Source organism: Pseudomonas sp. EA_65y_Pfl2_P74, from assembly GCF_963970575.1.
GTDB lineage: Bacteria > Pseudomonadota > Gammaproteobacteria > Pseudomonadales > Pseudomonadaceae > Aquipseudomonas > Aquipseudomonas baetica_A.
On the sequence record NZ_CAXAOQ010000030.1, the window covers coordinates 1 to 54,803 of the forward strand.

The 54,803-nt window shown below is 60.2% G+C and carries 56 protein-coding genes and 1 pseudogene (1 of these 57 running past the window's edge); 28 read left to right on the forward strand and 29 right to left on the reverse strand.

Annotated features, from left to right (window positions below):
• Nucleotides 1-89 precede the first annotated feature (89 nt).
• Both AACY18_RS21865 and AACY18_RS21870 read right to left on the reverse strand, forming a co-directional pair.
• Nucleotides 90-554, reverse strand: coding sequence for an Hcp family type VI secretion system effector (locus AACY18_RS21865; protein ID WP_339466089.1), 465 nt, complete (start codon nucleotides 552-554; stop codon nucleotides 90-92).
• Between the two features lie 217 nt (nucleotides 555-771).
• Nucleotides 772-1,059: a fructose-bisphosphate aldolase gene (locus AACY18_RS21870; RefSeq protein WP_221733884.1), complete on the reverse strand. Its 288-nt coding sequence runs from the start codon at nucleotides 1,057-1,059 to the stop codon at nucleotides 772-774.
• 591 nt (nucleotides 1,060-1,650) lie between these two features.
• Here AACY18_RS21870 and AACY18_RS21875 point away from each other — a divergent pair.
• Together AACY18_RS21875 and AACY18_RS21880 are read left to right on the forward strand one after the other, a co-directional pair.
• Nucleotides 1,651-2,064, forward strand: coding sequence for a hypothetical protein (locus tag AACY18_RS21875; protein ID WP_339466091.1), 414 nt, complete (start codon nucleotides 1,651-1,653; stop codon nucleotides 2,062-2,064).
• Nucleotides 2,065-2,125: 61 nt separating this feature from the next.
• The gene (locus AACY18_RS21880) at nucleotides 2,126-2,539 is read left to right on the forward strand and encodes a hypothetical protein (RefSeq protein WP_339433251.1); all 414 of its coding nucleotides are present in this window, start codon (nucleotides 2,126-2,128) and stop codon (nucleotides 2,537-2,539) included.
• 135 nt (nucleotides 2,540-2,674) lie between these two features.
• On the opposite strand, the gene AACY18_RS21885 is transcribed toward AACY18_RS21880, so the two are convergent.
• Genes AACY18_RS21885 through AACY18_RS21905 form a run of 5 tightly spaced genes read right to left on the reverse strand, consistent with a single transcriptional unit; the run spans nucleotide 2,675 to nucleotide 7,464 of the window.
• Nucleotides 2,675-3,814, reverse strand: a complete 1,140-nt coding sequence (locus tag AACY18_RS21885) for a merozoite surface protein 3b (RefSeq protein ID WP_339466093.1) — start codon at nucleotides 3,812-3,814, stop codon at nucleotides 2,675-2,677.
• Nucleotides 3,815-3,859: 45 nt separating this feature from the next.
• The gene (locus tag AACY18_RS21890; RefSeq protein WP_221733880.1) at nucleotides 3,860-4,174 is read right to left on the reverse strand and encodes a hypothetical protein; all 315 of its coding nucleotides are present in this window, start codon (nucleotides 4,172-4,174) and stop codon (nucleotides 3,860-3,862) included.
• Nucleotides 4,175-4,232: 58 nt separating this feature from the next.
• Entirely contained in the window at nucleotides 4,233-5,357 is a 1,125-nt protein-coding gene (locus tag AACY18_RS21895; RefSeq protein ID WP_339466094.1) for a DUF6384 family protein, read from the reverse strand.
• A gap of 39 nt (nucleotides 5,358-5,396) precedes the next feature.
• Nucleotides 5,397-6,317 carry a DUF6384 family protein gene (locus AACY18_RS21900; protein ID WP_339433248.1) on the reverse strand — a complete coding sequence of 307 codons (921 nt, stop codon included), beginning with the start codon at nucleotides 6,315-6,317 and terminating at the stop codon, nucleotides 5,397-5,399.
• Nucleotides 6,318-6,339: 22 nt separating this feature from the next.
• The gene (locus tag AACY18_RS21905) at nucleotides 6,340-7,464 is read right to left on the reverse strand and encodes a DUF6384 family protein (RefSeq protein WP_339433247.1); all 1,125 of its coding nucleotides are present in this window, start codon (nucleotides 7,462-7,464) and stop codon (nucleotides 6,340-6,342) included.
• Between the two features lie 272 nt (nucleotides 7,465-7,736).
• Between AACY18_RS21905 and AACY18_RS21910 the strand changes: the two genes are divergently transcribed.
• The 5 genes from AACY18_RS21910 to AACY18_RS21930 all read left to right on the forward strand — a co-directional run bounded on the left by AACY18_RS21910 (nucleotide 7,737) and on the right by AACY18_RS21930 (nucleotide 10,958).
• The gene (locus AACY18_RS21910) at nucleotides 7,737-7,976 is read left to right on the forward strand and encodes a hypothetical protein (protein WP_339433246.1); all 240 of its coding nucleotides are present in this window, start codon (nucleotides 7,737-7,739) and stop codon (nucleotides 7,974-7,976) included.
• A 277-nt stretch (nucleotides 7,977-8,253) separates the two neighbouring features.
• Nucleotides 8,254-8,634 (forward strand): hypothetical protein, encoded by a 381-nt coding sequence (locus tag AACY18_RS21915; protein ID WP_221733875.1) that lies wholly within the window; start codon nucleotides 8,254-8,256, stop codon nucleotides 8,632-8,634.
• Nucleotides 8,635-8,649: 15 nt separating this feature from the next.
• Nucleotides 8,650-9,072, forward strand: a complete 423-nt coding sequence (locus tag AACY18_RS21920) for an HD domain-containing protein (RefSeq protein ID WP_339433245.1) — start codon at nucleotides 8,650-8,652, stop codon at nucleotides 9,070-9,072.
• 27 nt (nucleotides 9,073-9,099) lie between these two features.
• Nucleotides 9,100-10,119, forward strand: coding sequence for an AbrB family transcriptional regulator (locus AACY18_RS21925; protein ID WP_339466096.1), 1,020 nt, complete (start codon nucleotides 9,100-9,102; stop codon nucleotides 10,117-10,119).
• A gap of 404 nt (nucleotides 10,120-10,523) precedes the next feature.
• Nucleotides 10,524-10,958 (forward strand): hypothetical protein, encoded by a 435-nt coding sequence (locus AACY18_RS21930; protein ID WP_339466097.1) that lies wholly within the window; start codon nucleotides 10,524-10,526, stop codon nucleotides 10,956-10,958.
• Here the strand turns inward: AACY18_RS21930 and AACY18_RS21935 are convergent.
• From AACY18_RS21935 to AACY18_RS21945, 3 genes are read right to left on the reverse strand one after another with little or no spacing between them, the layout of a single operon-like run.
• Complete coding sequence (locus AACY18_RS21935; RefSeq protein WP_339466098.1) at nucleotides 10,943-11,968, reverse strand: DUF2955 domain-containing protein; 1,026 nt, start codon at nucleotides 11,966-11,968, stop codon at nucleotides 10,943-10,945. The genes AACY18_RS21930 and AACY18_RS21935 overlap by 16 nt on opposite strands.
• Nucleotides 11,958-13,082, reverse strand: coding sequence for an HlyD family secretion protein (locus tag AACY18_RS21940; protein ID WP_339433241.1), 1,125 nt, complete (start codon nucleotides 13,080-13,082; stop codon nucleotides 11,958-11,960). Before AACY18_RS21940 ends, AACY18_RS21935 begins: the two co-directional genes overlap by 11 nt.
• Entirely contained in the window at nucleotides 13,075-14,628 is a 1,554-nt protein-coding gene (locus tag AACY18_RS21945; RefSeq protein WP_339466099.1) for a TolC family protein, read from the reverse strand. The genes AACY18_RS21940 and AACY18_RS21945 overlap by 8 nt, the downstream gene beginning before the upstream one ends.
• Nucleotides 14,629-14,748: 120 nt before the next feature.
• Here AACY18_RS21945 and AACY18_RS21950 point away from each other — a divergent pair, with 120 nt between their 5' ends.
• Nucleotides 14,749-15,267, forward strand: a complete 519-nt coding sequence (locus tag AACY18_RS21950; protein ID WP_339433239.1) for a transporter suffix domain-containing protein — start codon at nucleotides 14,749-14,751, stop codon at nucleotides 15,265-15,267.
• An 87-nt stretch (nucleotides 15,268-15,354) separates the two neighbouring features.
• Here the strand turns inward: AACY18_RS21950 and AACY18_RS21955 are convergent, their stop codons facing one another.
• The gene (locus AACY18_RS21955; RefSeq protein ID WP_339466101.1) at nucleotides 15,355-16,131 is read right to left on the reverse strand and encodes an NAD(P)H-dependent oxidoreductase; all 777 of its coding nucleotides are present in this window, start codon (nucleotides 16,129-16,131) and stop codon (nucleotides 15,355-15,357) included.
• 84 nt (nucleotides 16,132-16,215) lie between these two features.
• Here AACY18_RS21955 and AACY18_RS21960 point away from each other — a divergent pair, with 84 nt between their 5' ends.
• Entirely contained in the window at nucleotides 16,216-17,109 is an 894-nt protein-coding gene (locus tag AACY18_RS21960) for a LysR family transcriptional regulator (protein ID WP_339466103.1), read from the forward strand.
• Nucleotides 17,110-17,363: 254 nt separating this feature from the next.
• On the forward strand, nucleotides 17,364-18,149 hold the full coding sequence (locus AACY18_RS21965; RefSeq protein WP_339466104.1) for a DeoR/GlpR family DNA-binding transcription regulator: 786 nt from the start codon (nucleotides 17,364-17,366) through the stop codon (nucleotides 18,147-18,149).
• A 103-nt stretch (nucleotides 18,150-18,252) separates the two neighbouring features.
• On the opposite strand, the gene AACY18_RS21970 is transcribed toward AACY18_RS21965, so the two are convergent.
• From AACY18_RS21970 to moaA, 4 genes are all read right to left on the reverse strand, one after another.
• Complete coding sequence (locus tag AACY18_RS21970; RefSeq protein ID WP_339466107.1) at nucleotides 18,253-19,536, reverse strand: NAD(P)/FAD-dependent oxidoreductase; 1,284 nt, start codon at nucleotides 19,534-19,536, stop codon at nucleotides 18,253-18,255.
• Between the two features lie 32 nt (nucleotides 19,537-19,568).
• Nucleotides 19,569-20,933 carry a glutamine synthetase family protein gene (locus tag AACY18_RS21975; RefSeq protein WP_339433234.1) on the reverse strand — a complete coding sequence of 455 codons (1,365 nt, stop codon included), beginning with the start codon at nucleotides 20,931-20,933 and terminating at the stop codon, nucleotides 19,569-19,571.
• Nucleotides 20,934-21,341: 408 nt separating this feature from the next.
• Nucleotides 21,342-22,685, reverse strand: coding sequence for a chromate efflux transporter (gene chrA, locus AACY18_RS21980; RefSeq protein ID WP_339466108.1), 1,344 nt, complete (start codon nucleotides 22,683-22,685; stop codon nucleotides 21,342-21,344).
• 192 nt (nucleotides 22,686-22,877) lie between these two features.
• Nucleotides 22,878-23,876 (reverse strand): GTP 3',8-cyclase MoaA, encoded by a 999-nt coding sequence (moaA, locus tag AACY18_RS21985; protein WP_339433232.1) that lies wholly within the window; start codon nucleotides 23,874-23,876, stop codon nucleotides 22,878-22,880.
• Nucleotides 23,877-24,817: 941 nt separating this feature from the next.
• On the opposite strand from moaA, the gene AACY18_RS21990 reads away from it, so the two are divergent.
• Nucleotides 24,818-25,276 carry an REP-associated tyrosine transposase gene (locus tag AACY18_RS21990; RefSeq protein ID WP_339433231.1) on the forward strand — a complete coding sequence of 153 codons (459 nt, stop codon included), beginning with the start codon at nucleotides 24,818-24,820 and terminating at the stop codon, nucleotides 25,274-25,276.
• Nucleotides 25,277-25,407: 131 nt separating this feature from the next.
• Here the strand turns inward: AACY18_RS21990 and AACY18_RS21995 are convergent, their stop codons facing one another.
• Nucleotides 25,408-26,259: a CAP domain-containing protein gene (locus tag AACY18_RS21995; RefSeq protein WP_339433230.1), complete on the reverse strand. Its 852-nt coding sequence runs from the start codon at nucleotides 26,257-26,259 to the stop codon at nucleotides 25,408-25,410.
• A 199-nt stretch (nucleotides 26,260-26,458) separates the two neighbouring features.
• On the opposite strand from AACY18_RS21995, the gene AACY18_RS22000 reads away from it, so the two are divergent.
• Nucleotides 26,459-27,079, forward strand: coding sequence for a cell wall hydrolase (locus AACY18_RS22000; RefSeq protein WP_339433229.1), 621 nt, complete (start codon nucleotides 26,459-26,461; stop codon nucleotides 27,077-27,079).
• Here the strand turns inward: AACY18_RS22000 and AACY18_RS22005 are convergent.
• Nucleotides 27,076-27,963, reverse strand: a complete 888-nt coding sequence (locus AACY18_RS22005; protein WP_339433228.1) for a LysR family transcriptional regulator — start codon at nucleotides 27,961-27,963, stop codon at nucleotides 27,076-27,078. The genes AACY18_RS22000 and AACY18_RS22005 overlap by 4 nt on opposite strands.
• 103 nt (nucleotides 27,964-28,066) lie before the next feature.
• Between AACY18_RS22005 and AACY18_RS22010 the strand changes: the two genes are divergently transcribed.
• Nucleotides 28,067-29,479, forward strand: a complete 1,413-nt coding sequence (locus AACY18_RS22010) for an MFS transporter (RefSeq protein WP_339466110.1) — start codon at nucleotides 28,067-28,069, stop codon at nucleotides 29,477-29,479.
• A 51-nt stretch (nucleotides 29,480-29,530) separates the two neighbouring features.
• Here the strand turns inward: AACY18_RS22010 and AACY18_RS22015 are convergent, their stop codons facing one another.
• Complete coding sequence (locus AACY18_RS22015) at nucleotides 29,531-30,244, reverse strand: murein L,D-transpeptidase catalytic domain family protein (protein WP_339466112.1); 714 nt, start codon at nucleotides 30,242-30,244, stop codon at nucleotides 29,531-29,533.
• A gap of 150 nt (nucleotides 30,245-30,394) precedes the next feature.
• Here AACY18_RS22015 and AACY18_RS22020 point away from each other — a divergent pair, with 150 nt between their 5' ends.
• The 4 genes from AACY18_RS22020 (at nucleotide 30,395) to AACY18_RS22035 (ending at nucleotide 35,286) form a co-directional block, all read left to right on the forward strand.
• Nucleotides 30,395-32,011 (forward strand): L,D-transpeptidase family protein, encoded by a 1,617-nt coding sequence (locus tag AACY18_RS22020; protein ID WP_339433225.1) that lies wholly within the window; start codon nucleotides 30,395-30,397, stop codon nucleotides 32,009-32,011.
• Nucleotides 32,012-32,086: 75 nt separating this feature from the next.
• Nucleotides 32,087-32,971 (forward strand): LysR substrate-binding domain-containing protein, encoded by an 885-nt coding sequence (locus tag AACY18_RS22025; protein WP_339433224.1) that lies wholly within the window; start codon nucleotides 32,087-32,089, stop codon nucleotides 32,969-32,971.
• 99 nt (nucleotides 32,972-33,070) lie between these two features.
• Nucleotides 33,071-34,186: an agmatine deiminase gene (gene aguA, locus AACY18_RS22030; RefSeq protein WP_339466114.1), complete on the forward strand. Its 1,116-nt coding sequence runs from the start codon at nucleotides 33,071-33,073 to the stop codon at nucleotides 34,184-34,186.
• A 2-nt stretch (nucleotides 34,187-34,188) separates the two neighbouring features.
• On the forward strand, nucleotides 34,189-35,286 hold the full coding sequence (locus tag AACY18_RS22035) for an extracellular solute-binding protein (protein ID WP_339466116.1): 1,098 nt from the start codon (nucleotides 34,189-34,191) through the stop codon (nucleotides 35,284-35,286).
• Between the two features lie 104 nt (nucleotides 35,287-35,390).
• Here the strand turns inward: AACY18_RS22035 and AACY18_RS22040 are convergent, their stop codons facing one another.
• Entirely contained in the window at nucleotides 35,391-36,008 is a 618-nt protein-coding gene (locus AACY18_RS22040; protein ID WP_339466118.1) for a DNA-3-methyladenine glycosylase family protein, read from the reverse strand.
• A gap of 68 nt (nucleotides 36,009-36,076) precedes the next feature.
• Nucleotides 36,077-37,159 (reverse strand): bifunctional transcriptional activator/DNA repair enzyme AdaA, encoded by a 1,083-nt coding sequence (locus tag AACY18_RS22045; RefSeq protein ID WP_339433220.1) that lies wholly within the window; start codon nucleotides 37,157-37,159, stop codon nucleotides 36,077-36,079.
• Nucleotides 37,160-37,268: 109 nt separating this feature from the next.
• Here AACY18_RS22045 and AACY18_RS22050 point away from each other — a divergent pair, with 109 nt between their 5' ends.
• From AACY18_RS22050 to AACY18_RS22065, 4 genes are all read left to right on the forward strand, one after another.
• Nucleotides 37,269-37,682, forward strand: a complete 414-nt coding sequence (locus tag AACY18_RS22050; RefSeq protein ID WP_339433219.1) for a VOC family protein — start codon at nucleotides 37,269-37,271, stop codon at nucleotides 37,680-37,682.
• Between the two features lie 292 nt (nucleotides 37,683-37,974).
• Nucleotides 37,975-38,589, forward strand: coding sequence for a biliverdin-producing heme oxygenase (locus AACY18_RS22055; RefSeq protein WP_339466119.1), 615 nt, complete (start codon nucleotides 37,975-37,977; stop codon nucleotides 38,587-38,589).
• Nucleotides 38,586-40,823, forward strand: coding sequence for an ATP-binding protein (locus tag AACY18_RS22060; RefSeq protein WP_339433217.1), 2,238 nt, complete (start codon nucleotides 38,586-38,588; stop codon nucleotides 40,821-40,823). The genes AACY18_RS22055 and AACY18_RS22060 overlap by 4 nt, the downstream gene beginning before the upstream one ends.
• 83 nt (nucleotides 40,824-40,906) lie before the next feature.
• Nucleotides 40,907-41,494 (forward strand): LysE family translocator, encoded by a 588-nt coding sequence (locus AACY18_RS22065; RefSeq protein ID WP_339433216.1) that lies wholly within the window; start codon nucleotides 40,907-40,909, stop codon nucleotides 41,492-41,494.
• A gap of 21 nt (nucleotides 41,495-41,515) precedes the next feature.
• Here the strand turns inward: AACY18_RS22065 and AACY18_RS22070 are convergent, their stop codons facing one another.
• Both AACY18_RS22070 and AACY18_RS22075 read right to left on the reverse strand, forming a co-directional pair.
• A complete protein-coding gene (locus tag AACY18_RS22070) occupies nucleotides 41,516-42,349 on the reverse strand; it encodes an AraC family transcriptional regulator (RefSeq protein WP_339466121.1) in 834 nt (277 codons plus the stop codon).
• Between the two features lie 35 nt (nucleotides 42,350-42,384).
• A pseudogene (locus AACY18_RS22075) lies at nucleotides 42,385-42,591 on the reverse strand (VOC family protein); the annotation flags it as partial.
• A 15-nt stretch (nucleotides 42,592-42,606) separates the two neighbouring features.
• Between AACY18_RS22075 and AACY18_RS22080 the strand changes: the two are divergent.
• Entirely contained in the window at nucleotides 42,607-42,741 is a 135-nt protein-coding gene (locus AACY18_RS22080) for a hypothetical protein (RefSeq protein ID WP_445261488.1), read from the forward strand.
• A 27-nt stretch (nucleotides 42,742-42,768) separates the two neighbouring features.
• On the opposite strand, the gene AACY18_RS22085 is transcribed toward AACY18_RS22080, so the two are convergent.
• Entirely contained in the window at nucleotides 42,769-43,437 is a 669-nt protein-coding gene (locus AACY18_RS22085) for a class I SAM-dependent methyltransferase (RefSeq protein ID WP_339466122.1), read from the reverse strand.
• Nucleotides 43,438-43,550: 113 nt separating this feature from the next.
• Nucleotides 43,551-43,916, reverse strand: coding sequence for a DUF6124 family protein (locus AACY18_RS22090; protein ID WP_339433213.1), 366 nt, complete (start codon nucleotides 43,914-43,916; stop codon nucleotides 43,551-43,553).
• A 543-nt stretch (nucleotides 43,917-44,459) separates the two neighbouring features.
• Here AACY18_RS22090 and AACY18_RS22095 point away from each other — a divergent pair.
• From AACY18_RS22095 to map, 6 genes are all read left to right on the forward strand, one after another.
• On the forward strand, nucleotides 44,460-44,915 hold the full coding sequence (locus AACY18_RS22095; protein WP_339433212.1) for a (2Fe-2S)-binding protein: 456 nt from the start codon (nucleotides 44,460-44,462) through the stop codon (nucleotides 44,913-44,915).
• A 20-nt stretch (nucleotides 44,916-44,935) separates the two neighbouring features.
• Nucleotides 44,936-47,098 carry a xanthine dehydrogenase family protein molybdopterin-binding subunit gene (locus AACY18_RS22100; protein WP_339433211.1) on the forward strand — a complete coding sequence of 721 codons (2,163 nt, stop codon included), beginning with the start codon at nucleotides 44,936-44,938 and terminating at the stop codon, nucleotides 47,096-47,098.
• 1 nt (nucleotide 47,099) lies between these two features.
• Nucleotides 47,100-47,678, forward strand: coding sequence for a hypothetical protein (locus AACY18_RS22105; RefSeq protein WP_339466123.1), 579 nt, complete (start codon nucleotides 47,100-47,102; stop codon nucleotides 47,676-47,678).
• Between the two features lie 63 nt (nucleotides 47,679-47,741).
• Nucleotides 47,742-48,707 (forward strand): sensor domain-containing diguanylate cyclase, encoded by a 966-nt coding sequence (locus AACY18_RS22110; RefSeq protein ID WP_339433209.1) that lies wholly within the window; start codon nucleotides 47,742-47,744, stop codon nucleotides 48,705-48,707.
• 114 nt (nucleotides 48,708-48,821) lie between these two features.
• A complete protein-coding gene (locus AACY18_RS22115; RefSeq protein WP_221734137.1) occupies nucleotides 48,822-49,049 on the forward strand; it encodes a ParD-like family protein in 228 nt (75 codons plus the stop codon).
• Nucleotides 49,046-49,837 carry a type I methionyl aminopeptidase gene (map, locus tag AACY18_RS22120; RefSeq protein WP_339433208.1) on the forward strand — a complete coding sequence of 264 codons (792 nt, stop codon included), beginning with the start codon at nucleotides 49,046-49,048 and terminating at the stop codon, nucleotides 49,835-49,837. The genes AACY18_RS22115 and map overlap by 4 nt, the downstream gene beginning before the upstream one ends.
• Nucleotides 49,838-49,945: 108 nt before the next feature.
• Here the strand turns inward: map and AACY18_RS22125 are convergent, their stop codons facing one another.
• The 5 genes from AACY18_RS22125 to ribBA all read right to left on the reverse strand — a co-directional run.
• Nucleotides 49,946-51,100, reverse strand: coding sequence for an ABC transporter ATP-binding protein (locus AACY18_RS22125; protein WP_339433207.1), 1,155 nt, complete (start codon nucleotides 51,098-51,100; stop codon nucleotides 49,946-49,948).
• Between the two features lie 17 nt (nucleotides 51,101-51,117).
• Nucleotides 51,118-51,927: an ABC transporter permease gene (locus AACY18_RS22130; protein WP_339433206.1), complete on the reverse strand. Its 810-nt coding sequence runs from the start codon at nucleotides 51,925-51,927 to the stop codon at nucleotides 51,118-51,120.
• Between the two features lie 6 nt (nucleotides 51,928-51,933).
• The gene (locus AACY18_RS22135; RefSeq protein ID WP_339433253.1) at nucleotides 51,934-52,881 is read right to left on the reverse strand and encodes an ABC transporter permease; all 948 of its coding nucleotides are present in this window, start codon (nucleotides 52,879-52,881) and stop codon (nucleotides 51,934-51,936) included.
• Entirely contained in the window at nucleotides 52,878-53,903 is a 1,026-nt protein-coding gene (locus AACY18_RS22140) for an ABC transporter substrate-binding protein (RefSeq protein WP_339433205.1), read from the reverse strand. The genes AACY18_RS22135 and AACY18_RS22140 overlap by 4 nt, the downstream gene beginning before the upstream one ends.
• Before the next feature lie 321 nt (nucleotides 53,904-54,224).
• Nucleotides 54,225-54,803 carry the 3' portion of a bifunctional 3,4-dihydroxy-2-butanone-4-phosphate synthase/GTP cyclohydrolase II gene (ribBA, locus tag AACY18_RS22145; protein ID WP_339433204.1) on the reverse strand. The gene runs 531 nt beyond the window's last position, so the window shows 579 of its 1,110 coding nt (coding positions 532-1,110); its start codon lies off the right edge, out of view; the stop codon is at nucleotides 54,225-54,227.

Sequence of the window (54,803 nt, forward strand, 5' to 3'; positions counted from 1 at the left end):
GGTCTGGCCAGACAAGAAACTGGGAGCCGATGGGCACTGTGATGTTGAACCCGGATCGGCAGCAGCAGACCGAGAAAAGAGCGGCATAGTTAGACGGCGACGCGACAACAACCTTGAAAAACGCCGTAAGTAAATGACACCAATTCTTGAGGCTGTGCGTCGTTCAAGTGGATGGCGTGGGGAACCTGGAGGTTGATGTGGGCGATTTTTGCGCCGGCAATGTGGATTTTGAAGTACTTGTCCTGTGTTCCAGCGGGTGAGGTTCGGTAGAAGAAGAGGGTGCAGTCCAGCACTTCACGCTCATGAAGTGCGGCGGACAGTAGTGGTGAGGATTTGTCGATGTTCTTGGTGATCATGATCGGCAAGTGCTTGCCACGGTCGGCAGTGACGCCGCCGTTATTGCCGGTGGTCATGTTGTGGGAATAGGCCAGGACCATGATTTCGTCGAGGTGGCCTAACTGACATTTGTTGCCGATTGAGTTTGTGTCGGAGCAACCGGCGGAGATCAAGCCTTGACGGTTTCCGGTAATGCTCATGTAGCTGTGGTTGGCCATGGAAGCTCTGCCTTATTGACTGGGAAACTCTTGTTTGAAGAGTAACCGTCAACTAAAGCCGGGACAGTGAGGCGCTGGTTCGCTATTGGTGAAGTTCAGACGCGTCTTACAAGGGGCGCGGAAGTCAGGAGGTGATTATTCCCAAGTGCCAACGACGTTATCGCTGGTTGGATGACCGGGCGTTTATGAAGTTGGCACTTTGGCAATGTGTTGGTTATCAGGCTGGCGCGTCGAAACCTCGCTGCTCGATTACCCGAAACACATCACTCACGTCCTGCACCATGATCCTGGCGATGTTGGTCACAGTGTTGATGTCATGTTCGGCGTAATCGGGGAGGCTGGTGCAGGCGATGAGGTCAAGGTATTTGAGGACGGCGTTGAGGCGTTCGGCGAGGCAGGCGTGGAGTTCACGCAATGGGGCATCGGCGTCGATCAGGAGGACAGGGTGGTCGGTGGCGGGGTGGGACATGTGCGCGTAGTGGTGGAGCGGTGTTTGCGTCGTCATGGTGTTAATCCTTGGCAAAGAGGAATTGCCACCATTGTGCTGCGAAACAAAAGGGTGGCAGCTATGCGTGGGTTCGCAGACCGGAGGATAAACACCATGACCCGGCAGACCCGGAGGTCTCCCACGCACAACCGCCATAAAACGTGGACAGCCGGGAGTCGGCCGAACTTGACGGAACAAGGTGTCAATCTTAAGGGCTGCGAAACCCTATCGCTAATTTAGTTAGCGACGACACCACTCTAGTCAGCCATTTCAGCCACCACAACCGACCTGTAGGACGCCAACCCAACCCTGTGGCGAAGGAGCTTGCTCCCGCTCGGCGACGCAGTCGGCGTATTCCGGCGCATGCGGTGGACCTGGAGAAAAGGACTGGCCGGTTTTGGGTCTGCTTCGCAGCCCAGCGGGAGCAAGCTCCCTCGCCACAGGTGGTGTTTTCCTACGCGTTTTTCAGACTCAAAAATCTGCGCGGATCTTATTTGCCTGTTTGAACTTTCCTAAAAAGCGATGTCAATTTGATGGCGTGTCGCGACGCTCATTGAGAATGGATCAAGCAGTGCCAGGCTGATTCCTGGCAACCCAGGGAAGTGTGAGATGAAACTGATTTTTGCGATGTTATTGATGTTCAGCGGTTACACGTTTGCCAGTTGTTCCAGCATCAGTGACAGCGATCAACGCAACTATTGCCAGGCCACGCAGGAAGGCAGTACCTGCTCCTCGATCCGGGATAGTGATTTGCGAGCGTCCTGTGAAGCCGAGAAGGGCAGTACCTGTTCGAGCATTCACGACAGCGACCAGCGTGCTTACTGCGAGGCGAAAAAGGGCAGCACATGTTCCAGCATTCATGATTCGGATTTGCGCGCAATGTGTGAGGCTGAGAAAGGCAGTACCTGCTCCAGCATCCATGACAGCGATCAGCGTGCATTTTGTGAGGCGAAGAAGGGCAGCACGTGTTCGAGCATCCATGATTCTGACCTGCGCAATCAGTGCGAAGCCATGACGCGCTGATCTGGTTTTGATTGCATCAACCAGTGCCAGGCTGTTTCCTGGCAACCCAAGGAAGTGTGAGATGAAGTTGATTCTTGCAATGTTATTGATGTTCAGCGGTTACGTTTCTGCCAGTTGTGCCAGCATCAGTGATCCTGTTAAACGCAACTATTGCCAGGCCACGCAGGAAGGCAGCAGTTGTTATTCCATCGACAATTACGATTTGCGCACGGCCTGCGAAGCGGAGAAGGGCGGTTCATGCGCTGGTATCGAGGATCGTGACCAGCGCGCCTATTGCGACGCCAAGAAAGGCGCTAGTTGTTATTCCATCGACAATTACGATTTGCGTACGGCCTGCGAAGCGGAGAAAGGCGGTTCATGTGCCAGCATCGGGGATCGTGATCAGCGCGCCTTCTGCGAAGCGAAGCAGGGCAGTAGCTGTGCGAGCATCGGCAATGGGGACCTGCGCAACCAGTGCGAAGCCATGAAACGTTGACTGATCTGTTTGCTCCAAAGGCAAAAAAGGGACACCCAATGGTGTCCCTTTTTCATGTGCGTAAACCTTCAACGTCATGCGACGTACATGAACGCCGATGCCCCGGCGGGCATCGGCGTTTTTGCATTGGAAACGTCAGACAGCCTTGCTCAGCAGCGCTGCAAACTTGCGCTTGGCATCTTCCACTGCATCGGCAATGTCACGGGCGGCATTGCTTGATTCGGCACGGTAGCTGTCGGTCAGGCTTTGCATCTCGGTCTGGAAGCTCAGGGTCGCATCGGCAAGTGCACGAACCGAATCGACCCTGATGGTCGAGCCGTAGCTGGCTTTGACCGCCGCTTCGATCTGTTGATTGCCGGCAGAGCCCAACGCCTCGAGCCCTTTGCTGACGCCTTCGGTGGTGGCATTGAGTGTGTGGGTCGCTTCGGCCAGGCCGCTGTTGCTGGTGAAGGATACGGCGAGGCCGGTCAGTACCACTTCGTTGGTGGAGAAGAACGAGACCATGCGCTGGTACTGGCGCTCCTTGATCACATGCACCTGATTGATCCGGGCAAACACCATTTCAGCGGTGTTGTACCCGACCTTGAGGTCATCGGCGATGTCTTTGACGATCTGGTAGCGCTTGTCTTCATCCTGCAGGGCGCGAACGGCTTCATCGCGTTGCAACTCCAGGCTGGCGCGCCGGGCCGGCTCGGCGGTGTCGGCAGCGGTGACCTGAGCGCCGGCGTTGTTCAGCGCCTGAGTGCGTTGCTCTAGCGCCTTGCCGGCCACTGCCAAAACTTGCTGGGCGTCGACTTCGGCGGCTTTCATTGCCATCCGGAAATCCATGTACGCCTCAAGCACCACGCTTTCCCGGGTAATCTGGTCATTGGCCGATTTGCACACCTGCAAGTAGCTCTCGCGGATGTCATTGAAGCGGCTGGGAATCGATCCGCGGCGCAGGTTCATCCAGCTCAGCTTGAGTTTTTCCAGGGTGTCGAGGCGGCCGTCGTCCATCCATTCGGCCATGGCAGAAGCGTCTTCACGGATCGAGCTGAAGCGCTGAGTGATGTCCATGATGCGCGTGGAAATGTCCATGCCTTCAATCTGCTCGCGGACCATGCTGTTGAACGCGGTCGACTGCTGCAGTACCGAAGCGATGGCGGTGACTTTGCTGTTGTCGTACTGAGCAACGCGCTCGAGCAGTACCAGCACCGGTGCATCGTGAACGGGTTGAAACAGGTTGATGCCAATCGTGCGCAGACCAGTGAGTGCCCGTTCGAGGTAGTTGGTCATCGAGTGTCCTTACGTGGTGTCGTCTGTTCTGGGTGTGGGCAGGCATTAACGCTCAGCGGGCGGCTTGCCGTGCAGCTCTTCATTGCGCGCCTGCATCGCCAGCAGCATCAACTCGTTCTGGCGATTGCCAGCGTAGTTGATGCGTTTGGCTAGCAGGCCGTCGAGCCAGCGCTGGAAAAAACCGAACGCGTATTGGTCGGTGCCATAGGCCCGATCACGCAGGAAGACATAGGCTTCGTTTTCACTGTAGGCGCGCAGTTTTTCCCTGCATTCCTGGCGGATGTCTTCGTAGTCTTTGGCACTGTGCGCCGGCGTCTGTCTGGCGGTCGATGACGCCTGGTTCTGGGTGGTTGAGGTCATTGCACTACCTGTTGAGTCGCGGTCAAGGGAAGAAATTGCAGGCTGAAGGTCGGGCTGGTCAATACAGCGACCAATAGCCTGCTGCCCTGAGTTTTTGTCGTGTCTGAGTGATTTTTGTCTCGGCGGCGTTCGAGTTTCCGTTTTTCAGGTCGGCTTCGATTTCCTGCAGGCGCGACTGCAAGGATTCGCGTAGTTCTGCTGGAAACTCTTTGCGCTCAATCCGTGCCCGCAAGCCTTGGAAGCGACTGGTCTGCAAGTCCAACAGACTGGTGTCGCCGAACAGGTCACGCGACAGCTCCGAGTAAGCGGCATACGCCGTCCCCTGATTGTCATCCATGTTTTTCAGCGCCTGATCAATCTCGGCCAGGCGTTCATCGAGGTTGCTCGATTGGGCAATGGCGGCGGCACGTTTCGGATCCTTCAGTAATTCCTGGACCTTTCGGCGTGTGCCGAGAATACCGCTGGCGCGCTGGATGTCTTGCTCAGCCGCGTAGGTGTCCCGATTCAATTGCAGACGTTGCCGGTCAAGGTCGTTGATCTGCGAGTCCAAGGCCAGAACGTTATCGCGGGTTACCGGGGTGTTACTGCTGATATCGGTCTGCAGGTCGCGAGCCGGGAGTTTCTGTTCGGCACGCTGGAGCAGGCGGGTCGCTGTCTCGTCCGGCTGTTGTGCGTTTTCGCGCTGAACCTTTGCGAACAGCGTCCGGAGCTTCTCAAGCGCTGTGTTCTGATCGCGCAGACTGCCGGACAAGCCATGTGCAGCTAATTTGACTTCAAGAATCTTCAGATCGTCCCCGCCGGAAGCCCACTGCTTTTGCAACAGCACGCCAACCCCCAGCACGACGCCCAGCAGGAGCAGGATCCCGAACCGAGGCAGCATGCGTCGGACGCGGCCGGCCAGCGCCTGCCGACTAACCAACGTCCTGATCAGCCACGAGCTGACAAGATGGGTTGGCGGCGTTTCGAGGATCAAACGGCGGGCAAAGAACTGATGCACGCCCTGTTCGATCAGGTCGTCGTCCACGGGCAGGTCCTGGCTCAGGTAATAGGCACGGATGCGCTCGGCGATCTCTGCGCGGCGGCGGGGCAGGTCGAGGTGCTCCTGGACCAGTTTGCGCTGATACCGCAGTTCGTCGATCAGGGCTACGACCGTCATTTGTTCCGAGAGTGAAATGCTGCGCATCAGGTGTCCTTTCGTGAGGGTGGCCAGGCAGTCGGTGGTTTATTGACCGATGCCATACAGCTCATCGTCGATATCTCGGAACGTGGAGAGCGCATCGCCGTAAGTCTTCTCGTTGTTGATGCGCTCAAGCTGTTGCCCGAGCAGTGTCAGTCGCTGTTTCAGACTGCTGGATTGTTCGATCCTGGCGACATTCTTCGGGTCCTGGCGGATGTCACGCAGGGTCTGGCGCATCCAGATGATTGCACCGGCATACTTCATGTCGTTGTAGATTAGGTCAGAGTCGGTGTCGAACCGCCGTTGCTGCGCGTTGAATGTCATGAACTGCGATTCCACCAGGTCCAGATTGTCTTTGGTGATTTTTATATCCACACCAAGGTCCGTGCGGAAAGCGCTGGTTGGCATTCTGGACTGCGCATGCTGGAGCAAACGGCCGATGTTCGCGCTCGGGTGTTCGGCGTTGCTCTTGCGCAACACCGCGAGACGTTTGGTTATTGACTGCACTTGCTTGTTCAACTCGAAGCTTTTGTCGCGCATCGCCCAGGCATTTTTGACGATGTTGTCAACTCTCCCGGCATCCTTATAGTGGTGATTCGCCCACAGGATCAGCGCACTGGATAACAGGATCAGCAGAATGAGTGGTGCCAGGCGTATGTCTGCCGGTTTGACGCTCGCCGGCGAAGCGCCGCGGCGGTTGAGCCACTTGACCAACCACGTATTGAATCCATTGAGTGCCGGGATCTCCAGCATCAGGCGATGGGCGAAAAACTGCCGCACACCCTGTTCGATCAATTTGTCATCGAACTCGATGGCGTTGCTGATGTAGTAGGCGCGGATGCGCTCGGCGATGTCCGCGCGACGGCTGGGCAAGTCCAGATGATCCTGAATCTGCTTTTGCTCATGGCGCAGCTTGTCGATGAACGCCATCGCCTTCAGTTGCTCGGAGAGTGCGGTGCTGCTCATGGGGGGCGTCCTTTTCAATCTGTCATTCTCCCGAACCACCCCAGCGGCGCCAGTAGCCTGCATCTTTCATCGAACTGATCAGATGATTGATTTTTCGCTCGGCGGCCATCGAGTCACCGACTTCCAGGAGCTGGTGGATGACTTCGACTTTTCTGCGCAACTGGGTCCGGATTTCATCCGGTACCCAGCGGGAGGTGATGCGCTCTTTCAGCGAGCGGTAGCGCATGGACTGCAGTTTGAGCATGTCTTGTTCATCGTTCCAGAGATCGCCACGCAGATCGTTGTACGCCGCTTGTGCATCCTGGTTACTGTCGTAGCCGTTGACTTGCTTGAGCAACTGGTCGACTTCCGCCAGGCGCTGGTCCAGATTGCTGGAGTGGGCAATCCCGAGGGCAAATTTCGGGTCTTGCAGCATTGCTTTAAGGTCATTGCGAGTGTCGAGGATACGTCCGGCATACTTCACATTGCCTTCAACTTCGTACAGAGACCGGTTGACTGCATACCGGCTCTCCTTGAGTTCTTTGACCCGGATTTCGATCGCGGCTGCGTTTGCTGATGTGACGGGTTCGGAAAGACCGATAGACGTGCGTACGTCGGTAGCCGGCAGCGCGCTTCGGGCGCGCTTCAGCAATACGCTGGCCTGCGGGTCCGGTTGTTCGGCCAGCCTGCGAGCCAGGGCCTCTACGGCGCCACGCTGCTTGTCCACCTCCTGGAACAGCTTTTTGCGATCATCGCGGACAATCGCGGCGTCGGTGCTGACCTCGCTCACTTCGGCCGGGCTGTAAACCGTCGGGCTGGTGAATTTGTAGACCGCGAAGGCAATGACCAATAGCACCATGGCAGAGGTTCGCAGCATTTTGATCACACCGGAGCGCCGGACTAACGAGTTGATCAGCCAGGTGTCGATTGCACCCACGGGCGGCATTTCCAGCAGCAGACGACGCGCGAACACCTGACGCACGCCTTGTTCGATCAGGTTGTCGTCGAACACGATGTTGTGGTTCTGGTAATAGGTGCGAATGTGCTCGGCAATTTCGGCTCGGCGTCGCGGCAGATCGAGGTGTTCCTGAACCTGTTTCTGCTGATGGCGCAACTCATCGACCAAGGCCATTGCGCCCATTTGTTCGGAGAGTGGAATACTGCTCATCGGTGTCCTTTCCAGGTTGAGGCGTGATGCGGGGCAAGCATGGCGGGGGAGTATACCGAGCGGTCAATCCCGAGTGCCCGCCTCGTGCCAGAGGCGTGCAAACATTACTCGCGAGATGACCGGGCCGGAACGACTATTGGGGGCAGTGGCGTCGGTGGCACCCATCAGCCATTGGTCGTGGCTCTGCAGTCTCTGCGCATGTCATCGTTTTTGATGTTTTGGCAGCCACCCCGACCTTGTTGTGCCCTGCACAAGTTACGCAGGTCATCGTCGTGAATGTTCGTGCAGCTGTCGATGCCTCTCTTGCCTTTGCAGAGATTGCGCTGATCATCGTCGCGGATGTTCCCACAGCTATCGCTACCTTCAGCTTCGGATTTGCAGGCGTTGCGCATGTCATCATTTTTGATGTTCTGGCAGCCATCCCAGCCTTCCTTGGCCTTGCAATAGTTGCGTTGGTCATCGTCTTTGATGTTTTCACAACCGGCGTGCGCGTAGCCGCTCAACATCAATAACATCACGAGAATCAGTCTCATCGGGGGTACTTCCATGATTGTCAGGAAACAACCTGACGCTGAGTGATGCCGCATGACCAAAGATAAATGGCGATATCGCATTGACATCATTTTAAAGAAAAGTTCATGGACGGCCTATGTGCAGGGCGGAAATTTTTAAGCGTGATCGGACATTGATTGTCCCGATTCGGCTTATTTTTGATTTGCCATGGCGAGGTGAATCCGTGATGGTATGCAGGAAACAGTTTGTAACGCCCCGCCACGGATGGATCCGCGCATGATCGAAATCGGCAGCCGCAACAACGCCCCCACGTCGCAGCACCCAACCCACGACGTCTACATTTTCAACATCGACCTGTCCCGAGCGGCCACGCCTTTCTGCTTCGAACAGTCGACGGCCGGAGGGCATGGTGGGCAGGGCGGTGCGCGCTGGTTGGCGCTGTATGAGCTGGAGGCCTGGCCCGGTGAGTGGCGTGAGCATTTGAAGAAGGCTGATTGTGCCTGGGTCGCTGAGTTGATCGATGCACATCCTGGTGCGGACCAGGCGACGTTAGTTGGCATGATTCTCAAGCAACACGCCGAGCCGGTCGGTCGGTTGAAAGCGATTGGCGGCTGGCTCAAACGCAACATCCACGTTGGCGGCCGTTACGGCGTCTAACCCGAGGAAATCCCCATGACCCAGACACTCGAACGCGCCATCGCCATCGCCGCCACCGCGCACACCGGGCAGGTGGACAAGGGCGGGGCACCGTACATTCTGCATCCGCTGAAGGTAATGCTGCGCATGACCACGCTGGAAGAACGCATCGTCGCGGTGCTGCACGATGTGGTCGAGGATTGCGATATCAGCCTTGATGATTTGCGCAAGGAAGGCTTCAGCGAGGAGGTGCTGACGGCTATTGCGTCGGTAACCAAAGTACCGGGTGAGTCCTATGAGGATTTTGTCGATCGCGCGGCGCAGAACCCGATTGGCCGGGTGGTGAAACTGGCGGATCTGGAAGAGAACAGCGATTTGTCGCGGATTGCCTCGCCGAGCTGGGAGGATTTGGAACGGATCGAGAAGTACCGGCGCGCGATTGGACGGTTGCGCGCTTAAGCCAGTTGAATTGCCAGGAAGGCGAATATGAAATCCATTCTGTGTTTGTTGGTCGCCGCCGGTTTTGGCGCGGTGTTGCAATCCCTCGGTGTGCCTCATGGTTTGCTGTTGGGTTCGATCCTTGTCACGGCACTGGTCGTCACTAAATCAGGCTTCGTACCCGCAACGCCTTATGGTTTGGGTTACATCCAGGTCACCCTGGGCATCGCCACCGGGCTGATGTTCGAAGCGTGGGACAGTGCGACGGCGTCGACCATGTTGCCCAGCCTTGGCGTGTTGCTGCTGTGCCTGACGGTGCAGATTGCCCTGGCCGGTTGGTGGCTGACGCGTGGGGCAGGGTGGAATCGCACCGATGCGCTGCTGGCGGTGTATCCGGGGGCGCTGGCGGCGGTGTTTGATCTGCTGGAGTCGGAGAAGGCGTCGAGCAAGGTGATCATCGTGCATCTGATGCGGTTACTGCTGATCACGGTGTTGGTGAGCTTTTTGATTCCGGGGCAGGTGTCGGTGGCTGCTGTTGATAGCGATCCGTTGATCACCGGCATGGCGTTGACGGTTTGCTCGGTAATCGGCTTGAGCGTCGTGCTCGGTCGATTGCTGCTGGTGATCGGCGTGCCGGCGCCCTTCATGCTCACGGCGATCATCATCACCGCAGTCTTTGTAAAAGCAGGCTGGTTGCACGGTTTTCACATGCCCGACTGGAGCTTGAATCTGGCGGCACTGATTCTCGGTGTGCGGATCGGCTCGCGGTTTCAGGGGTTGGGCGTCAGGGAGTTGGGCCTGCATGGCCGCACGGCGCTGGTCTCGGTCGGGTTGATTATTGTGGTGGCGGCGGTGTTTGCAGAGGTAGCGGCGCGGTGGTTGGGCAGCGATCCGTTGTCGCTATGGCTGGCGTACATGCCGGGGGCGATCGAGACGATTGCGATTGTCGCGTTTGCCGGTGGGCTGAACGTGGTGTTTATCCTCACTCACCACTTGGCGCGGATGGTGCTGCTGCATTTTGCGCCGGCGTTGTGGGTGCAGGTGCGGCGAGTACGGGAGGGGGCCTGAACGAATCAATCGTCGCCGTACATCAACTCCAGTTGTTCTATCCACGCGGCGCTGGCATTGAATCTTGCGTAATAGCGCTGTTTTTCAGCGTCACTCAAACACGTAAAAAACGGCAGGAAATAACGCTCGTTTTAGAACCCTTGGGCTCCTGTATCCGGCAAAAAGTGGCTTTGCCTCAGGCTTGATGAGCGCGGCAATTCGGCTGAGTAAACGACGCATCGAGATCCGTGATCGGCAAAATTGGGGGTGTCGGGATGGTATCCATAACGGCGAGTGCGAGCCACTGATTCCATAACGGTGAGGTCAGTATCCTCTCCTCTTAAGCATTCTTCCTCGAGCACATTGAACTACACTCCCGGACTACCCCGCCTCGCAGCCAACCCCAGGCCCCGCCGGAGGTAATCGTGATTCGCATAGCGTTCATCCCACTCGTGATCGCTGCCATCTTCACCACTCAAGCCAGCGCCGAATCCGTCGTCCCGCTCAAGGGCCAGACCTCGCAACAAACCCAGATCGATATCAACGACTGCCGCTCCATTGCCTCGACCTCGACGACATCAGCCCCGCAAACCGGCGGTCGTCTGAAGGACGCAGCCGTGGGTGCTGCGGCCGGTGCAACAGCGGCTGAGGTGCGCGGCCGCCAGCACGACGAGTTCTACGATGCGGTCGACGATGATCGTCAGCAGGATTACCGGCAAAACCGCGCCGGGCAATCGGCTGCCGCCGGCGCTGTAGTCGGTGGCGCACGGCAGCGCGCACAGAGCAAAACCGATGCGGCAGCCAGTTCCAGTGCTTACACGGGGTGTCTGCAGGGGCGCGGCTATCAGATCACACCTTGACGCTGAGGCTTGTGCGCTACGAGCAGGTGCATCATCAATGCGCTGTAGAGCGTCACCAGGATGAACAGGCCCATACGTACCGCGAAGGCGCTGTAGACGTCTTTGCCTGCCGCGCTGTCCTGCACCGATTGGCCGAGCAGGATGATCATCGTCACCAGGGTGTTGAGCCAGAAACCGGGGCTGAACGTTGTCGGGCCCAGGCGATAGAGCTTGCGCGCCAGCCATAGCCCGAACAGCAGCGTCCAAAGAAAGAACATCCACACATGCACGAACAGGCTCAAACCACACCAGAGCAGCACAGCCAGCAAGCCTCCAAGCAGGGTCGAGCCGAGCAGTTCGCGCCCGGCGTGGCGGGTGTTGGGGGTAGAGGTTTGTTGGCCGAGACTGACGGCTTTGAGGATGATCGGCAGGTAGCTGGCCGGGTCGCTCAAGGCCAGTAAAAACGTCGGCATGACGATCAGGGTGGCGCGCAGCGCCACGCGCGGGACTTCGTCGTCGGGCAAGGTGGGCGGTTTGGGTGGAGCGGGGCTGTCGGGTCGTTCCGCAAACACCGCGTGGCTGACACCGACCACCGCGACGGCCAGTAACAAGCCTTTGACCAGCGCGCCAATCACCGCCATCGCCAGATCGAATTCGGCAAACCCGGCGGCGCAGATCATGGTCATGCCGATCACCAGAAAGGTCACGATCAACGGATTGCCGCCACGCAGACCGAAGCGAAATACCAGAAACAAACCGAGGCCGATCAACAGCACGCCGCTCATCGGGTAATAACGCAGCAAGGGCACCAGCAGCAGGCCGATACTCGTCGTCAGCGCAGCAACTAACGCCAGCACCAATGCGCCTCTCAGTGGCAATGGCCGAGGCAAACTGGCCAGCAATAGCGCCGTCAGTACCGGTGAAATAAACGCCAGCGGCAAGGCCAACGCATAACTGGCGGCGGTGCACAGCGCCGTGCCGAACGCCAGGCGCAAGGCCCGTTGCGCCGGGACGCTGCGCTCAGTAGGCATACGACAGCCAGCTCATCAGGCCGACAAACAGCCGCCCCAGCGGATTGAGCGGATTGCCTTCAGTGGGGAAGGCCATGACTTCCGCCTGGCCACCGGCACGGATCGCGCGGCTGTCGATCAGGTGTTTCTTTGCCTCTTCAGAGAACTCGATGATCACCGGGAAACGTTGCGCCGGGCGCAGCCAGTCGCGGCTGTTCCGAATGCTCGGCAGGGTGCCGGGCGCGGGTGTCTGGCCGACGCTCACGCCATAACCGACGCTGCGCACGCGACCGTCGAGGACTTCACCGGGCAATGCGTCAAGGACGATGGCGACCGGGGTTCCGGGTTGCACATGACCGAGATTGTTTTCAGTCAGGTCGGCGCTGATCCATACGTCGTGGATGGCGATCAAGGTCATCAACGGACTGCCGGCAGCGGTGAACTGGCCGACGTCGGTGCGCAGGTCGGTGATCAAACCTGCAGAGCGTGCGCCGATGCGGGTGTTAGACAAATCCAGTTCAGCTTTGGCCAATGCAGAAGCTGCGCTGCGCAACTGTGCGTTAGTGTCCGTGCTACCACCTTCCTGTTCCTGCGCACGTTGCACTTCGGCGCGGGCGGCGGCGACTTGGGCCACGGCTTGCTCACGGTTGGCCCGCGACACTTCCAGAAGCCGCACGGAGACAGTGCCCGGATCCTGTTTGTACAAGCCCTCGAGCCGCTGATTGTCCTGCCGCGCCTTGAGTTCGTTGGCTTGCGCTGCTCGTAACGAAGCCTGCGCCGAGGCGATGCCAGCGGTGCTGGCGCCGACCTGACGACGGGTCGACTCCAGATCGGCTTTCGCCCGATCCACGGCGATTTGCAGCGGCTGCGGGTCGAGTTCGAAAAGGATATCGCCGGCCTTCACGTCCTGATTGTTGCGTACATTGACCTTGATCACCCGCCCCGCGACTTCCGCCGCCACCGGAATCACGAACGCACCGACCCGCGCCTGCTGGGTGTAGGGCGTGTAGCGGTCGGCGAGCAGGTACCAGGCCAGGCTCAGTACGATCAGCAACAACACCCAGCGGATGCCTTTTTTTGCAGGATCAGCCTGGGCAGGCGCGGGGGCCGGGGCGGGTGGCGCGGCTTCAGTCATGACGGGTTACCTGCGATGGAAGGGGATACGCCGGTCGGTCGGGCGGCGCGCTGAGCAAATCGCCCCAATTAGTGCGTTGTTGCATCTGTTGCCGTGTCGGCTCATCGACCTGCGGCGCGTTGCTTTGCCAGCCGCCGCCGAGGGCTTTGTACAGGGCGATCAGGTTGCTCACGGCGTTGCTGCGGCTGACCAGATAGTTGTCTTGCAATTCGAGCAGGGCGCGTTGCGCGTCGAGCACCCGCTGAAAGTCGGAATAACCCTCGCGGTATTGGGTGTTGGCCAGCACCAGCGAACGTCGCGCAGCGCCTTCGGCCTGGCGCAGAATGCGTTCGCGCTCCAGCGCTTTGCTCAAGCCGCTGGCAGCATCGTCGGCTTCGCGCGCAGCTTGGCGGACCTTGTCGCGATAGGCTTCGATCAACTGCTGCAAACGCGCGTCCTGCACCCGTATGTTGTTACGGATGCGGCCGTAATCGAAGATGTTCCAGCGCAGGCTCGGGCCGCCGATCAGGTCGAGACTGCGCGGGGTGGCGCCGAGGGTATCGCTGGACCAGACGATGCTGCCGAGCAAGGTCAGCGACGGGTACAGATCGGTTTCGGCGACACCGACCAGCGCCGATTGCGCGGCGACATTCAGTTCTGCCGCGCGTATGTCCGGACGACGCAGCAGCAGATTGGCCGGGACGTCTTGCAGCACGGCGCGATCCAGCAAGGGAATCAGCCCTGGTTGTTCGGCCAGCAACGCCGCGCCACCGGGTGGCTGACCGACCAGCACGGCCAAGGCGTTGCGGGTGCGCAGAACTTGATCTTCGAATGCGGGGAGGCTGCTCAGCGTGCCGAGGTACTGGGTTTTCGCCTGTTGCAGATCGAGTTCGGCGGTCTGGCCGCTGTTGAAGAGTTTTTCGGTGATTTCGAAATTGCGCTTCTGCTGGGCAGCGTTTTCCCGGGCAACGCGCAGGCGTGCTTCGGTGGTGCGCAGGGAGAAATAGGTGTCGGCGACTTGCGCGCGCAGCAGCACGAGGGCGTCTTGGTAGTTGGCCTGGGCAGCGAAGTAGCTGGCGTCGGACGACTCGATGGCTCGGCTGAAACGGCCCCAGAAATCCAGCTCCCAACCGACATCGAACGCGGCGCTGTGTTGCCAGAAATGCAGATCCTGTGGGTTGTTGCCCCCGGACTGATGGCGGTCGACGTACAAGCTGTCGACGCCGACCTGTTGCAGTTGCGGGTAGCGACCGCTCTCGGCGATGTTCAGTTGCGCGCGGGCTTCGAGCACCCGCAAGCCGGCGATTTTCAGACTGCTATTGTGCGCATCGGCTTCGGCAATCAGGCGATCGAGTACGGGGTCGGCGAACACTTGCCACCATTGGCGCAGATCCGGCTCGGCGGCACGTTCGCTGGCTTGTTCCAGCGCCACGCTGTTCCATTGCTTGCTCCACGTCTCGGCGGGCGGCTGGAAATCCGGCCCCAGGCGCACGCAGCCGCTCAAACTCAAGGCGACAAGCAACAACAGATGACCGGGCCGCGTCAGCAGAGCTGTTGTCCAAGGCATTGCGTTATGTCCCTGACCCGCAAGTATCAGTGGAGCATAGACGACGAACTGCAAGTTGTTCGGGCGAATCTGCTGCTACGCTTTTCGGGCATCAGCCCCCACCCAAACAGGTACGAGACCATGGAAACTGCCCAAGATCCGGTGACACCGGGCCACGCCACCTGGCGCTTCAAAGTCGGTGTCGGGATCATCTGCCTGATGCTCGGCTCGTGGCTGATGGTGCCGCTGGCCGCCGCCCTCGATGTACCCGGCTCGAAGGTCGCGGCGCTGACCGGCGTGCTGTTCATCAGTAACAAGGTGTTGTTGCTGCTGGTCATCGCGGTGATGGGCAAGGCGGGGTTCGCTGAACTCAAGCGCACGATTGGCCGGCATGTCTCGGGGATGCTGCCGACGCCTGTCGCGGAAGTCTCGCCGCTGCGGCATCGGGTGGGCGTGGTGATGTTTTGCCTGCCGTTGCTGACGTCGTTTCTGGAACCGTATTTCGACAACTTCTGGCCGGGGTTGCGGCCCAATCTGTGGCAACTGCAATTGTTGGGCGACTTGATGTTTATTGGCAGCTTTTTTGTGCTGGGCGGGAATTTCTGGGAGAAGGCGCATGCGTTGTTTGTGCGCAAGGCGCGGGTGGTGGTTGCTGATTAAGATCAAAAGATCGCAGCCTGCGGCAACTCCTGCGTTGGGATTGCGTACCCCCGGTAAGAGCTACTGCAGGCTGCGATCTTTTTGGGCTTAACGAATGTGTGCGGCGAAACCTTCACTGTCCGGGGCAATGGCATCTTTGAGCGTCAACGCCGGAATCTCGTAATCCCCTGCATTCTGATGTCGAAACGCAATTGGCCGCGTGCTCCACAACTCATCCAGACGCCGTCCCAGTTCATCAGTCGTCTGGGCATACCGCGCTTCATCCATGCGACTGGTGCGGTAAATCAGGAACGGCGGCAGCACCTCAAAACCGGGGTAGTGCAGAATCCCGTGCTGGATCGGAAACAGCAGATCATCCATCGGCCCATTGATCCCGCGCGGGCTGTAATGCGATTCCCAGCCACCGGTGGTGACCATCAACATCGCCCGTTTGCCTTTCATCTTCCCTTCGCCATAACGCTCGCCCCAACGACTGTCGGAGTGTTCACCCACACCGTAGGCAAACCCGTAGGCGTAAACCCGATCGACCCAGCCCTTGAGGATCGCCGGCATCGTGAACCACCACAGCGGGAATTGCAGGATCAGCGCGTCGGCCCACAGCAGTTTTTCCTGCTCGCGGGCGATGTCGGCGGCTTGTGTGCCTTGGGCGTAGGCGCGTTTCGAATCGAGGGAGGCGTGGAACGGCTGGTTTTTATCGCGCTCTGGGGCGTCGTCGGCGTCGAGGGTGGCTTTCCAGTTCATCGCGTAAAGGTCGGAAACCTGCACGCTGTGACCGGCGGCTTCGAGGCGCTGGACGGTGAAGTCCCTGAGCGAGCCATTGAGGGAGGTGGGTTCGGGATGGGCGTAGACCAATAGCACTTTCATGGGGGAACTCCGTGGCTGAATGGCAGCAGGATCGGCGTTCCACAGGTATATTGGAAATGAATGTCTGATATGTCTGGTATAGCCATGAATAATTTGAGACGGCTGGATATCAATCTGCTGTTGACCCTCGACGTGTTGCTGTCCGAGCACAACGTCACCCGCGCGGCGCAACGGTTGAACCTCTCGCAGCCTTCGGTGAGCGTTCATTTGGCCAAGCTTCGTGACATCTTTGGCGATCCGCTGTTGCTCCCCGGCCCACGCGGCATGCGTCCGACGGCGCGGGCCGATGAGTTGCGCGAGCCTTTGCGCGAGGCGCTGCAAGCACTGGAACGGGCGGTGGCGCCGGCTGCTGCGTTCGACCCCGCACTGGCGACCCAGACCTGGAAAGTCGCGGCGACGGATTACGGCGAATCTACCGTTCTCCTGCCAGCCCTGAGTGGTTTGCGTACGCAGGCACCGGGCACTCGGCTGGCGGTTATCGACCTGATGCCAGCGCAATTGGTCAAGCAAGCGGAGCAGGGCGTGTTCGATCTGGCGCTGCACATCACCGAAGACGCGCCGCTGGACCTGCATCAACGGGTGCTGTTTACCGAGCGTTACGTGTTGGCCGGGCGTCTCGGGCATCCCGGTTTGACCGGTAAACCGAGCCGCGATGAGTTCTGCGCACTGGAACACGTGCTGGTGTCGCGTGAAGGCGGGGGCTTTTTCGGGGTGACTGACAAGGTGCTGGCCGACGTGGGGCTGTCGCGCAAAGTGGTGCTGTCGGTGCCGCACTTTTTGATGGTCATGGCGGTGCTGGCGAGCACCGATCTGGTGGCGATGCTACCGTCACGGCTGGTGCGCGGTAACCCGGCACTGCAAGTGGTCGAGGCACCGCTGCAGGTGCCGGGCTACGAAATGGCGATGTTCTGGGGCGAGCGACTGCACCGTGATCCCGCGCACAAGTGGTTTCGCGAGCATCTGGCAGCGTCGGTTTGATGCCTCAGGCGTGACCCAAGGCAACCGCGAAAGACACGACGATCATGCAAGCGAAAGCGAAGTTGAGATTCATAAGGTGTTCATCCTGAAGCCTGTTGAGTGTGGGGCCATTCTGAACAGGCGCAATGCAAAGAAATAATTCGGCGTGTTGATTCCAATGATCGAAACTATTGATACCCGTCTGTTTGTGTTTGCCCGGGGCTTTGGCTAATCTCGGTTAAAACCTGCAATTACAAGCATAAACAGGCATAACCATGCACGATCATTCGGTCACCGAACTCCCATCCCTGCGTCGGCAGAAAATCCTCCTGATCCTCGAACGCGACGGCAAGGTCATGGCGTCCGAGTTGAGCCAGCACTTCGCTGTGTCCGAAGACACCATCCGCCGCGACCTCGCCGAACTGGATAATGCCGGCCTGGTGCAACGGGTACACGGCGGTGCTTTGCCAAGGCCGAAGGACACCGGCAAGGACTACTTCACCCGCATCAGTGAAACCGATGAGGTAAAGACGCGCCTGGCGCAGCTTGCCGCCGGGCGGGTGAAGGAAGGTCAGATTGTGCTGTTCGACTCTGGCACCACCACGTTGCAGATTGCGCGGTCATTGCCAGCGGATATCCGCATCACAGCGGTGACCACCTCGCCGATGACCGCCATCACTCTCGCCGAATACAAGGGCATCAAGGTGATTCTGGCGGGCGGGCAGTTGAACCTGGCGACCATGTCGGTCAGCGGTTACGAAACTGTGCGTCTGCTGCAAAGCATCAAGGCTGACCTGCTGTTTACCGGGGTGTGCGCGATTCATCCGGAGGTGGGACTGAGTTCGCTGTATTTCGATGAAGTGCCGGTGAAACAGGCGCTGTTCGAAAGCGCCGCGCAGGTGATCGCGGTGACCACGGCGGACAAGCTGGGCGCGGTTGAGCCGTTTGTGGTGACGCCGTGCACGCGGGTGCATACGTTGATTACCGAGCAGCATCTGGCGTCGGGAAGTGTCGAGGATTACCGGCGCTTGGGGATTGAGGTGGAGCAGTTGCCCGATTGAGATTTGTATAGCGGCTCAGGGCCTCATCGCAGCAGGCTCACTCCTACAGTTGGAATGCATTCCCCTTGTAGGAGTGAGCCTGCTCGCGATGGGGTCAGTCCAGTCAACGCAACTTTTCAAGCATCTGGTAATACCACATCCCCGCCGCCAACAACGGGTTACCCAGCAAATCCCCCATCGGCACGCGAATGTGCTGGCACGCGGCAAACGTATCGAACTGCTCCATCTGCCCGGTGATCGCCCGGCTCATGATTTCGCCCATGATGTGGGTGGTGGCGATGCCATGCCCGGAGTAGCCCTGGCAGTACCAGACGTTGTCCGAGAGTTTGCCCAGTTGCGGGATGCGGTTGATGACGATACCCATCGCGCAGCTCCACTGGTAATCGATCTGCACGCCTTTGAGCGCCGGGAAGGTCTGCTCGATGCACGGGCGCAGTTCGGCGGCGATGTCGCGTGAATCCTTGCCGCTGTAGTTGGCGCCGCCGCCGAACAGTAAGCGGCCGTCGGCGGTCAGGCGATAGTAGTCGAGGACGAAGCGGCAGTCGTAAACCGCGAGGTCTTCGGGGTTGATCTGTTTGGCCAGATCGCCCAGCGGCGCGGTGGTGACGATGCCGCCCATGGCCGGAAAAATCTTGCCCTTGAGCTGGCCCGGTTCGAGTTTGTGGTAGACGTCACCGGCGAGCATCACTTGATTGGCGTCGATCTGGCCTTGGGCGGTTCTCACACCTGGCGTAGCGCCGTGAATGATCTCCAGCACTTCGCTGTTTTCGAAGATCAGCGCCCCGAGACTTTCCGCCGCTCGCGCTTCGCCGATGCACAGGTTGAGCGGGTGCAGATGCAGGTTGCGGGTGTTCTTGATCGCCCCGTGATAGAGGTCGCTTTGCAGCAAGTCGCGCACCTGGCTGCGGTCGAGCAGGCTGACTTCATCACCCAGGCCGCGGCGCACGGCTTCTTCGTAATCGTTGCGCAGACCGGTCATGTGGCTGGGCTTGTACGCCGCGTGCAAATGGCCGTGTTTGAGATCGCACTGGATGGCATATTTCTCGACACGCTGCTGGATGATTTCATGCCCGCGCCAGCGCAGGTGCCAGATGAAATCATCGACCTCGTCGCCGAGTTTCGGACGCATCTGTTTGCGCATCGCACCGTCGCCGGAGAGGCTGCCGGTGACTTGCCCGCCGTTGCGCCCGGTGGCACCCCAGCCGATTTTGTGGCTTTCGACGATGGCGACTTTCAGGCCTTTTTCGGCCAGTTCGACGGCGCTGGCGACGCCGGTGAAACCACCGCCGATGATCACCACATCGACCTTGTGCCGGCCTTGCAGGGTCGGGTAGTCGGTGTCGCGGTTGAGGGTTGCGGTGTAGTAGGAGTTGCTGCGTTCAGTCATGTCGGTATCCAAGGCAAAAAGAGGAAAAAAGATCAGGCTTCGGTCAGGTACCAGCGCCAGTCCTGCTCACCCACTTCGGCCATGAACTGCCGGTACTCCGCACGTTTCACTGCCAGATACACCCCAAGAAATTCCTGCCCCAGCGCATCCCGTGCCCACGCCGAATTTTCCAGCGCCGTGAGCGAGGTCAGCCAGTCGGTCGGCAGCAATTCTTTCGCCTGCGCATACCCATTGCCTTGCACCGGTTCGCCCGGATCGATGACTTCTTTTATGCCGCGATGAATGCCCGCCAGGATCGCCGCCGCTGCTAGATACGGGTTGGCGTCGGCGCCGCAGATGCGATGTTCGATGTGCCGGGTATTGGCCGGACCGCCCGGCACGCGCAGGCTGACGGTGCGGTTATCGACGCCCCAGGTCGGCGCCAAAGGCGCGTAGCTGTTGGCCTGAAAGCGCCGGTAGGAGTTGGCGTTCGGGCAGAACAGCAGCAGCGAATCGAGCAAGGATGCGAGCATCCCGCCAATTGCCGTACGCAGCAGCGGCGTGCCGGCAGGGTCTTCGGAGGCGAACAGGTTGCGCCCCTCGGCGTCAGCGAGGCTGACGTGCATGTGCATGCCCGTGCCGGCCAGATCATCGAACGGTTTGGCCATGAATGTCGCTTGCATGCCGTGCTTGTGCGCGATGGCTTTGACCAGCCGTTTGTAGCGCACCGCCTGATCCATCGCCTCCAGAGCGTCGCCGTGTTCAAGGGTGATTTCCACTTGCCCCGGTGCGTATTCCGAGATCGCCGTGCGCGCCGCAATGCCGTGCAGTTTGCAGGCGCTGTAGAGGTCGGCGAGAAACGGTTCGATCTGCTCCAGCTCACGTAAGCCGTAGACCTGAGTGTGTCGCGGTCGCCCACCGTCGGCATCCAGCGCCGGTTGCGGACGGCCGTTGTGATCGCGTTTCGCGTCGAGCAGGTAGAACTCCAGTTCGCAGGCCATGATCGGGTTATAACCCTCGGCCTTGAGGCCGTCGATGACCTTGATCAGCAAGTGACGCGGGTCGGCGATGCTCGCTGGCATGCCTTCGCTTGGGTGCATGCTGACCTGCACCGCCGCCGTCGGAATCTGCCGCCACGGCAAGCGCACCAGGCTGCCTTGCAGCGGGTAGGCGCGGCAGTCGATATCGCCGACGTCCCACACCAGCCCCGAGTTTTCGACGTCGTCACCCTGTACGGTCAGGCCAAGGATGGTGCTTGGCAATGGACGGCCGCTCTCGTACACGGCGAGCAGCTCTTCGCGGTGCAGAAGCTTGCCGCGCGGCACGCCGTTGGCGTCGAGGATGAACAGCTCGATCATGTCGATATCGGGGTTCTGTTCAAGGAACAGGCGTGCGTCTTCAATGGCTGCGAATTTCATAATCAATCACTCACGATGGCGCCGCACAGGCGCGCAGAATCGGTCCGGACGCAGCTCGGCATTAGGCGCGGGCGTCCTGGCAGGTATATCAAGGAGTAGGGGGCTGTCGCGGCTTCTTTCAGGCGCGATCAGACAGGCAGGGCGATATCCGGCGGGCGTGCGGAGTGACGCAGCTTGGAACGGCGCAGGGCCATGGGGAGATTGACGATACGATTCATGCGCGGCCCCTGTGAGGGAGGGCGCACTTAGCGGAGACGTTCAACGAGTTTCGTTGTTGTGGTGACGTACTCATAACGCGTGTTTCCGTTGGCGGAAAACGTCGGTGGCGGGACTGACCCGCCGACCGGTGTGCCCGGATAGTAAGGGGCAATCCACGGGCGTGTAAACGGGAGATTGGCTGGCTGCGTTTCAGCCCATCAAGTGAAAGGCCAGCCCGGCAAGGGCGCAAACGATCAGCACAGTGATCACGCCACGCTTGAAAACGAACAATGCCAACGCCGCTGCAACCGCCAGCGTCACCGAGAAAAAGTCCATGTGCCCGGCAAAGCCGTTCGGCCAGAACACGTGGTAGGCAAAGAAGCACGCCAGATTCAGAATCACCCCCACCACCGCTGCGGTGATGGCGGTCAACGGAGCGGTGAACTTCAGCTCGTTGTGAGTCGACTCCACCAATGGCCCGCCAGCGAGGATGAACAGGAACGAGGGCAGGAAGGTAAACCACGTCACCAGCGTCGCCGCCAACGCGCCAGCGGCGAATGCATGTTCCGGGCCGAACGCCGGTTGCACATAACCACCGATAAAGCCGACAAACGCCACCACCATGATCAGCGGTCCCGGCGTGGTTTCGCCCAAGGCGAGGCCGTCGATCATCTGCGTTGGTGTCAGCCATCCGTAATGCCCGACGGCGCCCTGATAGACGTAGGGCAGCACCGCATAGGCCCCGCCAAAGGTGAGCAACGCCGCTTTGGTGAAGAACCAGCCCATTTGTGTGAAGGTGCCGTCCCAGCCCAATAGAGCGGTCAGCAACGCCATCGGCAAACACCAGAGCGCTGCACCGATCAGCATGATTCTCAGCAATTTGTGCAGGCTGAATCGTGCGTGCTCGGGTGTCGGGGTGTCGTCATCGATCAGCGCGGCGCCGAAGGATTTTCCGCCGCTGCGCTGGGCGTCGTTAGCGAAGCGCCGGGGCGCCATTCGCCCACCGAAATAACCGATCACTGCGGCGCCAAGCACGATCAACGGAAACGGCACATTGAAGGCAAAAATCGCCACGAAAGAGGCGCCGGCAATGGCCCATAGCCACGCGTTTTTCAACGCCCGCGAACCGATGCGGTGGGCCGCGTGCAGGACAATCGCCGTGACCGCCGGTTTGATCCCGTAAAACACCCCGGCCACTGCCGGCAGATCACCGAAGGCGATGTAGACCCACGACAGTGCAATCAGGATGAACAGCGACGGCAAGACAAACAGCACACCCGCGATCACACCGCCCCAGGTTCGGTGCAGCAGCCAGCCGATGTAGGTCGCCAGTTGCTGGGCCTCAGGGCCGGGCAGCAACATGCAATAGTTGAGTGCGTGGAGGAAACGTCTCTCGCAAATCCAGCGCCGGCGTTCGACCAGTTCCTGATGCATGATCGCGATTTGCCCGGCCGGGCCGCCGAAACCGATGCAGCCAAGCTTGAGCCAGAAGCGCCAGGCATCGCGCAGGCTGACCGGGTCGGGGCGAGGTAGATCTTTGGGCGTTGTACTCAAGCGTGGCTCCTGAGGTGAATCCGTGGGGAGCGGCTATCTAATCAGGCTTTTGTGACGCAGTGCCAGACAGTTTGAGAATCCAGCATCTGGCTCCGACCTTGTGGCGCAGCCGCCCGCTGTACGGCGCAGCCTTCGCTGTCCTTGCACAACCGCACATGCAATGCGATCCCGTTTACGCCGATGAGTGACGGTTCAGCCGCCGGTCATGTTCATGAACCGCACGACCTGAACGTCGTCGTTCACTTCAAAATTGTGCCGATACGGCTTGAGCTTCATGGCTTCGATGATGGCTTTCTCCAGCCGTTGCGGTTGCCCAGGGTGGGCGCGCAGCACTGCTTTCAAATCCACCGAATGCTCGTTACCCAGACACAACAGCAAGCGCCCCTCGACAGTCAGCCGCACCCGATTGCAGGTGCCACAGAAGTTGTGGCTGTGCGGCGAGATGAACCCCAGGCGAATGTCCGGTGCCTCGGCCAGCCGCCAGTAGCGCGATGGACCTTGAGTCGATTCGGCAGAGTCGATCAGGGTATAGCGCTCGGCGATCTTTTCGCGCACCTGCGCGCTTGAGAAAAACGACTCCGCCCGGCTGTGCTCGCTGATGATCCCCAGGGGCATCTCTTCGATGAAGGAGACATCCAGCTGACGGTCGATGGCGAAACTCACCAGATCGTTGATCTCTTGATCGTTGCGGCCCTGCATCACCACGACGTTGAGTTTTGTTCGGGTGAAACCGGCCTTGCGCACAGCATCGATACCGTCGATCACCTGAGCCAGATCGCCGGTGCGGGTCATCTGTTTGAAACGCTCGGGGTTGAGGCTGTCGAGGCTGACGTTGAGACGTTTGACCCCGGCATCGAACAGCGGCGCGGCGAGTTTGCCCAGTTGCGAGCCGTTGGTGGTCAGGCACAGTTCGCGCAGGCCGGGCAGGGCGGCGATCTGCTCGCACAACTTGACCACGCCCGGGCGGATCAGCGGCTCGCCACCGGTGAGGCGGATCTTGCGGGTGCCCAGGGCGACGAAGCTTTGCGCCAGTTGATGGATTTCTTCCAGCGTCAGTACCTGTTGCCGGGGCAGGAACTGCATGTCTTCGGCCATGCAATAGACGCAGCGGAAATCGCAGCGGTCAGTGACTGACATGCGCAAATAGTCGACGCGGCGGTTGTAACCATCGATCAGGACGCGTTCTGACATGACAGCCTCGCAGGAATGAGAAATCCGCGATTAACGGAACAAGACCGCGCAGGTTATGGACAACGTTGTGTGGCGTCCAATCACTGTTAATGAACGGCTGATTGATTCTGTCGATGATCAGATATTTCTTGCCCGCGGGGTTATGAATAGCAATCAGACAATGTGCGCAGGGTGAATAAGTACCCACGAACCAATACACCCCCATCCCCTGTGCGGGCTTGCTCGCGAAAGCGTCAGGTCAGGCAACATCGATGCCGGATGTGTCGGCCTCTTCGTGAGCAAGCCCACTCCCACCTTGAACCGTGGTCAACCGCAAATCTTCGCCAATCCACCAACCCCCCTGTGGGAGCGGGCTTGCTCGCGAAAGCGTCATGTCAGGCAACATCGATGCTGAATGTGCCGGCCTCTTCGTGAGCAAGCCCACTCCCACCCTGAATCGTGGTCAACCGCAAATCCTCATCAATCCACCAATCCCCCTGTGGGAGCGGGCTTGCTAGCGAAAGCGTCAGGTCAGGCAACATCGATGCTGAATGTGCCGGCCTCTTCGTGAGCAAGCCCACTCCCAGCCTGAATCGTGGTCAACCGCAAATCTTCGCCAATCCACCAACCCCCCTGTGGGAGCGGGCTTGCTCGCGAAAGCGTCAGGTCAGGCAACATCAATGCTGAATGTGTCGGCCTCTTCGTGAGCAAGCCCACTCCCAGCCTGAATCGTGGTCAACCGCAAATCTTCGCCAATTCACCAACCCCCCTGTGGGAGCGGGCTTGCTCGCGAAAGCGTCATGTCAGGCAACATCGATGCCGGATGTGTCGGCCTCTTCGTGAGCAAGCCCACTCCCACCTTGGATCTGCGGTGCAGACACATTCTGCGAAAAAACATGGCCTGCGTGTTGTGATCGCTGATCTAGCCTTTTCTGAACTCAAATCATCAACAAGGCAAAGGAATGCCCCAACGATTCTCGTCACATCGCCTGCGAACCGGCCGTTATTGCGAAAACAACCGAATCTACCTTCTAACCGCCAATACCTTGGGGCGTGAGCCGGTGTTCAAGGATTACAGGCTCGGCCGATTGATCGTGAACCAGTTCAGACAAGCACAGCAGGAGGGCTTTGCTGAAACATTGGCGTGGGTGGTCATGCCGGACCATTTCCACTGGCTGATCCAGTTGCAAAAAGGAACATTGGACCCATTGATGTGCCAGGCCAAATCCTTGAGTACTCGTTCAATCAACAAGGCGACCGGCAGAACGGGGAGTCTTTGGCAGCCAAGCTTCCATGATCATGCGTTGCGACGGGAGGAGGATTTAGTGAAGCTGGCCCGCTATGTAGTCGCCAATCCCTTAAGGGCAGGGCTGGTGGAAAAGCTTGGTGATTACCCGCTATGGGATGCAATCTGGGTTTGACCTACGGATATGGCCAGACACAGATTCTCCATCCAGCGACGACCTACTGTGGGAGCGGGCGTCAGGTCAGGCAACATCGATGCTGGATGTGTCGGCCTCTTCGTGAGCAAGCCCGCATTTGATCTGCGTTGCTATTGAGCACCAAACATCGTGGTCCAGTAGATGCCTGCATCGCTTTTCGGGTCGGTCGCGTAAGCGGCGCCGAGTTCCTTGTATTGCGGGTTCATCAGGTTGGCGCAGTGGCCAGGGCTGGCGAGCCAGCCGTCGACGACTTTGCGCACACTGTCCTGGCCAGCGGCGATGTTTTCACCGACCCGTTGACCGCTGTAACCCGCGAGTTCTGCGCGGTCGCCCGGTGTGCGGCCGTCGCGGTCCTTGTGGTCGAAGTAGTTCTTGTTGGCCATGTCGCGGCTGTGATCCTGGGAGACAGTGCCCAAGGTGGCGTTCCAGGCCAGCGGCGGGGCAGCGCTAAAGGCCTGGCCGCCGCACTGACGTGGCTGACGGCGGGCGACATTGAGTTGCTCCAGCAGTTTCTGGCCCTCACTTTGTGCATCGCCCAGCTTGGCTGACAACAGCGGTCGCGCCAGCACAATGCGCCAATCACGATCGGCGCGACTGACGCCGATATCGACGAACTGCGGATCCAGCACCACCTGACAGAAACTTTCCTGAATCGCCTTCATCGCCGCCCCCGCATCCCGTGGGCCGTTGAGGGTGATCGCTTGAACCTTGTTCATTGGGTAACTGGCGCTCACCATGGCCTGCTGCAAATCGACGGCGCCGCTGGCCGGCAGGATCAGGCGCGGATCACTCGACAGTGGCGGTAGTTCGTTGGAGGCCTGGCTGCCGCAACGTTGTGGTTCGCTGCGGTATTTATTGATCGACTCGATCAGTTGCGACTCATCGGTGGCCATGGCCGAGGCGGCAAAGGCCATGCCTGCGGTCAACGCGGCAACGCGTAAAACGGATGGCATGAAGCGCATGGAAATCTCCCTTGAGCTGAGTGCGCCCATGATGCGCGAAACGCCCCCGGTGGGTGCAATGTCTTTTTCTTCATTCGGTGGTTTTTTCAGCGGAACGTTACCCGCGATTTTGCCGTCTACACTCAGCCAAGGCCCCGGAAACCGGGGGGCTCCCCTGCGTAACACCTTGCCCGACTCGGGCCCTGCCGGAAGAACTGACATGGGATTGAAATGGTTGATTGGCTGCTTCGCGTTAACCCTGTTAGCCAACGTTGCAATGGCCACCGATCAGGCGCCGATCCAGGCCAAGGCCGAAGAAAAAGCCCAAGTGCTGGAAGAGAAAGCCGCGGACAAAGTCAGCGCTGCTCCGGCGCCAAAATCCGAAGCGATCACCCCAACTGAAGTGCAAGCAGTGGACCCGGCCGGCGCCGCGCCGCTGGATGATCCCATCACCTGCCTGGCGCGCAGCATCTACTGGGAAGCCAAAGGCAAGGACACCCCGCAAATGGAAGCCGTGGCCAGCGTGGTGATGAATCGTCTTGGCCACGAAGGGTTTCCGGACACGGTTTGCGCCGTGGTGAAACAGGGGTCGGAAGCTAAAACCTGCCAGTTTTCCTGGTGGTGCGATGGCAAGCCGGATCAGGTCAAGGAAGACGCCGAATATGCGCAGGCAAAGGAAATCGCCGGCAAGGCGTTGAACCGTCAGCTCAAGGATCGCACCCACGGCGCGTTGTATTTCCACGACCGCAACGTGCATCCCGGTTGGGCCAAGGCCTACCGTAAAACTGCCGAGACAAAAAAATTCCTGTTCTATAAACCCGCTGGCGGCGATGCGCGTTAGGCGCAGACTTCCCGCACGCAGTTGCGCAGCCATCGATGTGCCGGGTCGGCGTCCATTCGCGGATGCCAAAGCATTGAGACGCTGACTGGGGGCATTTCGAAGGGCAGGGCAAAACTGTGCAGGCCCTTGCGCAGCTTGCTGGTGTGACGTTCCGGGACGGTGGCAATCAGGTCTGATTCGCGCACCAGCGTCAGTGCCGCTGAGAACCCGCCGAATGAAGTGACGATGTCACGCGTCAGCCCCGAGGCGAGCAACGCCTCGTCTACCGGGCCGCTGCTGCGCCCGCGTCTTGAGATGAGAATGTGCTGGCCGCCGGCAAAGCGCTTGGCGCTGATCTTGCCCGAACTCAAGGGGTGCTCCTGACGTACCACCCCGATCCAGCGATCCTCAAACAGGATTCGGCTGTGCAGCGTCGGGTCGGTGCTGTCATCGACCACGCCGGTCTCCAGATCCACCCGGCCTTCGCGCAAGGGTGTGCTGTCCTTGTCGGCTTTTTGCACAAAGCGCAGGCGCACGCCGGGAGCCTCTTCAGCGATACGGGCGAGCAGGGCGGCGGCAAAGGTTTCGACAAAGCCATCGGTGTTGCGCAAGGTGAAGGTGCGTTGCAACTGGCCGGGATCAAGCCCCTTGGCAGGCCGCAACATGGCCTCGGCTTCTTGCACCAGAGGGCTGACCCGTTCGCGCAATTCAAGCGCGCGCGGCGTCGGCACCAGGCCCCGACCCGCGCGCACCAGCAACGGATCCCCAGTGGTTTCACGCAAACGGGCAAGGGCGCGGCTCATGGCCGAAGGGCTCAGTTGCAGGCATTTGGCGGCGCGGGCGACGCTGCCTTCGCGCAGCAGCACATCGAGGGTGATCAGCAGGTTAAGATCCGGCGCGGTCATGACATGGCGTTCTGTGCAGGTATCGAGTGCAAATCATGCGTCTTGCGCCTTGTGTTGTCGAGACTCACGCTATGGCTCACGACCTTTGCCCTGTGAGCGCGCCATGCCCCGACAACCCTTGAACACCCAAGCCCGCTGGGCCCTGTCCAGCCTCGCGCTGTCGATGTTGATGCCGTCGCTGGACACCAGCATCGCCAACGCCGGGTTGCCGGCATTGGCGGCGGCGTTTGATGCGACGTTTCAACAGGTGCAGTGGATCGTTCTGGCTTACCTGTTGGCGATTACCATATTGATTGTCAGCGTTGGGCGTCTGGGAGATGGCATCGGTCGACGTCGATTGCTGTTGATCGGCATCGGTATTTTTACCAGCGCATCGTTGTGCTGCGCGCTGGCCCCGGGGCTGGGCTGGCTGATCGGCGCGCGGGCAGTGCAAGGCCTTGGCGCGGCGATCATGTTCGCATTGACCGTCGCGCTGGTGGCTGACGCAGTGCCCAAGGCGCGGGCGGGCAGTGCGATGGGGTTGCTGGGTACGATGTCGGCCACCGGTACCAGCCTCGGGCCGGCGCTGGGGGGGCTGTTGATGTCGCATGTCGGCTGGCAGTCGATATTTGTGCTCAACGTGCCATTGGGTTTGCTCAACGCGTGGCTGGTGTATCGCTATCTGCCGGCGGATCGGGCAGCAGGGCCGCGTGTTGCGTTTGACGGGCTCGGTACAGGCGTGTTGGTGTTGACGCTGGCAGCCTACGCGCTGGCGATGACACTGGAGGAGGGCACGCTGGGGTTGCTGCTGATCAGCCTGTGCGGCGCAGGATTGTTCATTGTGGTCGAGATGAAAGCCAAGGCGCCGCTGATTCGCCTGTCACTGTTCGCCGACCCGCGCCTGAGCGGCAGTCTGGCGATGACGTTACTTGTGGCCACCGTGATGATGACCACCCTGGTGGTCGGGCCGTTTTACCTCAGCCGCGGGTTGGGCCTCGCCAGCACCGTGGTCGGATTGGTGTTGTCGGTCGGGCCACTGTCGGCGGCGCTCGGCGGCGTGCCGGCCGGGCGTCTGGTGGATCGCTTCGGTGCCCGGCGGGTGGTGCCGGGGGCGTTGCTCGGGATGATCGGTGGCTGCGCTGTGCTTGCACTCTTGCCAATGAGCCTCGGTGTGCTGGCATACGTGTTGCCGATGACGCTGATCGCCGGCAGTTACGCGCTGTTCCAGGCGGCCAACAATACCGGGTTGATGGCGACGGTCAGTCAGGATGAACGCGGCGTGGTGTCGGCGCTGCTCGGGCTGGCGCGCAATCTGGGATTGATCACGGGCGCGGCGGCCATGGGGGCGCTGTTTGCCATGGCTTCCGGTAATCCGACCCTGGCGCCTGCGGCGGTCATCGCCAGTGGAATGCACATCACCTTCGGCGTCGCCACGGTGCTGATGGCCATGGCTCTGATCATCAGCCGAATCGGGTTCAACGGTGGGCGCGGGCGTGCTCGCGAAGGCGTTGGCCCCGTCAACCTGTCTGGTGATTGACACACAGCCTTCGCGAGCAGGCCCGTTCCCACAGGAGCGCCGTGGGGGGCGTTAGCTGGCGTGGCTACCCAGAATGCTCGCCACCTGCTGCGGCTGACAGTTGAGGTACGGCGACTTTTTCAGCCAACGCTGATCCGGATACCAGGAGAACATGAACTGGCCGTTCTTGAGTTTATCGATCACCTGCCTGGCAATCTGAGGTCGCACTGCCGGGCAACCCTGGCTACGGCCGATACGGCCCTGACGCTTGCTCCACAACGGATTCACGTAATCGGCGGCGTGGATCACGATCGCGCGATCGCGCGCCATGTCATTGAAACCCGGTTCCAGGCCGTCCATGCGTAACGAATAGCCGTGGGTGCCTTCGTAACTTTCCTGCGTGCGGAACAGGCCCAGGCTGGATTGATAACTGCCTTCGCGATTGGAGAACTGCGTGGCGAAGTTTTCTCCGGAATTGGAGCCATGGGCGACCAGGTCGCGCAGCACCAGTTTTTTCCGGGTCAGATCGAAAATCCACAGTCGGCGCGCGGTGGACGGTTGCGAATAATCGATGATTGCCAGGTGGCGAGACGGTTTCGCACCGTTGCTGACGGCGCATTTCATGGCGTTCAAGGCACCTTTCAGCGCTTGGGGATTGAGTTCTGGCGCGGCGTGCGCGAGGCTGGTGAAGAGCACCGGCGATGGTTTGCCGGCGGCGAAAGCTGGGCTGGTCACGGCGACAAGCGTCGCGCTGGTCAGCAAAAGTCGGCGCAAAAACGTCAACATTTATAAAGTGTCCTCACTGGCTACTTATTTGGCACTTTGGCTCCTGACTCCCAGTCATAACCTGCAAGCCCGCAGATCGGGCCTGACTGTTCAGCGCACCTGATGTAAGGTTGGCCATCATCAAGATGGCCATGGATTGGAGTAAAGCAGTTGTTCAAAAAGTACGCATGCTACTTGAGCATTTGTTTGCTCGCTGCGCCGTTTGTCGCTTGTGCCGATGATTCGTTGCCGCCCTTGCAGACGCTGCCCACGCCGCCGGCCGAAATGCCCGTCGAGCCGCAAAGCCCGTTGCAGGCTGTGCTGATCGGTCTGCCACACGCATGCCCGGCCATCGCCGCGCACCTCAACGGCCCCGCACTGGAGCGACTCAACGCCTTTTATCAGCAGCAGGACTGGATGCCGGTGTGGGCCAGTGAGTCCGGGCGGTTGCAGGCCTTGCACGGGCAATTGCAGTTGTTGGCCGACGATGGTCTCAACCCGAACCGCTACCCGGTCGCGATGACCCCGCCCCAGGATGGCGAGTTATGCGCCGATATCGATATCAGCCGCTATTACCTGCAAGCCTTGCAGGATCTGCATTTCGGTCGATTGCTGCAATCTCATTTCGAGCCGCTCTGGCGTGCCGACGATACGCCGCGCGACCGTCAGACTGAATTGCTCGCAATCGCCGTACCGGGGCTAAATGACCTTCGCGCAGCGTTCGACCTCGCACGTCCGCATCTGGCGCAGTACCAGAGCCTGCGTCAGCTCTACGCCGCGCAACGGCTCAAAGCCTTGCCACAATGGCCGTCAGTCGGCAGCGGACCGCTGCTGCGCCCGGCCATGGAAGACAAGCGTGTGCCGGATCTGGCGCTGCGCCTCTATAGCGAGGGTTATCTGGCCGACTACATCGCCCCCCCCGCCAATGCCTACGACGATGTGCTGGTGGAGGCGGTGAAAAACTTTCAAACCAATCATTCGTTGCAGGCTGATGGTGTGGTGGGGCCGGGGACAATTGCCGAACTCAATATCAGCCCGCTGGCCCGCCGAGACCAATTGCGGGTCAACCTCGAACGGTTCCGTTGGCTGGCGCAAGACATCGAGCCCAATGGCCTGCTGGTCAACGTCGCCGCTGCCGAACTGACGCTGTATCAGGGCGGCAAACCCGTGTGGCAGACCCGCACGCAAGTCGGTCGCGCCGAACGCCAGACGCCGCTGCTCAAGTCGCGCGTTACGCGCCTGACCCTGAACCCGACCTGGACCGTGCCGCCGACCATCTGGAAGGAAGACAAGTTGCCGGCGATCCGCAAGGATCAGACGTTCCTCAGCCGCCAGAACCTGCAAGTGCTCGATGCCAACGGTCAGCCCTTGGCGGCAGCCGACATCGACTGGGATAACCCCGGCAATATTCTGCTGCGTCAGGACGCCGGGCCGCGCAACCCGCTGGGGCAGATGGTCATCCGCTTCCCCAACCCGTTCTCGGTGTACCTGCACGACACGCCGAGCAAGGCGCTGTTCGACAAGGGGCCGCGAGCATTCAGCTCCGGCTGTGTGCGGGTCGAGCACCCGATGCAACTGCGCGACCTGCTGCTCACCCCGGCAGAAAGGGCCCGCACCGAGACCTTGCTCGCCACGGGCACCACCCATGAGTTTCGCTTGGCGGCGCCGGTGCCGATCCTGATGACCTACTGGACGGTGCAAGTCGACAGCGCGGGCCATGTGCGCTATTCGCCCGACATCTACAGCCGTGACGGCGCATTGCTGGCGGGGCTGGACAGGGCGCATTAAGCGTCTGCGGGTGCTTGGTTTTCTGAGCACCCGCGTTGCCGGTCAGCATGGCCCACAAAAAACGGATCTATTTCCATGCGACGACTTCCCTCATTGGCGGCCTTGCGCACGTTTGAATGTGCCGCCCGCCACGCGCATTTCGGTCGAGCGGCGGCGGAGTTGTGTGTCACCGACAGCGCCGTCAGCCATCAGATTCGCCAGCTCGAAGAACAGCTCGGCGTGTCGCTGTTTATCCGTGAAGGCCGACAGATTCGTCCGACCATCGCTGCCGGACGCCTGATGCAAAGCCTGCAGCAGGCCTTCGAACTGATGGGCGATGCCTGCGATGAGTTGCGCGATCCGTCGTCGCTGGCGGTCCTGCGCCTGGCTGTCACCGCTGAGCTTGCACAAAAGTGGCTGATGAGTCGCCTCTCCGATTTCTATGCACGCTATCCGCACATCACTTTGCACCTCTATGAACAACCCATCGACGCGAGTGCACCGGGCGAGGACATCGACCTGGCCATCACTTACGGTACCGGCCCGGTGGACAGCAGCGCCTACTTCGTCCGGCCTTTGCCCGACCTGCAATTCTTCCCGGTGTGCAGCCCTGGCCTGTTCAATCAGGGCAGTCTGAAAACGCCCAAGGACCTGACGCGCCACTGCTTGTTGCACGACGACCAGGACGGCAAGACCTGGACTGCATGGCTGACCCGCCACGCCGGCGATCAGCGCCCGGAGCGTCAGCTGTATTTCGCCCATGCCGGGTTGGCGCTGGAGGCCGCCGCGCAAGGGCAGGGCGTGGCGATGGGCGACAACCTCACCGCGCAGGAAGACTTGCAGAGTGGCCGACTGGTGCGTCCCTTCACATCGAGCATGACGGCTCTGGGCCAATACGCGCTGGTTTGCGAGCGCTTGCGGCTAGAGCGTCCGGCCGTGGCGCAGATGCTGGAATGGTTCAACGATCAACTGGCCGATTGATGAGTTGAATTCAACTGTTCCGAAATAATCATCGTTGGCGGGCCAACGCCCTGCGACCTTAGCCTGTGGTCATTCCCATCCCGAAGACGAGGTTTGACCATGGCACGTTTGCTCGACTCCACCCCCAAACACGACGGCTTCCGTCTGCCTGGCGAATTCGAAGCCAAGTCCGGCTGCTGGCTCGGCTGGCCGGAACGCACCGATGTCTGGCGCAACGGCGCCAAGCCTGCGCAGAAAGTCTGGGTGCAGATCGTCACCGCCATCTCCCGCAGCGAACCGGTCACCGTGTGTGCCAGCGCCGCGCAATTCGCCACCGCCCGCCGCCAGTTGCCACCCCAGGTGCGCGTGGTCGAGATGACCTGCAACGACACCTGGTTCCGCGACAGTGGCCCGTGCTTTGTGGTCAATGATCAGAGCGGCGAAGTGCGTGGCGTCGATTTCGAATTCAATGCCTATGGCGGACTCGACGGCGGGCTGTATTACCCGTGGGACAAGGACGACCAGATCGCCAGCAAGATCCTTGAGATCGAGCGTTTCGACCGCTATCGCGCGCCGTTGATTGCCGAGCTCGGCGGGATTCAGAGCGACGGCCAGGGCAGCATCCTCACCACCGAACAGTGCCTGCTCAACCGCAATCGCAACCTGCATCTGGGCAAGGACGAAGTCACCCGGCGCCTGACCGATTACCTCGGTGCCGAACAGGTGATCTGGCTGCCACGCGGGTGCAAGTTCGATGAAACCGATGGCCATGTCGACGACCTCGCCTGTTTCGTTCGTCCCGGCGAAGTGGTCTTGCAGTGGACCGACAACCGTGATGATCCGCAGTGGGAAATCTACCAGGAAGCCTACGACATCCTGCGCAGCACCCGCGACAGTCGTGGCCGTGAGTTGATCGTGCACAAACTGCCGCAACCGGACGTGCTCGAATGGACCGCCGAAGAGGCCGAAGGTCTCGATCAGCAGGACAGTACCCACACCCGTCAGGCCGGCACGAAAATCTGTGCTTCGTACATCAACTATTACGCCGGCAATAGTTCGATCGTGGTGCCGCTGTTTGGTGATCGTCAGGACAAAGTCGCGCTGGCGACGCTGGCCCAATTGTTCCCGCAGCACAAGATCGTCGGCATCGAAAACTCCCGGGAAATCCTCCTCGGCGGCGGCAACGTCGCGTGCATCACCATGCCGCAATACGCCGGCCTGAAAAAAGGAGCCTGAGCATGGGCCTGCACAAACTGACTCAAGCGTTAATGCTGGTGCTTGCACCCCTGTGTGTGCAGGCCGCCGACACCGACAAACTGGTGGTCAATCTGTACATCTGGGGCGAATACCTGGCCCCGGATACGTTGAAGAATTTTGAGGCGAAAACCGGCATTCGTGTGGTGGCCGATCACTTTGATTCGCTGGAAACCGTCGAAACCAAACTGCTCACCGGACGCAGCGGTTATGACCTGGTATTGACCGCCGGCCAGCACTTGTCGCGGGCCATCCAGAGCGGCGCGATACAGCCGCTGGACAAGGCCCGAGTGCCGCATTTCGCCGGAGTGGGTGAGGAGTTTCGCCAGCACATGGCGGTGTTCGATCCGGGCAATCGTTATGCAGGGATCTACGCTTGGGGCACCACCGGTGTGGGTTATCAGGAAGAGGCGATCAAACAGCGTCTGCCCGATGCGCCGACAGACAGTTGGGCCATGCTGTTCGATCCTGCGGTGGTGTCGAAATTCGCCGATTGCGGGGTCAGTCTGCTCAACGATCCCAACGAAGTGTTCGCCGCCGTCATGAAGTACATGGGGCTGGACATCAACCGGCAGAATCTCGATGACTTGAAATTGGCCGAGCAGCAACTGGCGAAGATCCGCCCGTACATTCGTTACTTCGACAATGACCTGAACATCAGCGACCTGGCCAATGGCAACACCTGTGTGGCGATGTCATGGAACGGCAACGTCGCCATCGCCGCGGGGCAGGCGCAGGCAGCCAACAAGCCGTTTACGCTGAGTTACCGGATACCGAAACAGGGCACGCTGATCTGGTTCGACGCCATGGTCATTCCCAAGGATGCGCCGCATCCGCAGGCCGGGCTCGCGTTGATGGACTACCTGATGACCCCCGAGGTGATTGCGCCGATCACCGACACCATTCACTACGCCAATGCGATTACCGCGGCCGATGGGTTGGTCGATGCGGCGATTCGTCATGATCCGGGGACGTATCCCTCTGCACAGGTCAGGGCTTCGCTGTACAGCAAGAATGACAATGGCAAGGCGTTCAATCGGGCGTTGATTCGGGCATTCAGCCGGTTGAAGTCTGGCCTGTAAATGGGCGTTAAATCGACTGATGTCTTCGCGAGCAGGCTCGCCCCCACAGGAAACTGCATTACAAATGTGGGAGCAGGCTTGCTCGCCAAGAACGATAACGCCGTCTACGACTTGGGCACCCGCCACAAATACCACGCGGCCACCGTCCGAAACGGACGCCAGTGCACCCCGATCTCAACCATCTGCTTGCGCGTCGGCTGCTCCTCCAGCCCCTTCAAACGCCGGTAGCCTTCACGCACGCCAAAGTCGTCCGCCGGCAAAATGTCCATCCGTTCCAGGCTGTAGATCAGTAGCATCTCCACCGTCCAGCGCCCGATTCCGCGCAGGCTGACGAGCCGCTCGATCAGCGCCTCATCATCCATCGCCAACGCCGTGGCGTAATCTGGCACCACGCCGTCCAGCGTGGCTTGGGCGATGCCCTGAATCGTCGCAATCTTGCCTGCGGAAAACCCGCAGCCACGGATGCGATCAACATCGGTCGCCAGCATCTGCTCCGGCCGAGGAAACGATTGCCCGGGAAACAACCCGACCAATCGCCCGACAATTGCATCCCCGGCCTTGGCATGCAGTTGCTGATAGGCAATCGAGCGCACCAGCGACTCGTAGGGATCCCGCGCTGGATAAGGTTGATGCAGGCAAGGGCCGACAGTGGCGACGAGCCGCTGCCAATCGGTATCGATTGAGGCCAAAAACGCACTGGCTGTGCGATAAACATTCGCCATGCTAATTCAGCAAGTCATCGATTTCAGGAGTGTTCATCGAGATTCCTTTTGCTGGCTGAGTCCAATCGTTAGAAAAGCCAAGGCTGCGTGAGTTGTCGCGCCGCGTTTTCGAGCCTCAGCAGAAAGGCCTTGCGTGGTTGTCCTCCACCATACCCGGTGAGCGAGCCATCCGCGCCGATCACCCGATGGCAAGGCACCACAATGGCCAGACGGTTGTGCCCGTTGGCCAGGCCGACAGCGCGACTGGCGCCGGGTTTGCCCAAACCGGCAGCAATCGCGCCGTAGGTGGTGGTGTGGCCGTAGGGGATTTGCAGCAGTGCCGACCAGACCTGGCGGGCGAACTCGCTGCCGGGCAGGTGCAACGGTACGCTGAACGTGCTGAGGTTGCCTGCAAAGTAGTCGGCCAGTTGTTGTTCGATTTGCTGTAGCGGCGCGTTGTGCCCCGGTGCGACCGCATAGCCATATCGGCTCTGCAACTCTTCGACTTCCCGTGTCAGCGCTGGCCGATCAAGAAACTCCAGCAACACCAGCCCACGGCGCTCAGCCATGGCAATCATCGGCCCCAGCGGTGTGGTCAGCCGGGTAAACAGCAACGGTTCACTGTTGGCTGCGCGACCGGGCGTGATGTGGAACGACTTCTGAAACGCATCACGAAAACCGCTCAGCGATTCATAGCCGGAATCGAACGCCGCGTGGTCGATGGAGGTGCCTTGCTTGATTCCGCCCAGCGCCATACCGAGTCGGCGGGTGCGCAACCAGGCATGGAAGGTCATGCCGAAATGCTGCTTGAACCAGCGCCGCAATTTCAGCGGCTCGATGCCTTCGGCGAGCAGTTGCGCATCGCTCCAGCGCACCTCCGGATCGGCATCCACGGCTTTGAGCACGCTTTGTACCCAGTCCGGCGCAATGGCCGCCGCGTCCAGCGGTTTGCAGCGCAGACAGGCGCGATAACCGGCGGACATGCACTCGTCGGCATGGGCGAAGAATTCGACGTTCTCAGGTTTCGGCTTGCGCGCCGTGCAACTGGGGCGGCAGAAGATCCCGGTGGTTTTCACGGCCGTGAAGAACACGCCTTCATAAGCAGTGTCGCGTTCGAGCATGGCGCGAACCATCTCGGCGTGGGGCGGCAGGACAGTGGTTTGTATGTTCATGGCGTGAGAGTAAAACCAGTTTGTCGATGGCTCCACCGAAAAATCGACAGTGAATTTTTTTATATTTGCAGCACAATCACCGGGCCGCTGAATGTGAGGAATCAAACCCATGCAACCGTTCGTCATCCAACACATCGATCACATCGTCCTGCGCGTTGCGAACCTGCAACGCAGCATCGAGTTCTACGGCCAGGTGTTCGGCGCCGAAGTGGTCAAGCGTAACGAGCCGTTGGGGCTGGTGCACTTGCGTGCCGGCACCTCAATGATCGACCTCGTCGACCTGCAGGGCGAACTTGGCCGCAAGGGCGGCGGGGCGGCCGGGGCCGAGCGGCGCAACGTCGATCACTTCTGCCTGCGCATTGAACCGTTCAATGAGGACGCGCTGACTGCGCATTTGCAGTCTTTCGGGCTGACCGTGGGAAAAGCCGCCAACCGCTTCGGTGCCGAGGGCTACGGCCTGTCCCTGTACTGCTTTGATCCGGACGGCAATCAGGTCGAACTCAAAGGCCCGTGTGAGATTTAAGCGCGTTTCGCCTTCAACAGCGCCGAAGTCGCCCTCGACAACTGCCTGCGCAACAACGGTTACAGGGCCTGGCGAACTATTGGCCCATCGCCGTCGTGGTACCACGGGCAGGGGCGTTGGTCAGTCCGGTCGAACTTTCCGGATACCGAACCGCTCAGAAACAATCTGAGGCGTCCCTTTTGGCGAAAAAATTGATCCTTGCGGTCAGAAAAGGCGATTGGCGTGTAAGATTTCGCCCAATGTCTCTCCAAACCCCGCCTGGCCCCAAGTGGCCCCACCAAGAGCGATCTACATGCAAGCAAAGCCCCGTGAGGTTTATGTGCCACCGGTGTTGCAAGACCTACGAGCCGGGACTGCCGAGTTGCATATCGCGCTGGAAAAGCGTCTGCCTTTTTTCTCCGACGCCCTTGATGTGCCCGCCTTTAAGCGGCTGATCCAGGCCTATTACGGCTTTTATTTACCGCTGGAAAGCGCGTTGCGGGACAGCGATGCGATTCCCGCCGATTTCGATCTGTCACCACGCCTCAAAGCCCAGACACTGCACAGCGACCTGAAAGCCCTGGGGGATTGCGGGGCGGCGATCGACAGCTTGCCGATGTGTCAGCGGTTGCCACTGATCGACTCAAGCGCCACCAGCCTTGGCGTGTTGTACGTGCTTGAAGGCGCGACCCTGGGCGGGCAGATTCTGCGCCGGGAAATCGCCAGCCGTTTGGGCCTTGAAGCGCAAAACGGTGCCGCGTTTCTTGATGTTTACGGCGCCGCCACCGGTCGCCGCTGGCGCGAGTTCATTGAATACCTGGGCAGTCGCCCAATGCCCACCGCCGAACGCGAAGCCGTTGTGCTGGCGGCGCAAAACACATTCAGCTGTTTCGAGCGCTGGCTCGATAGCCGGGAGGTACTGGCATGAGCCCGCAAGACAAAGAAGCTTTTGAAAAACTGTTGGACAACTGTGCCGACGAGCCGATTCGTTTCCCTGGCGCCATCCAGCCCCACGGTTTGTTGCTGACCCTGAGCGAGCCTGCGCTGAACATCATTCAGGTCAGCGCCAACGTCGACACCTTGCTGGCCCGCACACCAGAGGATCTGATCGGCCTGCCGCTTGAGCACCTGATTGGCGACGCGCCAGCCCAGACCGTGCGCCAAGCGTTGCTGCAGTCGGCATTCTTCGATGCCCCGCCGCTGCATTTCCAGCTCAATGGCACTGCGTTCGAAGGTCTGCTGCACCGCCATCAGGGCGTGCTGATTCTGGAGCTGGAAATCCACGTCGAAAACTTCCAGCCGCGCAACGTGGCCGGCAGACAGACCCACCTGGGGCGGATGCTTCAGCGCTTGCAAGCCGCCACTACGCTGCAGGCGCTGTACGACATCAGCGTCAAGGAAATCCAGGCCATGACCGGTTACGACCGGGTGCTGATCTACCGTTTCGAGGAGGAAGGGCACGGCCAGGTGATCGCCGAAGCCTCATCGCCGTCGATGGAAGTGTTCAACGGCCTGTTCTTCCCGGCCTCCGACATTCCCGAGCAGGCTCGCGAGTTGTACCGCACCAATTGGCTGCGGATCATCCCTGACGCTGACTATCAGCCAGTGCCGCTGGTGCCGAAGCTGCGTCCCGATACGCACACCCCCCTGGACCTGAGCTTTGCCACGCTGCGCAGCGTGTCGCCGATCCACTGCCAGTACATGAAGAACATGGGCGTGCTGTCATCGATGAGCATCTCGTTGCTCAAAGGCGACAAACTGTGGGGCTTGATCAGTTGCGGCAACCGTCAGCCGCTGCACGTTCCACACGACCTGCGCATGGCTTGCCAGACTATCGGTCAGGTTCTGTCACTGCAGATCAGTGCGATGGAAGCGCTGGAACTCAGCCGCCAGCGTGAAGAAAAAGTCGACGCTTTGGCGTTGCTCAATCAGGCGATGATCGACTCGCCGCAAAATGTTTTCGACGGGTTGGCGAACCAGCCGCAAGTGCTCATGGCGCTGACCAACGCTGGTGGTATCGCCATCATTGAAGACAATCAGTTGCACCGTTACGGTCACTGCCCGGAACCGGAAGAAATCCGTGCGCTGCACAAATGGCTGCAAGGCACCGGTGAGCCGGTATTTGCCAGCCATCACCTGGCCAGCGTTTACCCGCCAGCCGCGCACTATCAACAGGTGGCCAGCGGCGTGCTTGCCATGAGCCTGCCAAAACCGGTGGATAACGGCGTGCTGTGGTTCCGTCCGGAGGTTAAAGAAAACATCAACTGGAGCGGCGACCCTCACAAGCCGCTGGATCTGGAAAACTCCGACGCTGGTTTGCGCCTGCGCCCGCGTACCTCGTTCGAAATCTGGAAGGTCGAGATGGCCGGTATCTCCACCAAGTGGAGCCACGGCGATCTGTTCGCCGCCAACGATCTGCGTCGTTCGGCGCTGGAAAATGACTTGGCCCGACAGGTATGCCGCGAACAGGAAGCGGTGCGCGCCCGCGATGAACTGGTCGCAGTGGTGTCGCACGATCTGCGCAATCCGATGACGGTTATCTCGATGCTCTGCGGCATGATGCAGAAGGCTTTCAGCTCCGACGGCCCGCACACTTCGCGCCGAATCTCCACGGCCATCGACACCATGCAACAGGCCGCCGGACGTATGAACACGTTGCTGGAAGACCTGCTCGATACCTCGAAAATCGACGCCGGGCGCTACGTCATCACGCCACAGAAACTCGATGTCGGGCAGATGTTCGAAGAGGCGCAAGCATTGCTCGCACCTTTGGCACTGGACAAGGACATCAGCATTTCCTTCGAGGCAGACCCCGATCTGCGCATCCACGCCGACCCCGAGCGATTGTTTCAAGTGCTGTCGAATCTGGTCGGCAATGCGATCAAGTTCACCCCGCGCTTGGGCACGGTCGGCGTCCATGCCAAATTGGTCGGCGATGAAATTGTCTTCACCGTGCGTGACAGCGGCGAGGGGATTCCCAGTGAAAACCTGCCCCATGTATTCGACCGTTACTGGACAGTGAAAGAGGGCAATCCGACGGGCTCAGGCCTGGGTTTGTACATCACCCAAGGCATCGTCGAGGCGCATGGCGGACGTATCGTTGCCGAGAGTGAGCCAGGGCAGGGCAGTGAGTTCCGCTTTACGGTGCCGCGTCTGGATTGATCGCAGGGGCATTTTCTTCAATACCGTGGTCAGGGCGCTGGTTACCGTGGACGCCTTGTTCCTTGGTTTGAAGCAGGTGTGCGATGAGTCTGATTGTTTCGATGGCGGCGTTTGCCCTGGCCGCGTCCATTACCCCCGGCCCGGTCAACATCGTGGCGCTGAGTTGCGGCGCGCAGTTCGGCTTTCGCGCCAGCCAACGGCATGTCGCCGGAGCTACGTTGGGCTTTGTCTTGTTGCTGGTGCTGATGGGCTTGGGGCTGCATGAAGTGCTCAAACTCTGGCCATTCATGACCCGCGTCGTGCAACTGGCCGGGGTGGCGTTTCTGCTGTTCATGGCCTGGAAGCTGGCGACCGACAACGGGCAGTTGAATGCCGGGGACTCGGGCCGCGCACCTTCGATGCTCTATGGCGCGGTCATGCAGTGGCTCAACCCGAAAGCCTGGCTGGCGTGCGTGGCCGGCATGGGCGCGTTTGTCGCCGATGGCGAGGCGCGGCTGGTCTGGCAGTTCGCGGCGGTGTATCTGGTGATCTGCTATCTGTCGGTGGGCTGCTGGGCGTATGCCGGGACGTTCTTGCGCGGCTACCTGGGCAACCCGGCGGGGTTGCGCCTGTTCAACAGGCTGATGGCAGGGTTGTTGGCGGTGTGTGCGATTTATCTGTTGTTGCCTTGAAATCCTCACAGGGGATTGCTGTCAGCCCCGATACTGCCCCGGCGTCGCCGCCAGATGCTGTTTGAACGCCCGTTGAAAGTGCGCTTGATCGGCAAACCCCGCCTCAAGCGCCACATCGGCAATCAACCGTCCACTGCGCAACCGCTCGCGAGCGAACTGGATGCGCTGGTTGATCACAAACGCATGGGGCGTCATGCCGTAATGCTGCTTGAAGGCGCGGATCAGGTACGACGGCGACAACTGCGCCGCGCGGCAAATGTCATCGAGGCTCAGCAGATCGGTGCAGTGTTCGCGGATGTAATCGGCGGCGCGTTCAAGCTTGAAATTCGGCTCGCGCGATGGCTGTTCAACCGGGTTCAGGCGCAATTGCAGATTCGTGAAAAACTCGACCGCAGCGCTCTGTTTTCGCAGCACATCCTGTTGCCCGTCGACGAGAATTTCGTATAACCCCTTGAGATCGCGGAACAGGCCGGCATCGTTGAGATGGGTGGTCGCAAAGCGGCGGAATTCAAGCTCGGCACTGAAGCCCAGTTGATGTTGCAAATCGGTTAGCCATGGCGTTTCGACGTACAGCATCAGGTATGACCACGGCTGATCATTGATCGGATTGCAGGCGTGCACATCACCGGGGTTCATCAACACCACGGTGCCGGCGGCGACTTCGAACTGCGCCTGTTCATGCACATATGTGCTGCGCCCGGCGGTAATCGCCCCGATGGAGAAGTGCGCATGAGAATGCCGCGCATAACAAACCTCGCGACCATCGGCGATGGCCCGGGCTTCGATGAAGGGCAGGGCCTCGTCGCGCCAGAAACGCGGGGCTTTTTCAGGGTTTTTCGCGGCAGCGTGTTTCATCGACGTCGTTCCCGGCAGGCCAGCGCCCGAGTGTATTAGCTCTGGCCGGCAAAGGCTCGTTCCAGTTGGGCAATGTCGAGTTTTTTCAGGGTGTACATGGCCTGCATCTCCCGCTGGGATTTGCGGGTGTCCGCATCCCGCATCATGTGCATGAACGCCACCGGCACGATTTGCCACGAAACACCGAACTTGTCCTTGAGCCAGCCGCATTGCTGCGCTTCAAGCGGCCCACCGGCGCCTACCTCTACGATGGCCACATGCCGATCGCGCTGTTGGTAGTGATGCACGCCATGACCATCATTGGCCCAACCCTGCTGAAAGTGGGCTGTGTGATGCGCCTTTTGGCGCAATACCGCCTCAGTGGCCCGCCGCTGATCCAGCAAGCACTGTAAAACCCTGTGGGAGCTGCGTGACTGAAACTAGCGCCGCTCAGCCACCATCAGCAACGACTGCGGCACAGGACTTTGCGGATGCTGCGGTTCTTGCAGTGCGGCCAACTGGAAACCTGCCATGTCGAGCGCATTGATCCAGCTCGACAGCGTGCGGAAATACCACGGCATCGGCTGCCACTGGCCTTCGAACCCGGCGAAGGTCTCTTGCCGCCAACCATCCTGATAATCGCCCGCCGCGACGGCCCATGGGTGCAGCGTCTGGATCACCAGCACACCGCCGGGCACCAGCAAGGCGTTCATCGCCGCGAGCAGCGGGATGATGTCCTGATGCAACAGAGAGAAATTGGCGCAGATCAGGTCGTAGTCCCGCCCGATGTCCACATTCGCTTCAACCAGCGCTTCATAACTGGCGACCTGCACTTGCGATGCACCGGCCAAACGCGCCGCTTCAACCAACGTCGCGTTGCCATCCACGCCCACCGCAGCAATGCCCCGATCCGCCAGTGCCCGCAATAACCAGCCTTCGCCGCAACCCAGGTCGAGCACGCGCGCAGGTTGCCGGCCCATGATTGCCAGCAGGATCGCCTGATCGGTGACCTGCTGACGGCTTTCAATCGCGCCGCTGCGGACCACTTCGATCCAGACGTGGGCGTTGTCGTGCCAGCTCTGCAAAAGAGTGGATTCAGGGGAGGGCATGTCGGTGTCCGGACCGTTGAGTGGAGGATGCCGTGCGCAAAGATCAGTATGGACGCCGGGTTCAAGATCGCCATGCAGGATGCACTGGCCCTGCATGGCGAACCGTGTGGTACCTACTGCGGCAGGCGCAGTTTATCCAGCAATCGGTTGACCAACAGCTCGTTCAACATGATCACCTGTTGCAGTGCCAGCAGCGGTTTTCGCTCCGGGCCGCCCACCGAGTCGGCGATGTTACCGGCCATGGCATGAGCGTATGACAGCGACTCACAGGCTTCGACGAGCAGGGTTTCTTCATCCAGCGTGGGATCGACGAGAAAGACGGGGCGAAACTTGGGCGAGCTTGGCGGGGCCGACAGTGCTTCGGGTCTGAGGTAGTAGTCGAGGGCGCGATCAGTTGCTTCTTTGACCTTTTGCGGGTCAAGGGCGGGGTCGTGTGGGACTGGATCGGTGTGCGGTGGGTTGGGTGTGATTTTGAACATGGATGAAACTCCTATTGCAGATTTCAAGGAACCATCACTTTCGCTACCAAACGAGGGTGGCGGCCATACGCGGGTTGGTAGACCGGCTGCAATAGGAACCCGGCGCTCGCAAAGGAGCCCCACGCATGACCACCATATGAAAGACTGCACAAGGTGTTGCCACACGACCATTACAGACGGGCTACCAAACCCGATCACTGTTTTGCAGTGACAGGGAAACGATACAACCCGCCCCACAGCCGTGTAAGCCGGCGGATTCTGGCGTACGCGTAGGTAACGGCGCAAGGTTTTGTAGCCTGTATGGCGTAACGCGGAGTGTCATTTAAACGCGCTCACGCAATGATGTTTACGCAGACGGAATGTGGGTTAGCGAGAGTCTGCGACACCCTCACCATTCAAAGCACTCATGCATGACCGGTGGTCGCCGCATCTGGCCTAAAACGCAAATTGCGCTTAGCTCAATGGGATAAGCCCAAGCGTGCGCAGGCTTCGCGGCCGCAGCGACGACCCTTCAGAACACCGTGAGTCTGAGGAAAATCCCCGATGCTGACCCTGAATATCAATGGCAAGGATCAGGAGCTCGATGTCCCCGCGGACATGCCGTTGCTCTGGGTTCTGCGCGATATCGCGCACCTGACCGGTACCAAATTCGGCTGCGGCATGGCCCAGTGCGGCGCCTGCACCGTGCATGTCGACGGTGCTCCGTTGCGCGCCTGTATCACCCCGGCCACCGCCGTCGCCCATGGGCAGAAAATCCTCACCATCGAAGGCCTGTCCACGGACGGCTCGCACCCGGTGCAGCAAGCCTGGGCAGAACTGGATGTGGTGCAGTGCGGTTATTGTCAGTCCGGGCAGATCATGTCCGCCGCAGCCCTATTGGCGAAAATCCCCAAACCCACCGACAGCGATATCGATCAGGCGCTCTCCGGCAATATCTGCCGTTGCGGCACTTATCCAAGAATTCGCGCCGCGGTCAAACGTGCGTCCGAAATCGGTTGAACCAGACGGGGAGACAGACCATGAACAGTCCCGTATCGCGTCGGGGTTTTCTCAAAGGCAGTGCCATGTTGGGCGGCGGTCTGGTGGTGGCGTTTGTGGTGCCCGGCGCCCATCGTTTTGCGTTGGCGGCGGAGAATGAAGGCAAGGTCTTTGCGCCCAATGCGTTCCTGCGCATTGCGCCGGACAACAGCGTCACCGTGCTGCTTGGGCATTCGGAGATGGGGCAGGGCATCTGGACCGGGCTGACCATGCTGATCGCCGAAGAGCTGGAGGCCGACTGGTCGAAGATTCGCGTCGAACACTCGCCAGCCTCGGCCGCCGATTACGGTCTACCCGGTTTTGGCGGCATGCAGATTACCGGCGGCTCGACCTCGACCTGGATGGAGTTCGACCGCTATCGGCTGGCGGGTGCCACGGCGCGGCAGATGCTGGTTGAGGCGGCGGCCAAGCGTTTTGACGTGGCGCCTTCGACGATTCGCACCGAGTCGGGCGTGGTGATCGCTGGCGATAAACGCGCCACTTACGGCGAGTTGGCGGACGCCGCCGGGCAATTGCCGGTGCCCGATCCGAAATCCATTACATTTAAAGAGGCCAAGGACTGGAAGGTCATCGGCAAACCCACGAAACGCCTCGATACCCCAGAGAAGATCACCGGCCGCGCCAGGTTCGGCATGGACGTGCAGTTTGAAGGGTTGATGACGGCGATGGTTGCCCGAGCGCCGGTATTCGGTGCCCGCGTCAAATCCTTCGAGGGCGCCGAAGCGCTGGCCGTGCCGGGCGTGCATAAAGTGGTGCAAGTGCCGACCGGGGTGGCCGTGATCGCCGAGCATTATTGGGCGGCGAAACTGGGCCGTGATGCGCTGAAAGTCGATTGGGACCTGGGGCCGCACGCAGACCTGAGCAGCGAGAACGTGCTGGAGCGCTTTCGCAAACTGGCCGCCACTCCGGGCACGTCGGCCAGTCAGGCCGGGGATGCCATGGGCAACTTCGGTAAAGCGGCGAAAAAGATCGACGTTGAGTACAGCGTGCCATACCTGGCTCACGCGCCGATGGAACCGCTCAATTGCACGGTGAAGATCAGCGCCCAGAAGTGTGAAATCTGGACCGGTACGCAATTTCAGACGCTGGACCAAATGATTGCCGGCAAGATCACCGGACTTAAACCCGAGCAGGTCGAAATCCACACCGAATTCCTTGGCGGCGGTTTTGGTCGTCGGGCCAATCCAACCTCCGATTTTGTGGCCGAAGCGGTGGAGGTGGCGAAAGCGGCGGGCATGCCGGTGAAAACCGTATGGTCGCGCGAGGATGACATTCGCGGCGGTTATTACCGCTCTATGTTCCTGCATCAGGCGCGTATAGGGCTGGGAGCCGATGGCATGCCGTTGAGCTGGCAGCATGTGCTGGTCGGGCAATCGATCATGACCGGTACGCTGATGGAGGCGACCATGGTCAAGAACGGCATCGACCCGACGTCGGTTGAGGGCGTGGCCGACAGCCCTTACGTCAAAGGTCTGGCCCATCATCAGGTTGAACTGCATTCGCCGCAGACCGGGATCAATGTGCTGTGGTTACGCTCAGTGGGGCACAGCCACACCGGGTTTGTCATGGAGTCGTTGATCGACGAAATGGCCGCTGCGGCAGGCAAGGATCCGGTCGACTACCGCCGCACGTTGCTCAAGGCGCATCCACGGCATCTCGGCGTGCTGAATCTGGCGGTGGAGAAGGCCAACTGGTCGGCGCCGCTGCCGGACGGGCATGCCTTGGGCGTGGCGGTGCACGAATCGTTTGGCAGCTATGTGGCGCAAGTGGCCGAGGTTTCTCAGGACAATCTGGCCATTCGTGTGCATCGCGTAGTGTGCGCGGTGGATTGCGGGATCGCGGTCAATCCACAGAGCATCGCGGCGCAGATGGAGTCGTGCATCACCTTCGGTCTTGGCATGGCGCTGCATAGCAAACTCACGCTCAAGGACGGCATGGTCACGCAGTCCAACTATCACGACTATCAGGTGCTACGCCTCAACGAAATGCCGGTGGTTGAGGTGCATATCGTGCCCAGCCACGATAAACCCGGCGGCATCGGCGAGGCGGGTGTGCCGCCGACCGCACCGGCGGTGGCCAACGCCGTGTTTGCTTTGACCGGGCAGCGACTGCGCCAATTGCCGCTGCAATTGTCGGGGGTGTGAGATGAAACGACATCTGCTGTTGGGCGCACTGGTTCTGATGGGTGCAGGCGGGTACGCCTCGCAACTGTTCGCCGATGATCAGCAAGCCTTGAAGGCGTTCGACACCATTCAGAAAGTATTCCAGAGCCCGCGTTGCCAGAACTGCCACATTCCCGGGGATTCACCCTTGCAATTCGATGCCGGCACGCCCCACGCGATGAACGTGGTGCGGGGCATGGACGGCAAGGGCGCCGCCGGTTTGCCGTGCGCAACGTGTCACGCCCAAAGCAATCCGCCCGCCAGTTACGGCCCCCATGCGCCTCCCGGTGCGCCGCACTGGAGCCTGCCGCCGGCGGCGCACAAAATGGCCTGGATTGGCCTGCCAGCGGACAAACTCTGCGCGATGATCAAGGACCGTTCGAGCAACGGTGATCGCGATTTTGCCGCGCTGATCAAACACGTCAGCGAGGACAAACTGGTGCTATGGGGCTGGAACCCCGGGGCAGGGCGTGCGCCGGTGCCGGTGCCCCACGACCTATTCGTGAACCAGTTCAAGCTCTGGGCCGATGCCGGCGGGCCGTGTCCGGTGGCGGGGGGATGAGAATCTGAGCCGTTGCTGAATTAGCGCTACGCTGAAGTGTATGGATGCCAATGGAGTGTGCGAATGCTGGTCCCAGGAAAAACCGCCAATGAAGACGCGCGCATTCAAGCGCTGCACGGACTCAACCTTCTCGATTCTGCTCCGGAGGAGCGTTTCGATCGACTGACGCGATTGGCCAGGCGCCTGTTCAATGTGCCGATTGCCCTGGTGACACTGGTCGACAAGGATCGGCAGTGGTTCAAGTCTTGTGTCGGGCTGGAGGTCACGCAAACGCCCAGGGACGTCTCATTCTGCGGTCATGTGATTCTCAAGGACGATTTGTTGCTGGTGCCCGACGCCCGCCAGGACGAGCGTTTCCATGACAACCCACTGGTCACGGGCGAACCGAACGTTCGCTTCTACGCCGGCTACCCGTTGACCGTGCCCAATGGCAACAAGATGGGCACGCTTTGCCTGATCGACACCAAACCCCGTGAACTCGATGACGAAGAACGTGCGCTACTGCGTGACCTGGCTGGTATGGCCGAGCAGGAGTTGATGGCGGTACAGATCGCGAGCATGGACGAGTTGACGCTGTTGTCCAATCGCCGTGGGTTCATGCAGTTGGCCCAGCACGCGCTGGATGCTTGCGCACGGCTGAACAGGCCGGCGACGCTGCTTTTCTTCGACCTCAATGACTTCAAGCAGATCAACGATCTCTATGGTCATGCCGAGGGTGACAGTGCGCTCAAGACCTTTGCCGACGTGCTGCGCATTGCCTTTCGTGAGAGCGACGTGGTCGGGCGATTGGGCGGCGATGAATTTGTCGCCTTGCTGACAGGCTCCAGTCACGTCGAAACCACGGCGATCATGGCGCGACTCAACGAGATTCTCCAGGAGCGCAACGCCATGTTGCAGCGTGGTTATGCGATTCGCTTCAGCGTCGGCCAGATCGAGTACGACGCCAAGCGCCATGACACTGTGGATCGGCTGCTGGCGGATGCGGATGGCGCGATGTATGCGCATAAGCAGGCGTTGAAGCGTGTCTGATTCAGATTAGTCATGCATTTGGGAATGGATTGTGTCGTCAATGTTCGGCGCAATGGTTTCGTTTACTCCGATGACTAATATATGATCCGTATACATTTCGTATCGGATTTTGCCATGGGCATCGTAAAGATTTCAGAAGACATGCACGAGAATCTGCGCATCTCCAGTAACGCCCTCAGCCGCTCGATCAACGCGCAGGCCGAGCACTGGATGCGCATCGGCATGCTCGCCGAGTTGCACCCCAACCTCGATCACAGCGCCATTTGCCGCTTGCTCATCCGCGCCGAGCAGAACGGTGGGCTGGATTTGCAAACACTGACTCAGGAAGCCGTCACCGCATGAGAAACCAGATCAAGATCAATACCCGGGCCGAGATCGCTCAATCGCGCGTCGCCGGCAAGCTCGCCGCCGAAGTGCTGGCGATGCTGGTGCCGCACGTCAAGGCTGGCGTGACCACGGATGAACTGGATCGGCTGTGCAATGACTACATCGTCAACGTACAGAAAGCGGTTCCGGCCAATGTCGGTTATCACGGCTTTCCAAAAACGGTCTGCGCCTCGGTCAACGACGCGGTGTGCCACGGCATTCCATCGGGCACACCGTTGAAGGATGGCGACATCGTCAACCTCGACATCGCGGTGATCAAGGACGGTTGGTTCGGCGATACCAGCCGCATGTATGTGGTGGGTGAAGCGACGCCGCAGGCGCAGCACTTGATCAAGACCACTTACGACGCCATGTGCGCCGGCATTCGCACGGTGCGTCCGGGTGCGACCCTGGGTGATATCGGCCATGCGATCCAGAGCCTGGCGGAGAAGGAAGGCTTCAGTGTGGTGCGCGAGTATTGCGGGCACGGAATCGGCAAGGTCTACCACGATGAGCCGCAGATCCTGCATTACGGTTTTCCCAATCAAGGCATGAAGCTCAAGGCCGGGATGATTTTCACCATCGAACCGATGCTGAACGCGGGTAAACGTCATGTGAAGAACATGCCGGACGGCTGGACTGTACTGACCAAGGACGGTTCGTTATCCGCGCAATGGGAGCACATGGTGGCGGTGACGGAAAGCGGGTTTGAAGTGTTGACGCCGTGGCCGGATCAGATTGAGGGTTTTGCCGCGATTAACTGAGGGCCACAAAACCTGTGGCGGCGAGCAAGCCCGCTCCCACAGATTTGACCGGCGATGGACGATTTTTTGGATTCGCCCCACAGGGGGATTTGTAGTGTGTTGATGCGTTTAGTGAGCGCCGGCGGCTTTGTTCAGGTCGCTTTCGCTCCATTCGGTGTAGACGCAGGCATCGGCGGTGGCCCAGCGTACGCGTACCGGATCCCCCGCCTTGAGTGGCATGCCCGCCGCCGACAGCGCTTTGACGGTCATCGACGTCCCGCCCGAGGTCACCACGCTGCAGGTCTGGCTCTCGCCGAGAAACAGCACTTCAACCACCGTCGCTGACACCTCATTCCACCCCCCCATCAACGGCTCATCGCTCGCTTGCTGCACGCTCAGGGCCAAGGCTTTTTCCGGGCGTACCATCAGCAGCACATCCTGATCAGTGTGCAGGCCTGCGGTCAGTCGGATCGACAGCGGCTGCCCTTCAAAACTCGCGGCCGCATTGCCCTGCGCCTTGAGTTTGAGGAAGTTCGAGTTGCCGAGGAACGAGGCGACAAACGCGTTCGGCGGATTCTGATACAGGTCATACCCGCTGCCCAAACCAACGATCTTGCCGTGACTGAAAATCGCAATGCGTTGGGACAACCGCATGGCTTCTTCCTGATCGTGGGTCACGTAAACGATGGTGATGCCCAACCGACGATGCAGTTGGCGCAGTTCGTCTTGCAGGTCTTCGCGCAGTTTTTTGTCCAGCGCACCCAGCGGTTCGTCCATCAGCAGAATGCGTGGCTCATAGACCAGCGCCCGGGCGATGGCGACTCGTTGTTGCTGGCCGCCGGACAGTTGCGAAGGGCGGCGATGAGCGAACTGTTCAAGTTGCACCAGTTTGAGCATCGCATCGACACGCTTGTCGCGTTCGGCCGCAGCGAGTTTGCGGATCGCCAACGGGAAGGCGATGTTGTCGCGCACCGACAGGTGCGGGAACAGCGAGTAACGCTGAAACACCATGCCGATGTCGCGCTTGTGCGGCGGCACATTGACCAGCGACTGGCCGTTGACGAGGATCTCGCCGCTGCTCGGGGTTTCGAAACCGGCGAGCATCGACAGTGTCGTACTTTTTCCGGAACCGCTGGAGCCGAGGAAGGTGAGGAACTCACCGTCCTTGATGTCCAGGGAGATGTTGTCCACGGCGGCAAAGTCGCCGTAGTGCTTGTTCAGGTTGCGCAGGCTGACCAGGGGGTTGTCGTTCTGCTGGGATGCGTCTTTGATCACGGCACTCATGTCGTACTCCTGGGCGCTCAGGCGCTGATGTTGTTGCGCCGGCGCAGGGCGGCGGCGATCACCATGACCAATACCGACAGGCCGATCAGCAGCGTCGAAGCGACGGCGATCACCGGTGTCAGGTCCTGGCGCAGGGTGGTCCACATTTTCACGGGAAGGGTTTGCAGGGTCGGGCTGGCCATCATCACGCTGAGCACCACTTCATCCCACGAAACGAGGAAGGCGAAGAGGGCGCCGGCGACCATGCCCGGACGAATCGCCGGGAACGTCACCTTGAGCACCGCTTGCAGGCGTGAGGCGCCGCAGATCACAGCCGCGTCTTCGATCGACTGATCGAACAGCTTCAGCGAGTTGATGATCGAGATGATGGTGAACGGCAACGCGACGATCACATGGCTGACCACAAAGGCAAACATCGTCCCGGTGTAACCGAGCTTGAGGAACAGCGCGTACACCGCCACGGCGATAATCACCAGCGGCACGATCATCGGCAGAGTGAACAGGCCATAGAGCAATTCCCGGCCGGGAAAGCGCCCACGTACCAAGGCAAACGCTGTCGGCAGACCGAGGATCACGGCGCAGACGGTCGTCAGCACCGCCACCTTGAGGCTGGCGAGTGCCGCATTCATCCAGTCGGGGTTGGAGAAGAACTGGCCGTACCATTTCAGTGTCCACCCCGGTGGCGGGAACACCAGCCATTGGGACGAACCAAACGACAGCAGGACGATGAACACGATCGGCAACAGCAGAAACAAACCGATCAGCCCGGTGGTGGTGTAGAGCCCGAAACGCATCCGGCGGCTCATGGCATTGGGAGTCAGGAGCATCTCGGCTTACCTCGCGTTGCTGGCGCCAACCGGGGATTCCGGCTGAAGCTTCAGGTAGAAGTAAAACAGCACCAGGGTGATGGCGATCAGCAACGCGGCGCCGGCACTGGCCAGGCCCCAGTTGAGGAACGATTGCACCTGCTGAATGATGAACTCCGGCAGCATCATGTTCTGCGCTCCGCCCAGCAGCGCCGGGGTGACGTAGTAACCGAGCGACATCACAAACACCATCAACCCACCGGACGCCAGCCCGGGCCTGCACAGGGGCAGGAACACCCGCAAGAAGTTGGTCCATGGGCTGGCCCCGCAAATCGAGCCGGCCTGCAGGATCATCGGGTCGATGGCCTGCATGGTCGCCTGCAATGGCAGCACGATGAACGGAATCATGATGTAGCTCATGCCGATCACCACGCCGGTCAGGTTATGCACCATTTCCAGCGGCTGATCGATGATGCCCAGCGCCATCAAAGCCTTGTTGATCACCCCTGAGGCTTGCAGCAGCACCAGCCACGAATAGGTGCGGGCGAGGAGGCTGGTCCACATCGACAGCAACACGATGTTGAGGATCCAGCGACCCCAGCCGCGAGGCACCAAGGTGATCGCCCAGGCCAGCGGGAAGCCCAGCAACAGACTGAACAGTGTCACCAGCCCGGCCACTGAAAAGGTGTTGAGCAGCACGCGGGCATACGCCGAGTTGGCGAACAGTTGTTCATAGTTGCCAAGGCCCGGGGTGGGTTCGAGCACACCGCGCAACAGCAAACCAATCAACGGCGCCAGAAAGAACAGGCCGAGGAACAGCAGCGCCGGGACGAGGTTGCCGGCGCCGCGCCAGCGTTGTCTGAGGGAGGGGGCTTGCGGCATCGCAATCGCCTTTTGTCCTGCGGCCGAGCCGGCAGCGCTTGCGGCGCTCCCGGTGGCAGTGGAGGGACGGGACGCAGTGGCCGCCATTTTCATTTGACCAGCCATTCGTTCCACCGTGTCGCGATGGCCTGGCCGTTTTTGGCCCAGTACGCGAAGTCGAGAGTGATCTGATCCTTAGCGTAGGCAGTCGGCAGGTTCGGGGCCAGCACCGAATCCAGGCGCGCCACGCTGTCGACGTTGACCGGGGCGTAAGCGGTCAGGTTGGAGAAGTCGGCCTGGCCTTTGGCACTGCTGGCGTTGGCCAGGAACTTCATCGCCGCGTCCTTGTTTTTCGAGCCTTTTGGAATCACCAGAATGTCAGCCATGACCAGATTCTGCTTCCAGCTCACACCCACCGGCGCGCCATCTTCTTGCAGGGCGTGAATGCGGCCGTTCCAGAACTGACCCATGCTGACTTCACCCGAGGCCAACAGTTGCTGCGACTGCGCGCCGCCGCCCCACCAGACGATGTCTTTCTTGATGGTGTCGAGTTTCTTGAAGGCGCGATCCAGGTCCAGCGGGTAGAGCTTGTCGGCGGGTACGCCATCGGCCAGCAGCGCCAGTTCGAGCACGCCGGGGCTTGGCCATTTGTACAGGGCGCGTTTGCCGGGGTAGGTCTTGGTGTCGAACAGCGCCGTCCAGTCTTGCGGCTTGGCAGCGCCGAGCTTGCCTTCGTTGTAGCCGAGGACGAAGGAGAAGAAGAACGAGCCGACGCCGTAATCGCTGACAAAGCGTGGGTCGATCTTGTCGCGCTGGATGACGTTGAAATCGAGGGGTTCGAGCAGCCCTTCAGCGGCGGCGCGCAGGGCGAAATCGGCTTCGACATCGACCACGTCCCATTGCACGTTGCCGCTTTCGACCATGGCTTTGAGTTTGCCGTAGTCGGTCGGACCGTCCTGCACGACAGTGATGCCGCTGGCCCTGCTGAACGGGTCAGCCCAGGCCTGTTTCTGCGCATCCTGGGTGCTTCCGCCCCAACTGACAAAATTCACGCTCTCGGCGGCCATGGCGGCCTGGCCGGTGACGCTCAGCAGTCCGGCAAAAAGGATTGCGGTTGCAGCTTTGTTCAACACCATTTTTACGCCCTCATTGTTGTGTTTTTGAGCGGGCTTGCGTTGTTGCCCGCCTATCGGGGAGCAGTAGATGGACGTTCTTTGGAATGTCCGGTCTATGGAATATCATATTATGGTATTCCAAACTTTGTGCAAGCACTTTGCCTTACCGGTTATCTGGCGAATGTCCTTTTTGGGGCCGTGAGATGACGATCGGGAAATGCAAAACCCTTGTGGGAAGGGGCTTGCTCCCGAACGCGGTCGGCCATTGAACATTGATGTCGACTGATACATCGCCTTCGGGAGCAAGCCCCCTCCCACAGTTGGAATTGTGTTTGGCGTGGATTATTCGGTGAACGGGATGCTCTCGACCACCTCCAGGTCATACCCGGTCAGGCCTGCATACTTCAGTGGCGGGCCGAGATGGCGCAACTTGCCCACACCAAGGTTCTGCAGAATCTGAGCCCCGGTTCCCACTTCCGAATAAATCCGCGATTGCGACCGGCTGAACTGTCGGGGTGGTTGAGTCAGTTGCGGTACACGCTCCAGCAAAGCCTGGGACGACTCATGATTGGCCAACACCACGACGACGCCATGGCCCTCGGCCGCGACCCGCTGCAGCGCCGCCCATAATGTCCAGTTGCTCGGCCCGCTGTACTCGGCGCCGACCAGATCGCGTAGCGGATCGATCACATGCACGCGCACCAGCGTCGGCGCTTCGCGGCGCAAATCGCCCATGACCATCGCCATGTGCACGCCGCCTTCGATACGGTCTTCAAACGTGATCAATCGGAACGTGCCATGGACCGTCGGCAATTCGCGCTCACCGATGCGTTCGATGGTGTGCTCGGTGCTCAGGCGATAGTGGATCAGGTCGGCGATGGTGCCGATCTTGATCCCGTGCTTGCGCGCGAACACTTCCAG

What these genes read in the sequence shown, in the direction of transcription:
- AACY18_RS21925 (WP_339466096.1), top strand. Translation starts at nt 9,100, where the DNA reads ATGAAATCCATTCTGTGTTTGTTGGTCGCCGCCGGTTTTGGCGCGGTG.
- AACY18_RS22125 (WP_339433207.1), bottom strand. Translation starts at nt 51,100, where the DNA reads ATGAGTGCCGTGATCAAAGACGCATCCCAGCAGAACGACAACCCCCTG.
- AACY18_RS22060 (WP_339433217.1), top strand. Translation starts at nt 38,586, where the DNA reads ATGAGCCCGCAAGACAAAGAAGCTTTTGAAAAACTGTTGGACAACTGT.
- AACY18_RS22035 (WP_339466116.1), top strand. Translation starts at nt 34,189, where the DNA reads ATGGGCCTGCACAAACTGACTCAAGCGTTAATGCTGGTGCTTGCACCC.
- AACY18_RS22000 (WP_339433229.1), top strand. Translation starts at nt 26,459, where the DNA reads ATGGGATTGAAATGGTTGATTGGCTGCTTCGCGTTAACCCTGTTAGCC.
- AACY18_RS21945 (WP_339466099.1), bottom strand. Translation starts at nt 14,628, where the DNA reads ATGCCTTGGACAACAGCTCTGCTGACGCGGCCCGGTCATCTGTTGTTG.
- AACY18_RS21965 (WP_339466104.1), top strand. Translation starts at nt 17,364, where the DNA reads ATGCACGATCATTCGGTCACCGAACTCCCATCCCTGCGTCGGCAGAAA.
- AACY18_RS22070 (WP_339466121.1), bottom strand. Translation starts at nt 42,349, where the DNA reads ATGAAACACGCTGCCGCGAAAAACCCTGAAAAAGCCCCGCGTTTCTGG.
- AACY18_RS21920 (WP_339433245.1), top strand. Translation starts at nt 8,650, where the DNA reads ATGACCCAGACACTCGAACGCGCCATCGCCATCGCCGCCACCGCGCAC.
- AACY18_RS22055 (WP_339466119.1), top strand. Translation starts at nt 37,975, where the DNA reads ATGCAAGCAAAGCCCCGTGAGGTTTATGTGCCACCGGTGTTGCAAGAC.
- AACY18_RS21895 (WP_339466094.1), bottom strand. Translation starts at nt 5,357, where the DNA reads ATGCGCAGCATTTCACTCTCGGAACAAATGACGGTCGTAGCCCTGATC.
- AACY18_RS21905 (WP_339433247.1), bottom strand. Translation starts at nt 7,464, where the DNA reads ATGAGCAGTATTCCACTCTCCGAACAAATGGGCGCAATGGCCTTGGTC.
- AACY18_RS22090 (WP_339433213.1), bottom strand. Translation starts at nt 43,916, where the DNA reads ATGTTCAAAATCACACCCAACCCACCGCACACCGATCCAGTCCCACAC.
- AACY18_RS21870 (WP_221733884.1), bottom strand. Translation starts at nt 1,059, where the DNA reads ATGACGACGCAAACACCGCTCCACCACTACGCGCACATGTCCCACCCC.
- AACY18_RS21955 (WP_339466101.1), bottom strand. Translation starts at nt 16,131, where the DNA reads ATGAAAGTGCTATTGGTCTACGCCCATCCCGAACCCACCTCCCTCAAT.
- AACY18_RS21890 (WP_221733880.1), bottom strand. Translation starts at nt 4,174, where the DNA reads ATGACCTCAACCACCCAGAACCAGGCGTCATCGACCGCCAGACAGACG.
- AACY18_RS21940 (WP_339433241.1), bottom strand. Translation starts at nt 13,082, where the DNA reads ATGACTGAAGCCGCGCCACCCGCCCCGGCCCCCGCGCCTGCCCAGGCT.
- AACY18_RS21970 (WP_339466107.1), bottom strand. Translation starts at nt 19,536, where the DNA reads ATGACTGAACGCAGCAACTCCTACTACACCGCAACCCTCAACCGCGAC.
- moaA (WP_339433232.1), bottom strand. Translation starts at nt 23,876, where the DNA reads ATGTCAGAACGCGTCCTGATCGATGGTTACAACCGCCGCGTCGACTAT.
- AACY18_RS22080 (WP_445261488.1), top strand. Translation starts at nt 42,607, where the DNA reads ATGCCGATCGCGCTGTTGGTAGTGATGCACGCCATGACCATCATTGGC.
- AACY18_RS22040 (WP_339466118.1), bottom strand. Translation starts at nt 36,008, where the DNA reads ATGGCGAATGTTTATCGCACAGCCAGTGCGTTTTTGGCCTCAATCGAT.
- AACY18_RS22015 (WP_339466112.1), bottom strand. Translation starts at nt 30,244, where the DNA reads ATGTTGACGTTTTTGCGCCGACTTTTGCTGACCAGCGCGACGCTTGTC.
- AACY18_RS22100 (WP_339433211.1), top strand. Translation starts at nt 44,936, where the DNA reads ATGAACAGTCCCGTATCGCGTCGGGGTTTTCTCAAAGGCAGTGCCATG.
- AACY18_RS22110 (WP_339433209.1), top strand. Translation starts at nt 47,742, where the DNA reads ATGCTGGTCCCAGGAAAAACCGCCAATGAAGACGCGCGCATTCAAGCG.
- AACY18_RS21915 (WP_221733875.1), top strand. Translation starts at nt 8,254, where the DNA reads ATGATCGAAATCGGCAGCCGCAACAACGCCCCCACGTCGCAGCACCCA.
- AACY18_RS22025 (WP_339433224.1), top strand. Translation starts at nt 32,087, where the DNA reads ATGCGACGACTTCCCTCATTGGCGGCCTTGCGCACGTTTGAATGTGCC.
- AACY18_RS22050 (WP_339433219.1), top strand. Translation starts at nt 37,269, where the DNA reads ATGCAACCGTTCGTCATCCAACACATCGATCACATCGTCCTGCGCGTT.
- AACY18_RS21995 (WP_339433230.1), bottom strand. Translation starts at nt 26,259, where the DNA reads ATGCGCTTCATGCCATCCGTTTTACGCGTTGCCGCGTTGACCGCAGGC.
- AACY18_RS21990 (WP_339433231.1), top strand. Translation starts at nt 24,818, where the DNA reads ATGCCCCAACGATTCTCGTCACATCGCCTGCGAACCGGCCGTTATTGC.
- AACY18_RS22135 (WP_339433253.1), bottom strand. Translation starts at nt 52,881, where the DNA reads ATGAAAATGGCGGCCACTGCGTCCCGTCCCTCCACTGCCACCGGGAGC.
- AACY18_RS22115 (WP_221734137.1), top strand. Translation starts at nt 48,822, where the DNA reads ATGGGCATCGTAAAGATTTCAGAAGACATGCACGAGAATCTGCGCATC.
- AACY18_RS21880 (WP_339433251.1), top strand. Translation starts at nt 2,126, where the DNA reads ATGAAGTTGATTCTTGCAATGTTATTGATGTTCAGCGGTTACGTTTCT.
- AACY18_RS22010 (WP_339466110.1), top strand. Translation starts at nt 28,067, where the DNA reads ATGCCCCGACAACCCTTGAACACCCAAGCCCGCTGGGCCCTGTCCAGC.
- AACY18_RS22085 (WP_339466122.1), bottom strand. Translation starts at nt 43,437, where the DNA reads ATGCCCTCCCCTGAATCCACTCTTTTGCAGAGCTGGCACGACAACGCC.
- AACY18_RS21950 (WP_339433239.1), top strand. Translation starts at nt 14,749, where the DNA reads ATGGAAACTGCCCAAGATCCGGTGACACCGGGCCACGCCACCTGGCGC.
- AACY18_RS22005 (WP_339433228.1), bottom strand. Translation starts at nt 27,963, where the DNA reads ATGACCGCGCCGGATCTTAACCTGCTGATCACCCTCGATGTGCTGCTG.
- AACY18_RS21900 (WP_339433248.1), bottom strand. Translation starts at nt 6,317, where the DNA reads ATGAGCAGCACCGCACTCTCCGAGCAACTGAAGGCGATGGCGTTCATC.
- AACY18_RS21875 (WP_339466091.1), top strand. Translation starts at nt 1,651, where the DNA reads ATGAAACTGATTTTTGCGATGTTATTGATGTTCAGCGGTTACACGTTT.
- AACY18_RS22045 (WP_339433220.1), bottom strand. Translation starts at nt 37,159, where the DNA reads ATGAACATACAAACCACTGTCCTGCCGCCCCACGCCGAGATGGTTCGC.
- aguA (WP_339466114.1), top strand. Translation starts at nt 33,071, where the DNA reads ATGGCACGTTTGCTCGACTCCACCCCCAAACACGACGGCTTCCGTCTG.
- AACY18_RS21865 (WP_339466089.1), bottom strand. Translation starts at nt 554, where the DNA reads ATGGCCAACCACAGCTACATGAGCATTACCGGAAACCGTCAAGGCTTG.
- AACY18_RS22130 (WP_339433206.1), bottom strand. Translation starts at nt 51,927, where the DNA reads ATGCTCCTGACTCCCAATGCCATGAGCCGCCGGATGCGTTTCGGGCTC.
- AACY18_RS21935 (WP_339466098.1), bottom strand. Translation starts at nt 11,968, where the DNA reads ATGCCTACTGAGCGCAGCGTCCCGGCGCAACGGGCCTTGCGCCTGGCG.
- AACY18_RS22095 (WP_339433212.1), top strand. Translation starts at nt 44,460, where the DNA reads ATGCTGACCCTGAATATCAATGGCAAGGATCAGGAGCTCGATGTCCCC.
- map (WP_339433208.1), top strand. Translation starts at nt 49,046, where the DNA reads ATGAGAAACCAGATCAAGATCAATACCCGGGCCGAGATCGCTCAATCG.
- AACY18_RS22140 (WP_339433205.1), bottom strand. Translation starts at nt 53,903, where the DNA reads ATGGTGTTGAACAAAGCTGCAACCGCAATCCTTTTTGCCGGACTGCTG.
- AACY18_RS22105 (WP_339466123.1), top strand. Translation starts at nt 47,100, where the DNA reads ATGAAACGACATCTGCTGTTGGGCGCACTGGTTCTGATGGGTGCAGGC.
- AACY18_RS21975 (WP_339433234.1), bottom strand. Translation starts at nt 20,933, where the DNA reads ATGAAATTCGCAGCCATTGAAGACGCACGCCTGTTCCTTGAACAGAAC.
- AACY18_RS21885 (WP_339466093.1), bottom strand. Translation starts at nt 3,814, where the DNA reads ATGACCAACTACCTCGAACGGGCACTCACTGGTCTGCGCACGATTGGC.
- AACY18_RS22065 (WP_339433216.1), top strand. Translation starts at nt 40,907, where the DNA reads ATGAGTCTGATTGTTTCGATGGCGGCGTTTGCCCTGGCCGCGTCCATT.
- AACY18_RS21960 (WP_339466103.1), top strand. Translation starts at nt 16,216, where the DNA reads ATGAATAATTTGAGACGGCTGGATATCAATCTGCTGTTGACCCTCGAC.